Below are 57671 nucleotides of genomic sequence, written 5' to 3' on the forward strand. Positions count from 1 at the left end.
AGGTCGGAAATGCTGCGCTCGTCATCCTCTCCCGCCTCGAGGTCGCGCTCGTCGAGGCGCTGACCCTTCGCGAGCTCACCGACGAACGTCGACGCGTCCACCACTGTCACCATGGTGTCGAGCGCCGCGACCGTGCCGAGGCTGAAGCCGTCCTCGAATTCCCAGTCGAACGTGGCGGCGACGGGCATGGGTTCCGAAATGCCCGTCGACTCGATGACGAGGTGGTCGAACCGTCCCTCCACGGCCAGGCGGGCGACCGCCTCGATCAGGTCCTCGCGGAGCGTGCAGCAGATGCAGCCGTTGGTGAGCTCGACCAGCTTCTCCTGCGTCCGATCGAGATGTCCCTGCCCTGCGACGAGGGCGCTGGGGGCACCCCCTGCACGAAGTGCTTGGGGGACGATGTTGACCTCGCTCATGTCGTCGACGATCACGGCGACACGCCGGCCGTCCCGGTTGGCGAGGATGTGGTTGAGAAGAGTGGTCTTGCCCGCGCCGAGGAAGCCGGACAGGACGGTGACAGGAAGTGGACGAGTCATTCGGAAATGATAACTGTTTTCATCAACGCGCGATTCGAGCAGCCACTCCACCCGTTGCCACCGTCGTCGACAGGGGAAGAAACGCGGTGACATCGGGCGAAGGACGGGACTAGAGGGCCACCCTGCCCGACGTCTGCGCGTACTGGCTGGCCGGACGTTCCAGCCCGAAGTGGTCCCGCAGCGTCGTACCCGAGTATTCGGTGCGGAACAGACCCCGCTCCTGCAGGATCGGCACCACCTTCTCGGCGAATACCTCGAGACCTCCCGGGTAGTACGGGGGCATCACGTTGAAGCCGTCGGCGGCGCCCTGGGTGAACCATTCTTCGATGGTGTCGGCCACCTGCACCGGCGTTCCCGCGCACACTCGGTGTCCTCGCGCGCCCGCGAGGCGATGCAGCAGCCCTCGCAGCGTCGGACTCTCCCGCTGCACGATGCCTGCGACCACCTGCAGCCGGCTCTGCTGGTTGTCCGTCACGTCGCCGGCATCGCCGAACAACTCGGCGGGCACGGGGGCATCGAGGTCGAGCTGGCGCACCTGAGTTCCGGTGATGCTCTCGAGCTGGGCGAGGCCGTACTCGGGGGAGGTCAGCTCGTTGAATTCGCGTTCGAGATCCCTTGCCTGCGCCTCGGTGTCGCCGATGAACGGGCTGATTCCGGGAAGAATCTTCACGTGGTCGGGGTTGCGTCCGAACTGCGACGCACGTCGCTTGATGTCTGCATAGAACGCCTGCCCGTCCGACAGTCGCTGATGCGCCGTGAAGATGGCCTCGGCGTACTGCCCTGCGAAGCTGCGTCCCTCGTTCGACGCACCCGCCTGTACCAGCACGGGGTGACCCTGCGGCGAGCGCGGCGCGTTGAACGGTCCGCGGACCCGCAGGTGGCGTCCGACGTAGTTGATCTCATGAATTTTCGACGTGTCGGCGTAGACGCCCCTGTCCGTGTCGAGAACGATGGCGTCGTCTTCCCAGCTGTCCCACAGCTTGACCGTCGCATCGACGAATTCGCGTGCCCGTGCGTATCTATCGGCGTGGTCGGGATGACTGGAAAGGCCGAAGTTCGCCGCCGCCAAATCCGTTCCGGTGGTGACGATGTTCCAGCCGGCCCGGCCCTTCGAGATGTGGTCCAAGGAGGCGAACAGACGCGCGAGGTTGTAGGGCTCGAAGTACGTCGTGGACGCGGTGGCGATCAGCCCGATCCGTTCCGTGACTGCGGCGATCGCCGTCAGCAAGGTGATCGGCTCCAGCGCTCCGGCCGCGCCGTGCCCGGCATCGCTACGCAGCGCGGGACCGTCCGCGAAGAAGAGTGCATCCAGTTTCGCCGCCTCCGCGGTGCGCGCGATCTCCTGGAAGTAGTCGACGTCGAACAACCGTTCCGGTGACGTCAGCGGGTGACGCCAGGCCGATTCGTGGTGCCCGGCCGGATAGATGAACGCATTGAGACTCAGCTGCCGCTGTTGATCTGACATACCGAGATGTCTAGCAGCGCGGAAACCGCCTGCCCACGGTTAAGTTTCGTGTGATCGAAACGCACTACCGCCGGGGATACCCGGCGGCCGACACCGCGTGCGCCGCCTCCATCAGCATCCAGCCACCCAACTGGACGGAGAGGTCGCGCTCGGGGATGTCGGACGAACGCACCGTGCCCCCGGTGAACGCCGCGATATTCCTGCCGAGACCGGGAAGCCGGGCCTGCTTGCCCCAGTCGGCGCCGAACAAGGGCTGACCCTCGATCTGCAAGCGGTTCTCCCACGCAGCTTCGGCAGAGGTGAGCACGATCTGCGCTGCGATCTCCCGCGCGCGGATGTCGTCATGGTTCTCCCAGGGCAACATCACCGCGGTCAGCGCGAGATAGCGGGCGAGGATACCGTTGAACAGACCACCGTCTCCCCCGCCACCGCCGCGAATGACCCCACCCGGGGCCAGGTGCTCGTCGACGGCGTCGATCAGCCGGTGAATGCGGCCTCGATGCCGCGGCGCACCGAGACGCACCGCCAGCTCGGTTTCGAGCCCGAGGACGACCCCCTGGCAGTACGAATAGATGACCCTTTCGGCCTCACCGCCACGATGGATCCCATCGATGACGAGGCCGGTGTTCTCGTCCAGCAGCGTGTCGTCGATCCAATCCGCGGTGGCCTGCGCCCGCCACAGTTTGCCTGTGCGGGCCAGCATGATTCCGGCCGGGCCGTTGGCCGGAGCGTTGTAGAAATCCGAGCCCTTGCGCCAGGGCAGCCCGCCACCGTCGGGATCCCAGGCGTCGAACAGCTGGGATTCGAGTGTCTGCACCGCATTCCGGTTGTCGATCAAGTGCGTGCGCTGCGCGCGTTCGAGCGCGATGCCCAGCCACGCCATGTCGTCGTAATAATTGTTGGTCCAGCCCGTAATGTTCCGAAGGCGGTGGCTGCGAGCGAGTTTCACGATCCGACGGCGGCGACGCGGAGTAGGGTCGCGTTCGAGTGCGTCGACGGCGCAGTCGATGAGGTGCGCCTGCCACCAGTAATGCCAACTGACGAACAGTCGTTCACGTTTGACCGCCGGCCAGGCCACCACGCCCAGCGTGGTGCCCGGAAGGCCCCACAGCCGGCGAAGATGCCTGCTCACCACCGCTTCTTCAGCGGCGTCGGCGCGCGCCGACCACTCGTCCTGCATGAGGGTTGATCTTGCCTAGTCTCCGGGCGATCCGCTACCACGCCCGACCGAGGTCGGCGTGCTCGCGCACCCACGCATGCATGGCAATGCCTGCCGCGACACCCGCATTGATGCTCCTCGTGGAACCGAACTGCGCAATCGATACGGTCATGGCTGCAACCTCTTTCGCCTCGTCGGTGACTCCGGGACCCTCCTGACCGAACAGCAGCATGCAGTCACGCGGCAGGCTCGCGGTTTCGAGCGGAACGGAGCCCGGCGTGTTGTCCACGGCCACGATCGTGAGACCCTCCTCACGCGCGAACTCGACCAATTCGTCGATGCTCGAGTGATGCCTGACGTGCTGATACCGATCGGTGACCATCGCCCCGCGCCGGTTCCACCGCCGCCGTCCCACGATATGAACTTCCGCGGCGGCGAAGGCGTTGGCCGTACGCACCACGGTGCCGATGTTGGCGTCGTGCCCGAAGTTCTCGATCGCCACATGCAGCGGGTGGCGCCGGCTGTCGATGTCGGCGACGATGGCTTCACGTGTCCAATAGCGGTAGGCGTCGACCACGTTCCGTCGGTCACCGCCGGCCAGCAGTTCGGGATCGTAGCGGGGATCCGTCGGGACCGGTACGTCGTGTTCTTCCGTCCACGGACCGACACCGTGAGTATTCTCGCCCCACTCGGTAGGGCCCGGCTCGCCCGACTCGGCCAGGACCGGAAGTGAACCCACCTCTGCGCCAATCATGAAATCAGAACGTCTCGTTGGAGTCGGGTGAGACCGTGAATCCGTGGGACGTCTCGTCGTTGACACACGTCACAGCGGTCGCTGTGGTGCTGCAGGAGTAGCCGAGTTCGGCGAGCTTGGATCCGGCAGGCAACACGGGGTCGGGTTCGGCATCACCCGAGGTGTACACGAGGCCGCCGGCACACATGAACGCTCCCTCACCCTCGTTCTCGACGCGAATGCCGTGGCCCCAGTCGACCATGCAGTCTGCCGGCCGCGGCGGGACCGGACTGGTCGATCCCTGGCAACCCGCCTCCGTGCGACTCGGCAGCTTGATGATGCCGCACTGGAACGCGCCGTCCGGGGAGGTGAAGAAGTACGACTCGTTGTGCTCGTACGGAACGTCGACGAGGGTGGTGGTCGGCGCTTCCGTCGTCGTGGTCGGCGCGATCGTGGTCGTGGTGGTCGTGACTGGTGGAACCGTGGTGGTGGTAGTGGTCACAGGCGCTGCGGCGGTGGTGGTGGTCGTCGGCGGAGCCACCGCCTCGGACGAACCCCCACATGCTGCGAGCGTCAGAGCAGCACCAATGCTCAGACCTACCAACGACACCCGACGCCACGCCATACGGCCACCTCCACATACTTGCCTGCTGCCGACACTGCACTCTAACGGCACCACTGCCCGGCGTCCCCGCGGCGGTCTACGCTGGACACGGAGGCACAACGATGAATCATCAGCGAATCGTGCGGACGGTCTGCTTCATCACAGCCTGTTACGTCATCGTCCTCGCAGTCTGGCTGGGATGGTTGATCGAGCACACTCCCGAGGCCACGATTCCGTACCAGATCATGGGACTGGTCGCCGCCTTCGGGTCGGCGCTGGGGTTCGGCATGATGGCTGCCGGACGACCCTCCCGGGCAGACCGCCGACTCGCGCGGCGCGGGCTCGAAGGATGGGCCAGCATCGAGCGCGTGACACCGCTTCGCCGCACCCCCGACAACGGCGAACTGACCGAACTGGATCTGCGGTTGACCGTGCCGGGGTCCGAGAGCTACTCCGGACGCGTCGTGTACGAGGTGCGGCGCGAGGAGGCCACCCGTTTCGTGCCCGGCGAAACCATCACTATCCTGGTGGACCCGAACAATCGGGACCGCATCATGCTGTGTCCGTGACCCGGCGACCTGTGTTCCGGCGGCGCAGCGCGAGCATCCCCTCGACCAGCAACAGTTGCGCGGCGGCGTAACTGGCGAGGATCAGTCCTTCGGAGGCAGCCCTGCCGCGCTCACGTCGCACGAACAATCTCCGCACCACGATCAGCCCGTCCGACGCCGTGAACAGCACTCCGCCCAGACCGAGCCAGCTGCGTCGGTCGATGCTGGGTATCGCCACGCTCGCAACGACGCCTGCGCCGGGGGCGAGGGTCGGATCGGCAGCGAGTGTGGACGTCGTAGCCAAGGCGGATCCATAAGCAGTGAGGGGCGCAGCGACACCGGCGGATCGAGCCCGCAGCAACAGGGCTGCCCCGAGCCAGCCGGCCAGTCGCGGACCCCACGCCGCCGGAGTGGGACGCGCACCGTTGCGCAGCAACAAAGCCGAGTAGCACGCCTGCATGACCGCGAAGGCCGAAGCGCCCCGCACCAGGCGGGCATCGTCATCCGGGTCGATCATGAAGACGTCACCGACCGTCGCGCCTGTGAGCCCGGCCAGCAACAGTCCCGCGTCCACGGAGTCGGTCGCGCCTCGCCGGCGCACTACCCGGGCCGCCAGTGCCGGAGCGATCAGAGGCTTCGCGATCTTCTGCAGTCGCTCGCGTCCGGTCACGGCGCCGACCACGGTGGCCACAGTCGCCCCCGCGAACACGACGTGCTCCAGACCCCAGTCATCCTTCGACGTCACATCTTCCTCCCACACTTGCGGTCGCGCCGAGGGTACCGCGCGCTCGAGTGGTTGACTGGAGGTTGGAATGCGACGGTGACGAGGGCGATCGTGAGGCACAGGTCATGGCAGTACAGGCACGTGCGGCAGCCACCCGCCATCAGGTCCTGGAAGGCGCCGCGCTCAGCTTCGAGAAGCTCGGCTACGGCGGCGCCAGCCTAAGTCGGATACTTGCGTACTCCAATGTCACGAAGGGTGCCTTGTACTTCCATTTCGAGTCCAAGGAAGCCCTCGCCTGGGCGGTGATCAAGGAGCAGCACGCCATGTCGATGCTGGCGGCGCAGCGAGTGCTCGCCACGGCGCAGTCCCCGATGGAGGCTATCGTCCTGTGCGCCAAGGAAATGGCGCGGCAACTGCTGACCGAACCGATCGTCCGGGCGGGGGTCCGTCTCACGCTCGAACTCGGGAATTCTCGCGGACCGGCCACCGATCCCTACATCGACTGGACCGACACGCTCGTGGCACTGGCCGTCAAGGCGACGGCAGCAGGCGAGCTTCGGGCGACCGTCGATTCCGCCGCTCTTGCCCGCTTCCTGGTGAGTTCCTTCACCGGGATGCAACTCGTGTCCGAGGCACTGAGCGGTCGAGCCGACCTGTACGAACGCCTCGCCGACATGTGGGCGCTGCTGCTCCCCTCGATCGCCGCCCCCGACATGTTGCCCCGCTTACTCGAGCTTGCCGCCGCACGTGACGACCTCGCCTCCTGATTGCCGAGGCACAAAGCGAGCGCACGACGGCTCGCCACCCCGGACTTCGCTGACGTCGATTCGGCCCCATTCAGTTCTCAGGCAACATCATTCGGTCTGCTTGTGATGCCCCGTGCCCTTTTGCCGCATCACTGGTCGCGAATCGCAGGTCCCACAGCTCCCCGGACGCCGGCGGCGCGACCCGTTCACCCCGCTTCGGGCTCACAGCTCCGGCACCGGTACGGCCCCGAAGTCGCCCTTGGACGGCGCCGACAGAATCCGGGCAAGCTCTGGATCGGCATACACCTCCGCCGTATGGCGCCACGTCTCGATCGTGCGGGCCGGCGGAGCGGGATTATCCATCGACGAGCCCGCCCGCAGCGACGCGATCAGCCCGTCGACGAAGTCGGCGACCTCCTCACCCGACAGGTAGCTCACCCACGGAAACGCCGCCGCGACGACCTTGCGGACCAGAACACCGTCATCCGAGTGCAGTAGGGCGTCGACAATCGCCGTCGCCGCCGCGAGCACCTCCCGCTCCTGCTCCGCCCGTACCGCCGTCATCAAGACCAGATCCTCGTCGCCTCGCCGCGTCACTCGCAGCGGCCGCGCCCCTGATCGCTGCCACTCCGACAGTGTCGCCTTCCCCTTGTTCTGGATATCCGAGAACGGAGGCACGGACGAGACCCCACCTCTACCTCGAGACCGACGAGCGCGGGCTGCACCTCGGACGTCGAGGGCGGCGAACATTGAGGACCCGGCCACCAGCACTTCCGGCACTACGGGCGAACGGACGGCGGTTGACCCGGGTGATCAGGGCAGGGTGTACCGGGCGAACACGTGCCACCCTGCGAAAGCCCAGAGGCCGACGAGAAGTAGTCGTCCGGGCAGCCGGGTCCACAGCGCGGAGACGACGCTCACAAGGCTCGACCACCGTCCGCCGGTCCGGCGGCTGTACAACTCGATGCCGATGCCGGTGCCGATCAACATCAGCCAGATGATCGTGACTATCACCTCACCCTCCCGCGGGAGAACGGGGTCGCACCCACCTGCGGTACATCCGGACGACTGGGCCCCCGCCGACGGCAAGCCATCCGCAAAACAGGACGAATCGAACCGGATGCCACGCCAGCGCATGATCGATCACCGTGCTGAGTGTGGGAACGGTGGTGGACCGGCCACCCAGGGCGAGACCGAGTCCTTCGAGGCCTGCGGCAACAAAGAGCAACACCAGCCACGGGAGCACCGAGCGTAGCGTGATCTCCCCTGCCCGTGGCGTGTCGTTGTCCCGAGGAGCGGGAGCGCCGCCGATGACGGCCACACCGGCCAGCAGAACAACGGGCATTCCGACTGCGATGTAGGCAAGGCCCGTGAACGGCTCCAGTCCGGTTGCCCAGTATGCGTAGAGCGCCGTGATCACCAGACCGGCTGCACCAACAGCGCTGGGCACATCACCTTTTCGGAGAAGCGATTTCATCGCACCACCCACCCCTACCCTGGTTCGTCGCGTGCTGCTCCGGCCGCCAGGGTCGCACCCGCGCAACCGTCGCCGCACGGGGCCTGACCGGTCACCGTCCCCGACGCCACCACCGCCGCGGTCGCGGCGTCGGCGGCTGGTTCTCGGCGGACGGCGGGTTCTCTACGGACTGCGGGAGCGATGGGGGCGGCGTGCGCACCGCTCGGCGGTCCATTCGCCAGTGCGACACCACCTCGTCCGCGTCGACGGGGCTGACCGGCACTCGCGGCCCGGACGGTGCGCGCAACCAGGCCACGATCTCGAGGTTGAGCTGATGCACGATCTCGCGCACCGCGTCCTCCGACGGTATTCCGCGGACCGTCTCGGGGAGCCGCTCGATCTGCTTGCGCAACTGCAGTGGCGTCGGTAGCAGTGCGTCGAGGGGCAGGTTCTCACGCCGCAGATAACCTTTGACCCACCACAACTCGTCATCGACGTCGCCGGACAGTGGTATCGGTTTACCTGCTCCGGGAAGGTTGTCGAAGTCGCCGCGCTCCTGCGCCAGCCGGATCTGCTTGTCGATCCAGCTCTCGAAGCTCACCTCGGGAGGTTTGCGCTCGGTCATACACCGATTCTCCCAGGATGTGCGGCACTGCGGCAGCAAGTCGTGCGGTGCGGGATCTCCCCGAACTCGGCGCGGACCACGTCACCGACCCGCGGCGGACGCTCCGCATCCGCGCACCGATTCGCGGGACTCGCCGACCAATCCCTCAGCATCCGGCCAAAGGGTGTGCGGATATGCGGCGCGACCGTCCCTTATTCGAGAATCCGGCGTCGCCCTGCTCGCCGACCACGCCGCGACCGAGTAGGCACCGGGACCCTCACCGATACGGTTTGAAGGCCACCGAACCGGGCATGCGTTGTACACCCCAGATCGACTACGCCCGGAGGTAATGATGAGCAGACCCCTGACAGGTCGCGGTGACGAAAACGACCCGCATCGTGTGACCGATATCGACGGTCGTTCCGTCGACGGTCGTTCCGTCGACGGTCGTTCCGTCGACGTCGAGCAACGAGTAGTCACCAAACCCGCACGTACCAGCACTGCTGCCGCATTCGCCCTCGCTGTCGGCGTTGCCGCCCTCGTCTGCGTGCTGATCGTGATCCTGTCTCCGGTCGGACTGGTGCTGGGCATCATCGGGCTGATTCTCGGCATCCTCGGACTGAGGGCGTCCCGCAAGGTCGGTATCACCGGTAAAGGCGTGGCGATTGCCGGCACTGTACTGAGCGCACTGGCAATCGTCATCTCGATAGCTTTCGCGGCCGGAATGGTCACTGTGCTCAACAACGACAGTGCCGTCGAACGAATCGAGCAGGAACTCGACAAGATGCGGGACAAGCTGCCCGATAGCGTCGAGGTCCCCCAGCCGTAACTAGCACGCTCCGTGCGCCTTTCTGGTTGCCACCGCTACCAGAAAGGCGCACGGGCGCGGAGCGCCACTTGCCATCGCGCCTTCTTCCTTTTACTGTGACATCGAGTCTCAGTTAATTACCGGTGACCGTTCCACCTCGGCCCAGGAAGAGGACATGACAGTGAGTGCCCCGCAGCAGGCCGGCATCGCCTCCCAGGCCTCGGAGGACGAACGACATCTGTCGGTCGTCGTAGTCGGCGCCGGTCTGTCCGGCGTCGCCGCAGCGGTCAAGCTGGAAAAGGCCGGAATTACGGACTACCTCGTGCTCGAGAAATCAGCACGCGTCGGCGGCGTGTGGCGGGAGAACACCTACCCCGGCTGCGGTGTCGACATACCCGCACCGGTGTACTCGTTCTCCTTCAATCCCAACCCGCAATGGCGGAGCAACTTTGCACTACAGCCGGAACTGCTGTCGTATATCGAGGAAACGGTCGACAAGTTCGGCGTCCGATCCAAGATCTCGATGCACACCGAGCTGATCGAGGCAGCGTGGTCGGAAGACCGCCGACGGTGGGTCCTCGACACCACCCAGGGCACGATGGTCGCCCAGCACGTCATTTTCGCGGCAGGACCGATCACCGAACCGAAGACACCCGAGCTCCCCGGAATCGACGGCTTCGCCGGCGAGATCTTTCACTCGGCGCGCTGGAATCACGATGTCGATCTCACCGGCAAGAGGGTGGCGGTGGTGGGAACGGGCGCGTCCGCCGTGCAGTTCATTCCGGAGATCCAACCGGACGTGGCGCAGCTGTACGTCTTCCAGCGCACTCCCGCGTGGGTCGTCCCACGTCTCGACTTTCCGTTCCCGCGCATGGCGCAATGGGTGTTCGGTCGAGTTCCCGCCGTACAGAACGCATTTCGGCACCTCCTGGACGTGGTGCTGCGGACCCTCACCCTGGCGATGCGGCGCGAACGGACCGCACGCCTACTCAACCCCATCGGTACCCGCTGGCTCGCGGCACAGGTGCCCGACCCCGAACTCCGAGCGTCGCTCACCCCGGACTTCACCTTGGGGTGCAAGCGACTCCTGTTGTCCAACACCTATCTGCCTGCACTGACGAAGCCGGGCGTCGAGCTGATTCCCCACGCGCTCGTCGCGGTCGACGGGCAGTCGGTGGTGGCCGCCGACGGCACCCGACGCGAGGTGGACGTCATCATCTTCGGTACCGGATTCGATGTGAGCCACCCACCCATCGCGAGCCGCATTCGCGGACGCGACGGACGCCTTCTGTCGGAGAAGTGGGCGAAGAGTCCCGAGGCCTATCTGGCCACCACCACTCCGGGTGCACCGAACGCCTACATCATGCTCGGCCCGAACATCCTGGTGTACAACTCGTTTCTGGGGTTGGCCGAGACCCAGCTCGACTATGTCATCGACGGCTTGACCAAGGCCGAACAGCAGGGCATCGAAGTACTCGAGGTCCGCGAGGAGCCGTTCCGCGCATTCAACGACGCCGTCCAGAAGGGCCTGGCCCCCACGGTCTTCAACAACGGCGGATGCAGTAGCTACTACCTCGACGCCGACGGCAAGAACTTCGCGGCCTGGCCGTGGTCCACCGGATCACTGCGACGCCGCCTCGCCCGATTCGACCTCGAGAACTACGCCGTCCGGCCTTACCGGCACTCGCCGTCCGCCCATTCCACAGGAAAGTCGTCATGATCGAGATTCATCACACCGCCGTAGCCCAAGCGCCGCTCGCCGCCTGTTTCGCGTATCTCGACGACTACACGCACGTGCCGTCCTGGCTTTTCGGGATCACCCAGTTCGATCCCGTCGGCGAACCCGTCCGCGGACTCGGTGCCGTCTACAACGCGGCGATGCGGGTCGGCCCCAAGACGCTGGGCTCGGTCGTCGAGATCACGGCGTGGGAAGAGAACGCACTGATCCAGCTCGATTCGATCGACGGCCTCACCACCCACTCGCAGTGGCGATTCGAGGCCGTCAGCGAAGAAGCGACCCGACTGACCGTCGACTTCCACTACGAGCTTCCCGGCGGACTTGCCGGGAAGGCGCTGGCGCGTATCGTCGAACCGTTTGTGGCGCAGGCAATTCGACACACCGACGCCACCCTGCGGCGTCAGGTGGAACAGGCGGCGCAGCGCTCGTCCTGACCGGGTGGCGGGCATCCTCACCCGAGAACGAAGGCCGTCACGGCCGCGGACGCCGACTGATCTGTGCCCTGGTGTCAGCCACAGGGCGCTGCCACTGGCCCGTGAGCAAGCTGCTGCCACGATTCGACTGTCGAGGGATCGGGCGTGTTCGCGCACACCCTGGCCTCGGCAGTGTGCGGGTCGAGGTCGAGTATTCGAACGGCTCCGGCTTCCCCCGTCGCCATCAGCACGTCCGACCGGGCACCGAACGCAACTCGCCACCGGACCGTTCCATCCGGTACCAGTGAACCGCCCAGCGCGCGCAGGTGTAACACGTCCCAGATGCGCACGGACTGGTCGTCGCTCCCCGAGGCAAGGGTCCGGCCGTCGGGGCTGAACGCGACCGAGCGGACGGTGCTCGTGTGACCGGACAGCACCGCGGCTTCGCCTGGTTTGTCGCCGTTCTCCGCGGTGAGGGGCCACACGCGAATCGTCTGATCGTCGCTGCCGCTGGCCAGGGTGCGCCCGTCAGGACTGAAGTCGATGGCGTTGACCGCACCGTGGTGACCGCTCAAAGTCCGGACAGCACCGGGCCTCTCGGGACGGGACACGTCCCACAACCGCACCGTCTTGTCGCTACTGCCCGCCGCGAGGAAACGTCCGTCGGGGCTGAAGGCAACGGCGTTGATCCATCCGGCGGCGCCGGAAAGCGCACTTCCCACCTGGACGGGACGCGCCCTGTCCGCGAGGCTCCAGAGGGTGAGCGACTGGTCGTCGGCAGCGGTGGCGAGCAACGCCCCGTCCGGACTGAAAGCCAACTCGTGGGTGTAGCGCGCGGCGATCTCGAGGGGTGGTCCGGCCGGAACGGCCATGCCGTCGGCGATGTTCCACAGCTGCACCTCCCTGCTGCCCACGCCCGCGGTCGCGAGCACCGAACCATCCGCCGACAATGCGACGTTCTCGACTCCCACACCGCCCCCCGACAGAAACCGTGCAGTGAGCACCGGCGGATGACCATCTCCCATCCGCCACAAGGCAATAGTCCCGTCCCGGGACGCCGTGACGGCGACGGTTCCGGACTCGTCGAGCACGGGGGTCGTGACCCGCAAGGTGTGTCCGGCGACGACTGCGGTCGGTAGCGCCCACTTTCGCACCGTCCCGTCCTGACCCCCGGTAACGACCGCCTTGCCGTCTCGGGTGAACACCGCAGTCGTGAGGCCGCCGCTGCTTCCGGCAAGGGGCTTTCCGAGCAACGTCGGCCGGTCCGGGTCGATCAGCGACCAGACCCGGGCGGTTCCGTCCCAGCTGGCGGAGACGAGCGACGAACCGTCCGGACCGAAGGACACCGCCCAGACCGCGGCGTTGTGCCCGATCAGGGGTTCTCGGGTGGCGACTGGCGGACCCGGGCGGTCCAGCCGCCACAGCCGAACGCTGTGATCGTCGCTGCCCGTCACGAGAAGTCGCCCGTCCGGGCTGAAAGCGACCGAATGCACGGTGTCGGCATGCCCAACGACCCGGCCGGACGCCACGGGGTGCGCCGGATCGCTCAGATCCCAGAGCATCGCCGTGTGATCGTCGCTTCCCGTGGCGAGCGTTAGCCCGTCGGCGCTGAAAGCCACTGTGCGGACAGCTGCCGTGTGACCGCTGAGCGGTGCGGCACGATCCCCGACGGCGCTCGGATTGTCGATGTTCCACAGCCGGGTCGTTCCATCGTCACCGGCGCTGGCAAGGGTGCGCCCGTCGGGGCTGAACGCCACCATGTACACGGCTCCGGAGTGCCCGACGAGCGGCTGCCCCAGTTCGGTGGGACGGGCGGGATCGCGGATGTCCCACAGCCGGACTGTGCTGTCACCACTGCCGCTGGCGAGCATTCGCCCGTCGGGACTGAAGGCCACGCTGGTGACCCAGCTCGTGTGCCCGGTGAGGGACGCCGTGAACGAGCCGCGGGTCCCGGTGGCCGCCGGGTTCCACAATCGGATCGTTCGGTCGTAACTGGCGGACGCGACTACTCCGCCGGGTCCGACAGCCACGGAATAGACTGCACCGTCGTGGCTTCCGAGCCGGTCGGCGAGCGGGGCATTCTGTGACGCGAGCAGCATCGACCTTGCGGTGTCGTCCTGAGGCCGCAGCTGGGTCGCGAGCAACGAAAGCCGGGCCGACATGGACGGATCGGGGTTCTGCGTGCGCGCGGCCTGCGCGAGAATTTCCGCGAACTGTGCCGTCGTGCGCTCCTCGTCGGCAGACACTCGCTGCGCGTGCGCCGTGAGTGCCGCGATCGTGGTGAGGACGGTCAGCAGTGCAAGCGCGGTGACAGCTCCTCGGCGTCGCAACCGGGCGAGACGGTCGTGTCGCCTTCCCGCCGCCAGGAAAGAACGCGTCGACGCACCTATCCGGCCTGCGCGACTGTCCGCTTCCCACCGAAGCGCCGCATCCAACCGCACGCCCCGGTAGAGCAGCGAACCGTCACGGTCATGCCTCTCCCACTCCAGGGCGTCCTTGTCGATTCGCTGATGCAGGACGGCGACCGCCCGATCCTCGCTCAGCCACATGGCAAGCCGTGGCCACGCCTCGAACACGGCGTCGTGCGCGAGTTCGACCCCCGACGCGTCACGGGTCACCAGCCGCGCAGCGGTCAAGGCATTCATCGCGCTGGTTCCGGCACTGGTATTCGAACATCCCTCGAGGACCTGCGGGGGGCTCAGGGTGCGCCGAGTATCCGGACCGTCATCGCCGACGGCGACGAGCCGCATCAGTATCTGCCTCGCCCCCACCTGTTCCGCCGGGGTCAGCGCTTCCCAGACCGCCTCGGCGGTACGCGCGACAGCACCGCGTACCCCGCCCACGGACTCGTAGGCCCTCACGGTGAGGGAATCACCCGCCCGTGCCTCCCACGTTGCCAAGAGGGCGTGCCCCAGCAGCGGCAGCGCACCCGAGCTGTATGCCGCGCCGCTTCCGTCGCCGAGGTCGCGCACGATGATGTCGACGAGGCCGGGCTCGAGCGGAACACCCACCAGGGCGGCAGGACCGCTGACGGCCGTCCGAACCTCGTCACGCGTCATGGGTCCGAGAACCATCTGGCCCTGTTGGAGACGGGCCGCCAGATCGGGGTAGTCCACACACCGCTCGTAGAAATCGGCGCGCACGGCCACCACCACCGCGTCGACCGGCGTTTCGGAATACGCGCGGCTTCGCGCGGTCTGCACGAGCACACCGACGAAGCGACGCCGGACATCCTCGTCCCGGCACTGTGTGAAGAGTTCCTCGAACTGGTCGACGATCAGAACGCACGGCGTCTCCCGCTCCTCGTCGAAGGAGCGCTCGAGTGTGCCGACGGGGTCGCGGCCCGGAGTGAGGGTCACGACGGAACGGCCCCGTTCCAGCGCCGGGACGAGCCCGGCGTGCAGCAACGACGTCTTCCCCGAACCGGACGCCCCCACCAGAACTGTCAGCGCGACGTCGTCATCGTTGTCGAGCACCGCGGCGAGGAGAGCCGAGGTCGTCCGTTGCCTCCCGAAGAAGTACCGGCTGTCCTCGACACCGAAGGCTCTCAGCCCGCGGTACGGGCATTCGGCGGTTCCGGGCCCCCTGTCGGTGGCCCCCGCGGGGCAGTCGCGAGCCGCGTCACCGCGCGCCGGTTCGCTGCGCTGCGCACGCTCCCAGAGCACCTGCCACTGCCGGATCGAGTAGAGCCCGTCCGAACGGGGGCCGGGATGTCGGGTCCGGGCCGCACCGATCAGGACCCGCAGGGTCGGGACCAGACCATCGAACCGGGCTGGCACATTGCGACCGGTACGCCAGTCGGAGAGGCGTTGCGCGGACACGAACACGGCCCGTCTCGACTCGGTGACGGGAATCGTGGAGTTCGCGCGATCGGCGAGCCGTTTCAGAACGGGGCGACCGGCCAATTCGTAGAGCAGCGCGAATCGTTCAGCGAAAAGCACTCGGGGGTGATCGTGGTCACCGGGATATTCCATCAGCGCTCCGAGTTCGAATTCCCGCACACCCGCGGACACAAAGGTGCGCAATTGTTATCGCAGATTCGGGACCGGCGATCCAAGTAATTGAGACCGAGATCATAGAACTACCACTCCGCCACGATCTCGCCGCCACCGGGCCGGATCCGGTCCGGATGGAATTTTATGCCCTGCTACCAGTACCGATGACTTCGGTGTCCGTTTCGGCGTGAGCCAAGACCAGCTCTTCGGACAAAGCTGGTTCCGTTCACCGATCAATGGCCAAAGAATCAACGGGCACACATCGGAATTCTCATCACACTCGGCATTTTTCGAATAATGCCCAGCACTCCATTCTCCGCGCGAAAGGGCATATCCAGATATGAGGCAATTCTTCGTCATCCTCGCCGCTGCACTGATCGCAATGGCCGCAAGCACCGGCTCGGCCGGTGCAGTGGAAACGACACCCCAGACCAGCACAACCACGGCGGCCCTCACCTCGGACACGACCATTTCCGCCGGCGTGATCGGGGTCGCAAATCCTGCCGACGCCGCAACCGCTGCGCCGTCGGCGGCCGGGTCGATCATCGTGCGGACGATTCGGGAATGCGGGATGGGAGCGCTCGTGGGAAAGACGACCGACGAACTGTCGTTGCAGAACGTCATCGTTTTCGTCAACGCCGTAGGGCAGAGGCTGGCCGCGGTCGCCGCGGGCCCGCTGGCCATCATCACCGTCGCCGCCTACGGCTGCATCGACCGCGCCCTCACGAGCCTGCGCCCGGACAGCGGAGAACGCTGATGCACGTGACTTCGATCGATCGCTACGACATCGAACCCGGCACGCTCACAGAATGGACCCTGCGACCAACTGCGGCTTCACTGAAGTCGAATATTCCGCCCAGCTACAACCAGCGTTTCCACCTCGACACCGCCCGGGCACACGGATTCGGTCGCAGCGTGTGGATGGCAGGAAGCCTGGATCTGCCGGGCACACTCGACCACAGCGCTGTACGGCGCACGTTCGAGATATTCATCCGTAGGCACGACGCACTGTGGACGGGCTTCGACGTCCATCCCACACGCATCGAGCGCCTCATGGTGCCACCGGATGCCATTGCGCTGAAAGAATCGGATCCCGTCCGGTTCGACGACCCCGTGTCGCTCCGCGCACACCTACGCACCCGCTTCACCGCGGAGTGCGACCCCCTGACGTTTCCCGCCTATCTTTTCGCCATCGTGCAAAGGCCCACATCGAGCACCGTCATCGCGGCGTTCGACCACACCATCGTGGACGGGCTGTCCCTCGTGATCGCGTTGCGCGAACTACGGCAGATCTACGACCTGATCACGTCGGCACCGGCGACGGACGACTCGCAGATCGGAAAGGTGCTCGGCGACCCGGGAAGTTTCATGTCGTACTGCGAAACGGAAGCCATGGATACGGCCGTCGACGACAGCGATCCGAGAATCCGGGCGTGGTCGCGGTTCTACGAGCGCTGCGGTGGGACAGCTCCCACATTCCCCTTGGACCTCGGCGTCGAGGAGGGAAGACCGGCGCGGCAGGCGTCCGATGTCCGGTTAGTTCTCGACGGTCCCGGCACCGCACGGTTGGAAGAGAACTGCCTACGAGCAGGAGGCACCATGTTCACTGGTGTGCTGAGCGCTATCGGTACCGCGTTGCAGCGCGAAGGCGGCCCGCTCCACCTGCCACTGCAGTTTCCCCTGCACACCCGCCACAATCGCCGGTGGAAGGACTCCATCGGGTGGCTCACCGCCACTGCCCCGATCGTGGTGCCGGTGTCAGCGCACGGGTCGTTCGAGTCGACGCTGACCGGCACTCACGCGTCGTTCCGCACCGCACTCTCGCTGAAGGGGCTGTCCATGGAACAGGTGCGTCGTGGAGTTGGTGACGGATACCGGCGAACCCGAACCGACCTGTTCATGGTCTCGTACATCGACTACCGCAAAGTCGCCTGCCCCGAACAGCTTCGGGCGATGAACGCACACCACATCAGCAATGTGACGGTGTGCGATGACGCCCAATTCTGGGTGTCGCGGACCGGAGAGGGGCTTTCGTTACGTTCGCGATATCCCGACACGGCAACGGCGCATTCCACGATCTCCCGGTTCCTCGATCAACTGGAATCGGTGTTCACCGAGGTCGTCCGCAACGACATCACGACACCGGTCCCCGCGTATTCGTAATACGCACCGACCCGCTCCCCCAAGTGGCAGCGACGGGGTGATCACCCATCTTCCCGTCGCTACCCTTAGTCAGTTCAGTCCGAGATCTGCGAGGCCGAGCAGCGACCGGTACTCCAGCCCCTCGGCCGCGATCACATCGTCGGCTCCGGTGGCGCGGTCGACGACGGTGGCAACACCGACCACGGTGGCGCCCACGTCACGGAGCGCCTTCACCGCGGTCAGGGGGGAATTGCCGGTGGTGGTCGTGTCCTCGACAACGAGAACCCGCTTGCCGACCACGTCCGGTCCCTCGATCTGGCGCTGCATCCCGTGCGCCTTGGCTGCCTTACGGACGACGAACGCGTCGATCGGCCTGCCCGCCGCGTGCATGACGGCCATCGCCACCGGGTCGGCTCCCATCGTGAGTCCACCCACCGCGTCGAAGTCCCAATCCGACACCAGCTCACGAAGCAATTTCCCGATCAGCGGGCCGGCCTCGTGATGCAGCGTCGCGCGGCGCAGGTCCACGTAGTAGTCGGCTTCCTTGCCCGAGGACAACGTCACCTTTCCGTGCACTACAGCCAGCTTCCGCACCAGCGCGGCCAAATCCTCGCGATCACTCATGACAGAAACCCTACCCACCGCTACGTGCGGCCACGGCCCCGGCCGACCACGTTGGTGAGGCGACGCACAACGCTCTTCGGGACCAGCCGTCCCACCGAAGTAAGCACCTTGTACTGGGCGCCCGGGACGCTGACGACCTTCCCCTTCTCGAGATCCGCCAGGGAGGCCGCCACCACTTGCTCGACGCTGAGCCACATGACCTTCGGGATGGAAGTCATTTCGATTCCGGCGCGTTCGTGGAACTCGGTGCGAATAAATCCCGGGCACAACGCCTGCACGCGGACACCTGTCCCCGCCAGACCTCCCGACAACCCCTCGGAGAACGAGATGACATACGCCTTGCTTGCCGAGTAGGTGGAGCCGCGGCCGGAGAGAAGTCCGGCCACGCTGGCCACGTTGATGACAGTGCCGTTGGCCGACGCGATCATCGCCGGCAGCGCCGCCCGGGTGAGCTGCATGACGGCAGTGACGTTGACGTCGAGCTGAGCTTGCAGCAGCCCGGGGTCGGCGGTCCAGAACTCACCGGAGGTGCCGAAGCCCGCGTTGTTGACCAGTACGTCAACGCCCTGGTTCAGACGCCCGGCCACTTCCAAGCGACCCGCGGTCGTAGCCAGATCGGCGGGAAGGATCTCGCACTCCGTGTCGAACCTTGCCTTGGTCTCGGTGGCGAGCTCGCGCATCCGCCCTTCGTCACGGGCGACCAGCACCAGGTCGTAACCCAGCGAGGCGAACTTACGGGCGAACCCCGCGCCCAGCCCGGAGGTGGGGCCGGTGACGAGGGCGACCGGTCGCGTGGGGGCGTCGTCGGAAGCGGACGGGAGGTCGGCGGAACTCGAAGGCGTCGACATACCGGTGACGGTAGCAAGGCGCGGCACGCCTGTGCGCGGTTAACGAGTCCCTGGACTCGTCAACCCCTCACGGGCGGGGGCGGCCCTGGGGAGGACGACCACCGGCCGGCGGGTGCGGCGCCGAGGCACGCCCTTCGGCTGGGCGCCCTTCGGCTGGGCGTCCCGCCGCTGGGCGTCCCTCGGCTGGGCGACCTTCGCGCAGTCGCGGCCGGCTCGGGTCGTGAGGTTGACGGTCGAGTTCGCGTGGCTCGATGACCGGCGGGAGGACGTGCAGCAGACCGGACAGCCGGGCCACCGCCTCGATCGCCGAATCCCATTCGCGCCCGGTGCTGTTGATGGGCAGCGAACCGAGGGTCCACTCCCCCTCGCTCCACAGCATGTTCACGTGCGGCGGAACCGACTCGGTGAAGGCGACCATCCGCTGATCGCAGACGCGGCGCGCGATCTCGAGGTCGGTGGCGAAAACGACCCGCGGCCCGATGGCCCCCAGCAACTCGAGGTCCGCATCCTTGGGCGGCGGCGTCGACTTGAGCCGTAGGTCGATGTCGACATCGGAGCCCACTTTGCGGTGCACCGCGACGATGGTCGCGGTTTCCTCCAAGTCGAACAGGATGAACGACTCACCCCGACGTTCGCCCCGCACGACATCGAGGGCGCTGAGGTACTCCTGCTTGGCCATAGCGGCGCGGTGGAATTTGGCCGGCAACCGTTCTTCGACGCTCTCGTAGGTGTAGCCCTGAGCCTTCGCCCAGATCTGCCGCACACGGCCGGTCTGATCGCGCCGCGAGCGATCGAAATAGAGCAACGCACACGCGCCTGCGAGTGCGATCAACGCCAGTACGAACCACATTCCCGTCATCGGTGATCAGCCTAGCGAGTCGACGGCACAATCGGACCATGCGGTACCGGGACACCCCGTGTCGGACGGCGCCGAGGACACGATGGTCAGTTGCCGCCGAGCCGGGGCAGCTCCGTGCTGATGATCGTCTCCGCCATCATCGAGCCGTTCTCGATCTTGGTGCCCTGAACCATGACGGTGAATCCGGGCTTCAGATCGGCGACGGTGGCCCCGTCCAGGGCGATCACGTTGGTCTGGGGGTTGGTCTGCACCGTCACCTGTGATCCGCCGATGGCGTCGAGGGTCAGCGTCGTGCCGTCGTTGGCGCTGATCGTTCCGAACGCAGCACCCGCCTCTCCGATGGCCTCGCCGATCCCGCCGGGGAGTTGGTCGAGCGGCGACTCGGATGTCGTGGACGGGGGCGTGCTGGTCCTCGGCGGTGCGGTGGTGACAGGCGGGCGTGACGTGGTCGGTCCCGCCACCGTCGACGACGAGGAGTTGTTCGGCGCCGACGTGAAGAGCGCGATGCCGAAACCGATGACGGCGATCAGCAGCAAGGCGGCTGCAGCGCCGGCAATCCACGTGGCGACGCGGCGCGGCTTCTTGTCGTCAGGTTCCTCGCCCGGCGGCCTAGGCGGGTACTGGGTGTTCGGGTACTGGGCGTGGGGATATTGCCCGGTGGGATAGCCGCCGTAGTACTGCTGCGCGTCGTACGGCGGATAGGCCTGCGTGGCGTTGGGAGGCGGCGCCCCCGAGGCGAATCTGGGGTCGTACGGCGGGAGCGCCTGCGTGGGGTTCGGCTGATTCTGCCCGTACGCCGCGGTGGGGTCGGACGTGTAGAACTGTTGCATGGGCTGTTCGGGCGTGCTGCCCAGGTACTCCGTCCGCTGCTCGTCTCGCGACCACGACTCCGCGCCGTCGGATCCCGATGTCGCCGAGTCGTCGTATGCGCGTTCCTGAGGAGTACGCGGATCGTCGGGGTTCGTCATGGTCGGGGCCCCTCCCTCGGGGTGTGGTTGCCGGTCGAACAAGCTCGTGCGGCCTTCACGCGCAGCGCGGCCCGTTCGGGGGTTCAGGGTAGTAGCGCAACTTAAGACGGCCCTGTGAAAACAGGCGTGAGTGGCAAGGCGCCGGACGCACCTTGCCACTCACGGACGGGTCAGCCGAGGACCAGCGAATCACCGTTCTCGGATACCTTCACCGGCACGGTGTCACCGTCTTTGACCTCACCGGCGAGGAGCTTCTTCGCCAACTGGTCGCCGATGGCCTGCTGGATGAGGCGCCGCAGCGGCCGGGCTCCGTACATGGGGTCGTACCCGCGCACCGCCAACCAGAACCTGGCGGAATCGGAGACGTCCAGGGACAGCCGCCGCGCCTCGAGGCGGTGGGACAGCTGGTCGAGCTGGATGTCGACGATCGCTTCGAGCTGTTCCTCCGACAGGGCGTCGAAGATCACGACGTCGTCGAGACGGTTGATGAACTCCGGCTTGAACGCGTGCCGGACCGCATCCATCACCTGTTCCTTGGTTCCGCCCGACCCCAGGTTGGAGGTGAGGATCAGGATGGTGTTGCGGAAGTCGACGGTGCGCCCCTGCCCATCGGTGAGCCGGCCGTCGTCGAGTACCTGGAGCAGGATGTCGAAGACGTCGGGATGGGCCTTCTCCACCTCGTCGAACAGCACGACCGTGTACGGGCGTCGGCGCACGGCCTCGGTGAGCTGGCCGCCCGACTCGTACCCCACATATCCGGGCGGGGCGCCGACGAGGCGGGCCACCGAGTGCTTCTCGCTGTACTCCGACATGTCGATGCGCACCATGGCGCGCTCGTCGTCGAACAGGAAGTCGGCCAGCGACTTCGCGAGCTCGGTCTTACCGACACCGGTGGGGCCGAGGAACAGGAACGAACCGGTGGGCCGGTTGGGGTCGGCCACCCCGGCGCGGGCCCGCCGGACGGCGTCGGACACCGCTTGCACAGCCTCCGTCTGGCCGACGACACGTTTGCCCAGTTCGGTTTCCATGCGCAGCAGCTTGGCTGTTTCGCCTTCCATCATGCGGCCGGCGGGAATACCGGTCCACGCTGCCACCACGTCGGCCACGTCGTCGGGACCCACCTCTTCCTTGAGCATGACGTCGCCGTCACCGGCGGCGCCGGACTCACGGGCAGCCTGCTCGAGTTCCTTCTCGAGCTGCGGAATCTTGCCGTACCGCAGTTCCGCCGCGCGGCCGAGGTCGCCGTCGCGCTCGGCGCGTTCCTCTTCACCGCGCAGGTTCTCGAGCTGCTCCTTGACCTCGCGGACGGAGTCGATGGCCTGCTTCTCGTTCTGCCACCGGGTGGTGAGCTGGTTGAGCTTCTCCTGCTCGTCCGCAAGTTCCTGGCGCAGCTTGTCGAGCCGTTCCTTCGACGCCTCGTCGGACTCCTTCTGCAGCGCCATCTCCTCGATCTCGAGGCGGCGGACGATCCGTTCGACGGTGTCGATCTCCTCGGGACGGGAGTCGATTTCCATCCGCAGCCGCGACGCCGCCTCGTCGACGAGGTCGATGGCCTTGTCGGGGAGGAACCGGGAGGTGATGTAGCGGTCGCTGAGGGCGGCGGCGGCGACCAGCGCGGAGTCGGTGATGCGCACACCGTGGTGCACTTCGTACCGTTCCTTGAGTCCACGCAGGATGCCGACGGTGTCCTCGACGGAGGGTTCGCCGACGAGGACCTGCTGGAAACGCCGTTCGAGGGCCGCGTCCTTCTCGATGTGCTTGCGGTACTCGTCGAGCGTGGTGGCGCCGACGAGCCGAAGTTCACCGCGGGCCAGCATCGGCTTGATCATGTTTCCGGCGTCCATCGCCGATTCACCGGTGGCGCCGGCGCCGACGATGGTGTGCAACTCGTCGATGAACGTGATCACCTGGCCGGCCGAGTTCTTGATGTCGTCGAGAACCGCCTTGAGCCGTTCTTCGAACTCGCCGCGGTACTTGGCGCCCGCCACCATCGAACCGAGGTCGAGGGAGATGACGGACTTGCCGCGCAGCGATTCGGGAACGTCGCCCGCGACGATGCGCTGAGCCAGTCCTTCGACGATGGCGGTCTTACCGACACCCGGCTCGCCGATCAGCACCGGGTTGTTCTTGGTCCGTCGGCTCAATACCTGGACTACCCGGCGGATTTCGTTGTCGCGCCCGATCACGGGGTCGAGCTTGCCTGCCCGTGCCGCGGCCGTGAGGTCGGTCGAGTACTTCTCGAGCGCCTGGTATGTCCCCTCGGGGTCGGGGCTGGTGACGCGAGCACTGCCGCGGACGGTGGTGAACGCGTCGCGCAGGGCCTCCGGGGTGGCACCGTGCCGTCCGAGGAGGTGCGACACATCCGAGTCGCCGGACGCGAGCCCCACCATGAGGTGCTCCGTGGACACGTACTCGTCGTCGAGTTCGGTGGCGAGATGTTGCGCAGCGGTGATGGCGCCGAGGGCTTCGCGCCCCAACTGCGGTGTGGTGGTGGCCCCGGATGTCTTGGGCAGCCGGTCGACCAAGGTCTGCGCTTCGCGATGGACCGCGGTGGGATCGACCCCGACCGCTTTGAGTAGCGGTGCGGCGATGCCGTCGGTCTGATCGAGCAGGGCCACGAGTAGATGCGCGGGCCTGATATCGGGGTTACCGGCCGACGACGCCGACTGGAGCGCAGCGGTCATCGCGGCCTGGGTCTTGGTGGTCGGATTGAACGAGTCCACTGGTCACCTCTTCTGGCGAAGTAGAGCGGTCCGTCGCCGGAGCCGGGAGGGACCTGGCGACGCTGTCACTCTTCTTAACGCACGAAAGGTTGAGTCTGTTCCGCTCAACTTTGGATTTTTTGGAGTTCCTCCACCATCGTGCCCGTCTTCAGGCGCCGATCGCAGCAGCCATCATCGGCCACGAGGTGTAGAGGTCCTCTTTCCAATACTCCCAGGAATGCGTGCCGGCCGGCCGGAGGTCGACCGTGACGGGTATGCCGAGGGTGTTGAGCTTCTCGGCCAGCCGAACGGTGCAGTCGTTGGTGACGGCCTCTATTACTCCGCCGACCACCACCTGGGTGGCGAGGGTGCCGCGGTCGCCGCCGACCGTGCGGGACTCCAACGTGTCGTGTTTTCCGGGGAACCCGGTCCCGTTGGAGAGATAGAGGGTGGTGCCCCGGAGTCGTTCGGCGTTGACGAAGGGATCATTGGCGATCCACAGCGGGTCGTCGGCCGGACCCCACATGTTCTCGGGGTTGCCGCCGAAATCCGCGACGGTGATCTCGACGTATCGGCGGGCCACGGGATTGCTGGTCATCGCGCAGCCGCTGTAGGCGCCGACGCTTCGATACAGTCCCGGCCGCGCGATCGCGAGATTGAGCACGCTGGTGGCGGACATCGACAGCCCCGCGATCGCATTGCTTCCGCTGGCATCGAGGGCGGAATCGACGATGGGCGGCAGTTCCTCGGTGAGGAAGGTCTGCCACTTGTTCCTGCCCAGCTTCGGGTCGTCCCGCTTCCAGTCGGCGTAGTAGCTGGACTCGCCGCCGAACGGAATGACCACATTGACGTCCTTGTCAGCGAAGAACCGCCCGACGTCCGCCCGGGGTTCCCACCCGTTCTTCTCGGAGTTGCCCTCCACGCCCCCGAGCAGGTAGACGGTGGGACGCTGCGCCGACGCGGCCGGAAACACGCGAACGGTGATGTTCTTGTCCATCGCGGCAGAGTGGACGATGAAGTCGGCCTGCGCATCCCCCACCGACCTGACCTCGACCAGCCGCGATCCGTCCGCGGCCTGGTCGGCCGTCATCGTCTCGGTGACTCCGCGAGGCTCCGCCGCTGCTGTCGGCAGGCCCGTCAGGGCCGCAAGCACCACGGCCAGTGCGCCCGCGGCCACCGTCGACGGCCGCCTGACGGCACCGCCGCGCCGCCGTGGACCGCCCAGTCTTGCACCGTCAGCCCGCATGGCCCCCCCTGATTTCCTCCCGACCGGTACCGGATGCATATCGTGCCTTGTCGGTCTCGAACGCCCACGCGCGACCCGCCGAATCGGTCTGCAGTTCGCCGGAAGTGACGTTTTGCCGTAACCCGGGGTCCCGGCGACCGACGGCTAGAATGCAGTGGTTCGTATCGACACGCACGACACAGGGGACGGCTTGACACGAGATTGCCTCGATCCGCTCGTGATTTCGCGTCTGCGCGCAAGCTTTTCGTCGATCCTCTCCACCGAGCAGGGGCGCACTCGCCTCGCCACCACCTTCTACTCCACGCTCTTCGCCGAGCATCCCGAGTTCCGGTCACTCTTCCCGGCGGCGCTCGATCAGCAGAAGCACCGACTGTTCCAGGCGCTCGAATTCGTCATCGACAATCTCGAGGACCAGGACCGCGTCCTCGGATTCCTCGCCCAGCTGGGCCGCGATCACCGCAAGTACGGCGTCGAAGGCCGGCACTACTCGGCGTCGGCGAGAGCCTTACTCGTCGCTGTCCAGGATTCGTTCACCCGGGCGATCTGGACCCCTTCCCTCACTACCGCCTGGTCGGAACTGATCGAGTTGCTGCTCCACACGATGGCCGACGCCGCCGACAACGACGACCTCCCCGCAGCATGGGGAGCCACCGTCGTCGGCCACGAACGCCTCCTCGACGACCTTGCGGTGGTCCGGCTCGAGGCCGACTCCCCGATCCCCTACGCGGCCGGCCAGTACCTCAGCGTCCAGATTCCGCAACGCCCTCGCCTGTGGCGGTACCTGTCCCCGGCCATTCCCACCAACCCGTACGGGCAGATCGAGTTCCATGTGCGTCGGGTGTCGGGCGGCTGGGTCAGTCCGGCCATCGTGAACGAGACGCAGGTGGGTGACCGTTGGCTGCTGAGCTCGCCGCTCGGCGGGCTCGAGGTCGATCGCGCCGGCGGCCGCGACGTACTCATGATCGGTTCGGGGACCGGTATCGCTCCCCTGCGCGCGCAGGTGATGGACATGGCCATGAAGGCCCAGAATCCGCGCGTGCACCTGTTCGTGGGCGGCAAGTTCCCCTGCGACCTCTACGACATCGAGACGCTCTGGCAGCTGTCGCTCAGCAATCCGTGGCTCACCGTGGTGCCCGTCTCCGAGGAAAACGAGAACCCGTGGTGGCATGCCGTACCCGTTCCCGACGAGCCACCGGGACTGCATCGACGACTACAGGGGCGGCTCGGGCAGGTGGTCGCCCGGTTCGGGTCGTGGGCCGACCGGCAGATCCAGATCTCCGGTTCGCCCGCAATGATCAAGACCACCGTGTATGCGTTGCAGGGCGGCGGCACACCACCGGAACTGATCCGGCACGATCCCCTCGTCTAGCGCCCTCGGCCCGCCGATTCGCCAGCCATCCGAAGTCCGGTTCCACGTCGGGAGAACAGCACACACATGCACGCCACGCAGACCACCTGGACCAGCACCGTCGTCGAACATCACCGCCTGCGACAAGATCTTGCGGTGATCCGCCTCGTCGGCGAGTACGTCCCGTTCCGGCCGGGTCAGTACGTCGACGTCAGCGTGCCCCAGAACCCGCGGTTGCTGCGCAGGCTGTCGCCGGCGCTGCCCCCGTCACTGGACGGCAAGCTGGAGTTCCATGTGCGGACCGTGCCAGGCGGCTGGGTGAGCGGCGACATCGTGTCGGACACCGAACCAGGTGACCAGTGGCAGATCCTCGAGCCCCGCGGAACGATGTCGGTCGACGAGGACGGGCCGGACGTGATCATGATCGCCGGAGGTACGGGGTTGGCCCCGTTCCGATCCATCCTGCTGGACCTCGCGCGGAAGCCGAATCTGCCGCGGGTCTTCCTGTTCGTCGGCGACCGGACGCCACGGGACCTCTACGCGTCCGACATGCTCTACCTGCTGTTGCAGAACCTGCCCTGGCTCACCGTGGTCCCGGTGGTGGAGAGCATCGCGAATCCCGACTGGGCCGACGAATGGCACGAGCGGACGAGGGTGGACGTCGGGTTCTCCGACGACGACCTCATCGAGGGCACCCTGCCCGACGTCGTGACGTCCTACGGGGCCTTCACCGACCATCAGGTACTGGTGTGCGGGTCGGCAGCCATGGTGCGCGCCACCCTGGACCGCCTCCGAGATACCGGAACACCGGCCGAGAACATCCAGTACGACCCGTACTGACCGGACGGAATCAGTACGACGGATCGTGCCGGATGTTCTCCGGCGGAGTTCCCGCCGCCTGCAGCCGGAACCTGGTGGTATTGATCATCGCCTCGGAACCGACCAGCTGGATGTCGCGCTCGGACCACGTTCCGAAGTCGGCGACGACCTGGCCGACCTTGCCGGTGAGCCTGCGGTGCATGCCGGGCAGCGTCGCGCTGCTGGGACCGGTGTACCACCAGGGGTCCTCGTCTTCTTCGGTGACGGGCACGACGGTGAGCCACGGATTCTGTTCGGCAAGAGCCCACAGCGTGCCCAGGTCGTACAGGTCGCAGGGATAGCGGCCTGCGAAGAACAGATGTACCCGAAGATTCTGGGGACGCCGCGCCATGTCGAGTATCTGGGCGCGCAGCGGGGCGATGCCGGTACCCGAACCGATCATCAGGACGTCGCGGCCGTTCTCGAACCGGACTCCGAGGTCGCCGAGCGGTGATCCGACCACCCACCGCTCACCCACCTGTGTCTGGGTGACGATGGCCGGACTGACCCAGCCGCCGGACACCCGGCGTATGTGGAACTCGATGATGCCCTCGTCGTTGGGCGGGTTCGCCGGCGAGAGATAGCGCCACATCCTGGGCCGTGAGGGCACCTGCACGCTCACGTACTGGCCGGGGTTGTAGCTCATCGGCTCGTCGAGTCGGAGCCGGACCACCGAGATGTCCTTGCGAACCGGTAGATGCTCGATGACGGTGGCACCCCACGCCGGTGGTCCCGACTCGGCGTTCGCGGCGTCCATCATGGTGGCGGCGATGACGGAGAGCACGTCACGCCACGCCTGCTCGAGTTCGTCGGTCCACGGCTCGCTGGACGGAAATTGTTCCACCGCGGCGATCAGGGAATTACCCACCGCGACGTAGTGCGCGTCCTGGACGCCGTACTTGCGGTGGTCGCGGCCGAGCTGCGCCAGATAGGTGAGGATCTGCCCGGACTGCTCGAGGCGGTCGATCACATACTGGACAGCGGAGATCAATCGGTCGCGCTGCACATCCATCGCCGCAGGGAAGAAGTCACGTGTCTCCGGATACCGTGCGAACAACAGGGCATAGAACGACCCCGACAGCGTCTGCGGCCCGTCCGGTACTGCTGCAATTGCCTTGAAGCTCGACCGGACCAGGGATATTGCCTGTGAATCCACCGCGCATCCTCGTCACCGACTGAACGCGGCCACGCCGCGAAGTACTTGGGCAGACTATAGGTGCGGCGGCTGTGCCGCCGACCAGGTCCCTCGATAGATGCCCAGGTCCCGCTAACCGACCGACCGGTCCGACGTCTCCCAGTAGCGCGCCCGCAGCGCCTTCTTGTCCAGTTTGCCCAGAGCCGTCACCGGAAGCGTCTCGACGAAATCGACCGACTTGGGCGCATGAACCGACCCCTTCGCCGCCCGCACCCTTTCGACGAGTTCCGCCGCATCGACACTCTGCCCGGCGCGCAGCACAACACAGGCCTTGACTGCTTCCCCCCACTTCTCGTCCGGAACGCCCACGACGGCGACCGAGCCGACGGCGGGATGCGCCGAGATCACGTCTTCGACCTCCCGGGGAAACACGTTGAAGCCGCCAGTGACGATCATGTCCTTCTTGCGGTCGACGATGGTCATGAAACCGTCCTTGTCCTTGCGCGCGATGTCGCCCGTGTGCAGCCATCCACCGCGGAACGCCTCGGCAGTCTCTTCGGGCTTCTTCCAGTACCCCTTCATGACGAGTGGACCGCGGACACAGATCTCCCCGAGTTCACCTTGCGGAACTTCGTTGAGGTCGTCGTCGAGCAGCGCCACCTTCAGCCACGGCACCGGCCGGCCACAGGTGGCGAGCCTGCTGGGGTCGTTGGGCAGATGCTCCTCTTTACGCAGAACCGCAATGGTCATGCCGCATTCGGTCTGGCCGTAGAACTGAAAGAAGATCGGCCCGAACTTCTCGATGCCTTCTTTCAGCCTCGCCGGCGACATCGCCGAGGCGCCATAGAACAGTGTCTCCAGGCTCGACACGTCGCGCCGGGCGAGGTCGGGATGATCCATCAGGAGGTAGATCATGGTGGGCACGAGCATGGTGGCCGAGATCTTGTGTTTCTCGATTGCCTCCAGCACGGCACCGGGCTCGAACGCGGGCAGCACGATCAGCGCGCCACCTCGCAGCAGGGTGGGAATGAAGAAGGCGGCGCCGGCATGCGACAGCGGCGTGCAGATGAGGAAGCGCGGCTCTTCCGGCCACTGCCACTCCGCCATCTGGATCTGATTGAGGGTGGCGCCGGACTGGTAGGACCCGACGACGCCCTTGGGCTTGCCCGTCGTGCCGCCGGTGTAGACCATGCTGCTGTTGTCCTCGGCGTCCACCTCAGCCGCGCGCAGGCGTTGCGGAGTAAAAGTGGCGGCGAGCGCCAGGATGTCGATACCGACCTCGGACGGCCCCAGCGACAACACGTTCTCGATGGACGAACACTGCTCCTTCAGCTGTGCCGCGCGGTCCTCGAAAGCGTTCGGGTCGAAGATCAAAGTTTCGATTTCGGCGTCGCCGACGATGTACAGATGGTCGTCGAGCGAACCCATCGGATTGAGGGCACTCGCGCGGCATCCGGAGATCATGGTCGCGCCCATGCTGATGAGAACCTCGGGCCGGTTCTTGGACAGCATCGCCGTGCTGGTGCCCTTGCCGATTCCGAGCGAGGCCAGTGCCTGCGCGAAGCAACTGATCTGATCGCGCATCTCACCGCCGGTGAGGACGACGTCGCCGAGGTACAGGGCCGGCTTGTCGGTGTTGCGTTCCAGCGCGGTGATGAGGAGATCGGCCGCGAAGGCGGGGCGATGCAGTTGTGCGAGCTCGTCGGTCATCAGTCGTCCTTTTCGTTCCCGCGACGCCGAGGCGCTTGGTCCGGCGACCTGGTGTCCGTTGTCCTCCGGTCCCCGACACCATAACCGGATTTCGGCAAAACTGGAACCTGTTCCACTGATGCGATGGGGTCGTCGTCGACCAGCGCTTCCCCTTTACCCGAGAGCCTGCGGGGCGGTTCCGTTAACGTGAAGACATGGGTTCGAACGAGACGACCGCCGAACGTATCGCCGACGCGGCCGGGCGCGCACAGGTGTCCGTCGCGACTGCCGAATCACTGACCGGCGGCCAGATTTCCTGTGTCCTCGGAGCCGCGCCGTCGTCGTCGGATTGGTACCGGGGCAGCATCGTGGCCTACTCCAGCGAAGTGAAGCATCGGGTACTGAAGGTGCCGGAGGGTCCCGTCGTGAGCGAGGCCAGTGCCCGCGCCATGGTGGCAGCGGTCGCCGAGATACTCGACGCCGACGTCGCTGTTGCGGTGACGGGTGCCGGTGGACCGGACCCGCAGGACGGTCAGCCGCCCGGCACCGTGTGGTTCGGCGTCATCGCAGGCGGTGAGGTCAGCGCCGAGTTGCAGCACTTCGACGGCGACCCGAAGGACGTGGTGGACGCCACCACCGAGCATGCGCTCTCGCTCCTCGCGAAGACCCTCGACGGACTGTCCGACTGACGCCCGCGGGCGCACGCCCCGATTGAGCCCGTCCTCCCCGGGTACCCGTGCTCGAAAGGGCACCACCCACGTGAGGAGGATCCCGTGCCGAAGACCACCCAGAGTGGAAAGCCGAAGAAGAGCGAACTTCCCTCGACGCTGCAGAAGTCACCGGACAAGGCCCAGCGCACGTTCACGAAGGCCTACGACTCGGCGATGGACGAGTACCACGACGAAGAGCGCGCCCACCGCGTCGCCTACGCGGCACTCAAGCACAGCTTCGAGAAGGTGGGAGACCACTGGGAAGCGAAGGACGAGAAGGGCCCCTCGGACAAGCGGGCGGAGGGCGGCGGCCCGAATGCGTCGGGAGAGACCGCCGAGGGAGTCGACGCCAACGCCAGCAAAGACCACCTGATGGACATTGCCCGCAGGCTCGATGTTTCCGGTCGATCGACGATGAAGAAGGACGAACTGGTGGAGGCCATCAAGAAGGCGAATCGGAGAGCGCGATGAGGGCGGTGACCTGGCAGGGTAAGCGGAAGGTCAGCGTGGACACCGTCTCTGATCCGGTGATCGAACAGCCCACCGACGCCATCATCGAAGTCACGACCACGAACATCTGCGGGTCCGACCTCCATCTCTACGAGGTGCTGGGCGCCTTCATGAAGCAGGGCGACATCCTCGGTCACGAGCCCATGGGCATCGTCCGTGAGGTGGGGTCTGCAGTCACCGATGTTCGGGTCGGGGACCGCGTCGTCATCCCGTTCCAAATTTCTTGCGGCGCGTGTTACATGTGCAATCAGAAGTTGTACACCCAGTGCGAGGTCACCCAGATTCGTGAGCACGGATCCGGTGCGGCCCTGTTCGGGTACTCGAAGTTGTACGGCAGCGTCCCCGGCGGCCAGGCGCAGTACCTCCGGGTCCCGCACGTGGCGAACACGCACATCACCGTGCCCGAAGGACCTCCGGATTCGCGGTTCGTCTACCTGTCCGACGTGTTGCCGACCGCCTGGCAGGCGGTGGAATACGCTGCCGTACCCGACGGCGGTTCCGTCGTCGTTCTGGGGCTCGGCCCGATCGGGGACATGGCGGCACGAATCGCCGCGCACAAGGGTTTTCGGGTCATCGGGGTCGATCTCGTCCCCGAGCGCCTCGCCCGTGCGCAGGCGCGGCAGATCGAGACAGTGGACTTGAACGACGCCAAGGACGATCTGGGCGACGTGATCCGCGAGATGACCGATGGGCGTGGCCCCGACTCCGTCATCGACGCGGTGGGCATGGAAGCCCACGGGTCGCCGGGTGCGAAACTCCTCCATCAGATGACGTCCTTCTTGCCGGACGCCATCGCGGGACCGCTGATGACGACGGCCGGAGTGGACCGGTTGCACGCGCTGTATTCGGCCATCGACATCGTCCGCCGGGGTGGCACGATCTCCCTGAGCGGTGTGTACGGCGGAATGGCGGACCCCATGCCGATGCTCCGTTTGTTCGACAAGCAGATTCAGCTCCGCATGGGGCAGGCGAACGTCCTGCGGTGGGTCCCGGACATCCTTCCGTTGCTCACCGACGACGACCCGCTGGGCGTCGACACCTTCGCCACTCACGAGCTTCCGCTGGATCAGGCGCCGCACGCCTACGACATCTTCCAGAAGAAGCAGGACGGCGCAGTGAAGATTCTGCTGCGGCCGTAGTCCGTCCGGGCTTTCTGCACGAAAACCCTTCGGGTGCTGCGCCGCCCGGCACCCGAAGGTGCGTCGTTTCAACGACAGATCAGAAGGGAAAGCGCACACCATGACCTCTCTGTGGCTCGACCGCGCCGAACCGTTCAGCCTTTCCGTCGACGCCGAGCAGTCCTGGAACGAGCGCGGAAGATACGACACGGTGGTGGTGGGCGGCGGCCTGACCGGCCTCGTCACGGGGTTGCTGCTCGCGCGTTCCGGCCAGCGGGTGGCAGTCGTGGAAGCCCGGACTCTCGGGGCTGTCACCACCGGAAACACCACGGGCAAGGTCAGTATCCTGCAAGGCACACGGCTTGCCGAGATCGCGCGCCGGCATGCCACGCACACACTCCGCTCGTACGTCGAAGGCAATCTCGAGGGCCAGCAATGGTTGATCCGCTACTGCCACGAACGCGACATCCCCGTCGGCATCGCACCGGATTTCACCTACGCGCAGACGTCCTCGGGCACCGAATCCGTTCAGGCACAGTACGCCGCGTGCCGCGCCGCCGGACTGTCCGCGCGACTCGTCAGCGACCTCGACATCCCGGTGCCGAATGCCGGGGCGGTCACTCTGGACGATCAGGCGTACATCGATCCGATGCCCGTACTGCAGGCACTCGCGCGAGACATCCTCTCCCACGGCGGGAACGTTTTCGAACGTCGGCGGGTGACCGGCGCACGCTCGGTGCCGAAGTCGCACGTTCTCACCACCGACCACGGCGACATTCGAGCCGACCGGGTAGTTCTGGCAACGGGTATACCGATACTCGACCGTGGCGGCTTCTTCGCGCGGCTCTCGCCGGAGCGGTCGTATGCCGCGGCATTCGACATCCCCGGCGGCGCACCCGACGCCATGTATCTGAGCGCCGATCAGCCCACCCGCTCGCTGCGCCCCGCCGCGGACGGAACGAAGCTGCTCGTCGGCGGCAACGGTCACGAAGTCGGGCGCACCGACTCGGCTCAGGGTGCCGTCGACGATCTGATCGGTTGGACGACCCAGCACTTCCCCGGCACCACCCTCACCCACCGCTGGTCGGCCCAGGACTACTCGTCACTCGACAAGCTGCCCTATGTCGGCCCGCTCGTACCGGGACAGGAGGGCATTCTCGTCGCGACCGGATTCGCCAAGTGGGGCATGACCAACGCCGTCTCCGCCGCTCTCGTACTGTCCGCACGCATCCTCGGCGGGCACATCCGCTGGGCCGACGCGTTCCACAGTTGGTCGCCCCACCAGGTATTCGACGTAACTGCCGCCGCCAAACTCAACGGCTCCGTCGCCGTCCACCTCGCCTCGGGATGGGGCGGTGCGCTCCTCGGTCGCCGCACTGCAGACGACCCCGCACCGTCCGCCCGTGTAATCCGGGAAGGACTGGTCCCCGTCGGTGAGCACACGAAGGACGGCCACACCGAGCGCGTCTGCGTGGTGTGCCCCCACCTGGGCGGGGTGCTGAAGTGGAACGACGCCGAAGAAACCTGGGACTGCCCCCTCCACGGTTCCCGGTTCGCCTCCGACGGCAAGGTCCTGGAGGGCCCGTCGACCCACGACCTACGTCGCGTTACCTGAAAATCGAACGAAGGGAGTAGCCATGACATCGGCTGAAACACTGCGCGGCCGGAAAGTTGCCATCCTCGCCACCGACGGCGTCGAAGAGGTCGAGCTCGTCGAACCACGCAGGGCAGTCGAGGACGCCGGCGCGGAAGTACGTCTGATTTCGCTGTCCCCCGGCCGTATTCAGGCCATGAAGTCGGACGTCAACGAGGCCGGGACCTACGAGGTCGACGCCGTTGTCGGTGATGTGTCCGTGGAGGACTTCGACGCGTTGATCCTTCCCGGCGGCACCACCAACCCCGACCACCTGCGCCAGGACGAGTCGGCAGTCGGCTTCGTCCGCGACTTCGTGAACTCCGGCAGACCTGTCGGCGTCATCTGCCACGGACCCTGGACCCTGGTCGAGGCCGACGTGGTCCGCGGCCGCACACTCACGTCCTATCCGAGCGTGCGCACAGATATTCGCAATGCGGGCGGCAACGTCGTCGACGAAGAGGTCGTGGTCGACAACGGATTGGTGTCGAGCCGCAACCCCGACGACCTCCCCGCCTTCTGTTCGAAGATCGTCGAGGAGTTCGCCGAGGGTCGCCACGACCGGTAATCAGTCCATGGGCGAATGCGGACGGGTCGCGTCGGTTGCCGGCGTGGCCCCCATCCGTGCCGTCAGCACACCCAGTCCGATCATCCCGATCCCGAGCACGAAGTGCAGCCAGTTGTCGGCCGTGTTGACCGGCACGAAGTTCGCGGAACTTTCCTGATCGATGAGGAGCCCGTAGATCCACAGCACGAGATAGATGACGCCACCGCCGATGAGGAACAGGCGTGCGGTGTGTGCCGCCCGGGCCAGGACGATGCCGGCCACACCGAACAGCAGGTGCACGACGTTGTGCAGGATCGACACCTGGAAGATCCCCAGCAGCTTCGCTTCCGAGTGGTGGCCCGCACCGCTGAGGGCGTCGTAGTCGGTGGTGATTCCCGGAATGAACCCGAGTATCCCGACGAGCAAGAACACCGCACCCACGGCGAGGGCAGCGATCTGCACCGGCGAACGGGTGACAGACGCATCACGTGTACTCATAGCACTCCTTTTCTAGGCGACATCTCAGGCGACATCTTTCTGGGCGAACATCGGATGCTCACCGTTTACCCAGCGTGGAATGCCATCAACCGATTGGGCGCTCAGCCTGCGTCGGGCACGGTGACCACCACCCGCGTTCCCCTCCCGGGCGCCGAGGTCAGATCGAACGAGCCGCCGAAACTTTCTACCCGGACGATGTGTGACGCCAGCCCGATATGGCCCTGCGCCACCCGCTTCGGAACGACGGCGGGGTCGAATCCGGCGCCGTCGTCCTCGACCGTCATGACCAACCGCCCGCGCTCGCGGGTGAGCCGCAACTCGACGGTCGTGGCCTGAGCATGCCTGCCCACGTTCGCCAGAAGTTCACTGGCCACCCGGTAGAGCAGTTCCTTCGCGGCCGGATGCCCCACCTCGTCGAGGGCCGTCCGCACCTCGAGGACACCGCGGCGTGCATGCGCGTCGGCCAGTTCGCGCAACGCCGCGGTGAGTCCGAGCTGGGCGAGCACCTGGGGATGCAGCGTCGTCACCGTGGAGCGCAGTTGACCGGCGGCCTCTCGTAACGCGGACTCGGCAGCGGTGAGCCTGTCGTCCGGATGCCTCTCCAGGGCCTCCTCGACGTCGAGGCGGGCGGCGAGGACGTTCTGCAACGGGCCGTCGTGCACATTCTCGGCCAGCTGCCTGCGTTCGCGTTGTTCGGCATCCATCGATTCGGCGACCAACTGTTTACGGACGTCGAGCAGTGAGATGACGGTGGCCGAACGCCGGACGAGGACATAGGACAGCGCAGTGGTCGCGGCCGCGAGCCACAACAGGAAGCCGACGTACAGGTACACCTCGTCCGGGAAGCCGACGGCATCGTCGCGCTTGGAGTACACGATCCAGACGGCCTGATAACCCACGGCCGTACAGAGTCCGACTATCGCCGTCAGGCGGGGCCGGTACTGGAACGCCACCGAGATCGGCAGCAGGAAGAACACCGGCAGCAATACCGACGTCGCACCGCCCGAGGCGATACACAAGGCCAGCACTGCGGTGACGTCGACGGCGGTGGACGCCCACCCCGCCCAAGGGCCCACCTCCCGCATGAGCACGACGGCGAGCCAGATCACGGCGACGAGTGCGTAGACGATGAGCAGACCGGTGAAAACATCCGGCTGCCAATGCGATACGTGGATCACCGGGCCCAGCAAAGCCATGAGCCCGATGAGCGGCAACCGGAGCACAGCCGTGACCCGAACCGCTTCGGTGGTGTAGCGCCGGACTACGCGCCGCTGGAAGGGAGCCGGCACGTCATTCCAACAGCCCGCGTCGCATCGCCTCGGCGACGGCGGCGGCCCGATCGCTCACACCCAGCTTGTCGTACAGGCGTTGTACATGCGTCTTCACCGTCGACGGAGCGAGATACAGCTCGCGGGCGATCGTGGGGATGCTCTGCCCCTGGGCGATCAACGCCAGCACCTCCCGCTCGCGGCCACTGAGTGTGGGCCCGGCCGGTTCACTGCGGCGACGAACTTCGCCTGCCAGTCCCGCGGCCAGGGACGCCGGCAGCACGTCGCGGCCCTGAGCGCACTCGCGTACCGCCCTGACGATCTCGGCGCGGGTCGACTCCTTCGGCAGGAATCCCGCGGCCCCCTCCTGCAGCGCGTGATATACGATCGCCGACTCGTCATGGGCCGACAGCAGAAGCACTCGCGTGGTCAATTCGGCATTGCGCACCGCCGCTGCTACCTGCGCACCGTCGAGTTCGGGCATGCGGTAATCGAGCAGCGCCACATCCGGCACCAGGTCGCGGATGAGTGCGAGGGCCGCGGCACCGTCGTCGGCCTCCCCGACCACCTCGATGTCCTCGCTCGCGACGAGCGCCCGGACCACTCCGTCCCGGAAGATCGGATGGTCGTCGCCCACCACGACACGCACGATGCTCACGGCGCGGCTCGATGCGATGTGACTCCGGCGAAGCCCATTGCTCACTTTCTCACGAGACGAGGCCCGCGCGGAGCACTTCGCGGCGAAGGTGTCCCCCGATCGGTGGACCTCGAGTTCATCCCGCTCTCCGTCCTGTCGGTGGACAGACGTCGGCCCTGATCCGCGACATAGTTGATGCACACCGGAAATGGGACACGGAAACCGAGTTCCACTCCGCTACAGACTCTTTCCACCAAGCACAGGAGAAGCCACCATGCGTACCCCCACCCGCCGCCGCGTAGCCCTGTTTTTCGCCCTACCCGCCACGGTACTGACCGTCGCCGGTCTCGCCGTGGCCGCAAGCGGTGTCGCCACCGCCGGAACGATGCCGACGTCGGGCCCCACGATCGCGATGACGATCAGCAACGACACCGACCTGCCGATGGTCCTCGCGGGTTCGTCGAACCCCTACGGGCAGTGGATTCAAGCGCCGTCGGACTACCTCGCCCCGCACAGCAGCCAGATCGTGAAGGCATTCTCCAACGACCCGAACGGCGTCGAGGTGGACGCCACCTACTCGCTACCCGGTGGTGCTCAGGCCGTGTTCAGCGCCGACAACTACAGCAACACCACCGACGTGGACGGCACTCGCGTGGACGCCGACTTCGGCCACACCTACGGCATCAGCAGCTGGATCGACTCCGGCTACCCGAACATGAACGTCGGCTACCACCTGTACGGACATCCCTGACGATTCCGGCCAACTACCGATCCCTATCGACCACCGAACTTTCGACGAAAGCCAGAGACCATGATCATGCACGTCGACAACACCCCCACCCCGACAGTCTCCCGAACGATGTGGACCACCGAGGAGATCAAGGCACGTCTCGAGGAGATGGACATTCCGCGCACACGCACTCGCCGCGTGTCCCGCTGGGGCAGCCGCGACCGATAACCGCTGGGTCAGCGTTTGTGTCACCGCTGGGTCAGCGCTTGTGTCACCGCTGGGTCAGCGCTTGTGTCTGGGCTTCCAGACGACGAGTGCGTTGCTGCGGGGGATGGGAACGAGGTCACGCCGGTAGCCGGCGTGTACCTGAGCGAGTTCCTCGGCCAGCTCCCGCACCCGGTGTTGCAGCGCTTCCACCTGATTGGTGAGTTCGATGATGCGCTTGATACCGGCGAGATTGACACCCTCGTCCTGGGAGAGCCGCTGGACCTCGCGGAGCAGTGCGACGTCGCGCGGGGAATAGCGTCGGCCGCCACCCTGGGTGCGGTGCGGGGTGACGAGGCCCAGACGGTCGTAGTTACGCAACGTCTGGGCGTGCATCCCCGCAAGCTCCGCCGCTACCGAGATCACGAAGATCTGGGCATCGGGGTCAACGGACGCGTCGTGTGGTTCCTGAGTTGTATCGGTCATCACGCACCTGCCCACCCGGCCCTGGGGTCGAACCCACTGGCCTTTTCGGCTTCCAGATAGGTTTTCAATGCGTCGACAGCGGGGTCGTCCAGTTTCTGCGGTACCGCAATCTTGACGGTGACCAGCAAGTCACCTGCCCCGCCGCCACGCTTCGGGACGCCTCTGCCGCGGACGCGGAGGATGCGTCCGTCCGCTGTTCCCGCCGGAATCTTCACGCCGACACGCCCCTCCAAGGTGGGGACAGAGACGGTCGTACCGAGCACGAGTTCACCGTAGCTGACCGGCACCACTACGGTGAGGTCGTCGCCGTTGCGGCCGAACACCTTGTCGGGTCGCACCCGCACGGTGACGAAGAGATCACCCGACGGCGCACCGCGCAGGCCCGCCTCCCCCTGCCCGGCCAGCCGGATCTTCTGGCCGTCACTGACACCGGCCGGAACGCGGACCGTGATGGTGCGGGTGCGGTTGGTCACCCCGTTGCCGTGGCACACCTCGCACGGAGAATCGATGATGGAGCCGGTACCGCGGCAGTCGTCACACGGTTCGCTGAAACCGAAAGCACCCTGGTTGCGGCTGACGATTCCGGTTCCGTTGCATCGGGGGCATACCCGCGGGCTGGTTCCCGGCTTGGCTCCGCTGCCGTGGCACGTGGTGCACGGCGATGGGCTGGTGAGGCGCAGCGGAACCGTGACACCGAGAGTGGCCTCGCGGAATTCGAGCGTCGTCTCGGTCTCCACGTCGCTTCCACGACGCGGACGACTGGACGTGCGGGTGGCGCCGCCGCCGGCACCGCGGTTGAACAGTCCTCCGAAGAGGTCACCGAGTCCGTCGGCCGCGGCGCCGCCACCGCCGAACAGGTCGTTGATGTCGAAACCGCCCTGGCTGAAGCCTCCACCGGCGCCGGGGCTGAATCCACCCCGGCCGAAACCGCCGCTGGCGAACAGGCGCCGGGCTTCGTCGTACTCCTTGCGTTTGGCGGGATCCGACAGAACGGCGTGCGCCTCACTGACGGACTTGAACCGCTCCTCCGCCTTGGTGTCGCCGGGGTTCGCATCCGGGTGGAGGTCGCGGGCGAGCTTGCGATACGCCTTCTTGATCTCGTCCGCGGACGCGTCGGACGAGACGCCCAGCTCCTTGTAGAAGTCCTTCTCGATCCACTCCCGTTGGCTCACTGGGCGTCTCCTCCTCTCGCTCTTATTCTTGTTCCGACTCGGCGGGCTGTGCAGCCTCGTCGGAGGTGTTCTCGCCGCCTTCGACGCGATCGATCACAGCTACCATCGCATGCCGCAGGACGCGGTCACCGAATTTGTAGCCCTTTCGCATCACAGTGCCCAGCACGGGGTCGTGACCGTCTCCCTCGTGCTGCACTGCCTCGTGCAGCGACGGGTCGAACGGATCGCCCTCCGCCCCGAACTCGCTCAGACCCAGAGAGGTGAGCGCGCCGGTGAGCTTGTCTGCCACAGCCTTGAGCGGCCCCGAGTCGAGGTCGCCGTGGCTGCGTGCCCGATCGAGATCGTCGAGCACACCGATGAGTTCACCGACCACCGACGCCTTGGCCGACTCGATGTCGACCTGCTTGTCACGCTGGACGCGGCGACGGTAGTTCGCGTACTCGGCCTGCAGTCGCTGCAGGTCGGCGGTGCGCTCGGCAAGCTCGTCCCGCTCGGGCGCAGCAGCCTGCTCCTGCACTTCCCCTTCATCCACCGAGCCGGGTTGCGGAGCGGCGGCGGCGCCCGCGAGGGACTCCGTCACCGGTTCCGCTTCCCGCACCTGACCGGTCTCGGGGTCGATCTTCCGCTTGTCCACGAAAGTGACCGGTTCCTGCTCGGTGTTGTCGGACGTCACTTCTTCTCCGCGTCGGAAGGCTCGTCCACGACCTCGGCGTCGACCACGTCATCGGAGCCGTTGCTGCCGGCGCCGTCGGTGTTCGCCGCCTCTTCAGCAGCGCTCGCCTCGTAGATCGCCTGGCCCAGGGCCTGCGACTCCGTGGCCAGCTTCTCCACCGCGGACTTGACCGCGGCGATGTCCGTGCCGGCCAGGGCGTCGTTGGCTTCCTTGATGGCAGCCTCGACCTTCTCCTTGACGTCTCCGGACACCTTGTCCTCGTTGTCCTTGATGAACTTCTCGGTCTGGTGCACCAGCGACTCGGCCTGGTTGCGAACCTCGGCCTCCTCGCGACGCGCCTTGTCTTCCTCGGCGTGCGCTTCGGCGTCCTTGATCATGCGGTCGATCTCTTCCTTGGACAGACCGGAGCCGTCCTGGATCTTGATCGTGTTTTCCTTGCCGGTGCCCTTGTCCTTCGCGGTCACGTGCACGATGCCGTTGGCATCGATGTCGAAGGTGACCTCGATCTGCGGCACGCCCCGCGGGGCGGGCGGCAGTTCGGTGAGCTCGAAGGAACCGAGGAGCTTGTTGTGCGAGGCGATCTCGCGCTCACCCTGGAACACCTGAATCTGCACCGACGGCTGATTGTCGTCGGCCGTGGTGAAGGTCTCGGACCGCTTGGTCGGGATGGTGGTGTTGCGCTCGATGAGCTTGGTCATCACCCCACCCTTGGTCTCGATACCGAGGGACAGCGGCGTGACGTCGAGGAGCAGCACGTCCTTGACCTCACCCTTGAGGACACCGGCCTGCAGGGCAGCGCCCACCGCGACGACCTCGTCCGGGTTCACGCCCTTGTTGGGCTCACGGCCGCCGGTGAGCTCGCGCACCAGGTCGGAGACGGCGGGCATGCGGGTGGAACCACCGACGAGCACGACGTGGTCGATGTCCTTGACCGCGATACCGCTGTCCTTGATGACTGCCTGGAACGGGGCGCGGGTGCGGTCGAGCAGATCGGAGGTGATCTTCTGGAATTCGCTGCGCGAGAGCTGCTCGTCGAGGAACAGCGGGTTCTTGTCCGCGTCGACGGTGATGTAGGGCAGGTTGATCGAGGTGCTCTGCGAGGAGCTCAGCTCGATCTTCGCCTTCTCCGCCGCCTCACGCAGGCGCTGCAGCGCCATCTTGTCCTTGGTCAGGTCGATGCCGTTCTGACTCTTGAACTTCTCCACGAGCCAGTCGACGATGCGCTGATCCCAGTCGTCACCACCGAGGTGGTTGTCACCGGAGGTGGCGCGGACCTCGACGACGCCGTCACCGATCTCGAGCAGTGAGACGTCGAAGGTGCCGCCACCGAGGTCGAACACCAGAATGGTCTGTTCCTTGTCGCCCTTGTCCAGGCCGTAAGCGAGTGCCGCGGCGGTGGGCTCGTTGACGATGCGCAGCACGTTCAAGCCGGCGATCTGGCCGGCTTCCTTCGTGGCCTGCCGCTGGGCGTCCTCGAAGTAGGCGGGGACAGTGATCACGGCGTCCGTGATGTCTTCACCCAGGTATGCCTCGGCGTCACGCTTGAGCTTCATGAGCGTGCGCGCGCTGATTTCCTGAGGGGTGTACTTCTTGCCGTCGATTTCCACGTTCCAGTCGGTGCCGATGTGGCGCTTGACGGAGCGGATGGTGCGGTCGACGTTGGTGACCGCCTGGTTCTTGGCTGGCTGGCCGACCAGCACCTCACCGTTCTTGGCGAAGGCGACGATCGACGGGGTGGTGCGAGAGCCTTCGGCGTTGGCGACCACTACGGGCTCGCCGCCTTCCAGCACAGACACGACCGAGTTCGTTGTACCGAGGTCGATACCGACCGCACGAGCCATAGTGTTCCTCACTTTCGTTTTGCAGTTCCGGGGGCAGAGTTTTTTCGTACCGAACTGCGATGTTGGCGCTTGGTGAGCGCCCTCGGCTCAAGTTTGCACCCGAACCGCGTCGGGAGTCAATTCGAACTTGAGTCCAGGGCACTCAAGGTTGTCAGAAGGCTCAACGGGCCGTACTCCGGATTTGTTCCCAGTCGCTGCGGACAACTTCCGGGTCGTCGAGACGGTGAATGTACCTTTCGGCGCATCTGAGGCGTCGAAAGGTACATTCACCCGGTGGTGGGTGTGTCCGGCCGAACCACCAAGCGAGTCGGCACGGTCGCTCGCGACATCTCGATAGGATTCCCACCGTGACGACACCCGAACAACCGCCACGGCGCCCGGCCCCGCCGCGGCCCGTCCCGCCCCGTCCGGAGTTCGCGGTTACGCCCCTGCGCACCGCGCCGACCGACTCCACACCGAAGGCAGTGACGGTCTCACTGACCGCGTGGGTAGGTTCGTTCGTCGTTCTCGCCGGCATCGCGGGCGCCGTGGCTCTGGACCTTCGCGCCGTGCGTGATGCACTCGAGGCCTCGGTGGCCGCGGAGAATCCCGCCGACTCCGCACAGGACATCACCGACACGGTGAACTTCACGCTGATTGCCAGCGGCGCCATCGCGGTCGTGCTGATTCTCCTGGCACTCCTCGGCATACAGCTCCTCCGGGCCCGAAAAATGGCGGGCCTCGTCACGCTGGTGGTGATCGGCCTCCTCAGCGCGGCCGGTGGCGTCGGATTCTGGACCCTTCTGTCGGACGCCGGCGACGCCACGGCCGGGGTGTTGCAATGGGCGCCGCTGGCCTACAGCGCACTGGTCGCCGTCGGCGTCCTCGCCCTGTTCGCGCCCGGCGTGTCCGCCTGGTTGCACCGACGCCGTTGATCCGGCTCAGGCCTGGCACGAATCCGTGCTGCCCGCGAACTCGGGATCGGGGTCGTATTCCTTGTTCGACGTGCCGGAGTACTCGGGATCGGGGTCGTACTCGTCGTTGGTCGTCCCGGTGAAGTCCGGATCCGGGTCGTACTCGTCATTGCTGGTTCCCTCATAGGAGGAGTTGCACGCCGGAGTGGCTGCCGCCACCTGTGTGACCGATGCGGCGCCGAAGAAGAGTGCCGCGGCCGCCAGGGCAGTAAGCGTGGTACGGAACATGATTGGGACCTTTCAGAGATGACCGAGTGAGGTAACCGAGCGGGGTGAACCGGGCAGCGCAGGCAGATCGAAGAAGACGCGGCTTCACAGCAGGACGAGACAGGCAGGGGGCGACGCGCACCGGATCTGTGGGGGCGGCCTGTGCACGGGCTCCTCGGTGCCCCACCCCGGATACTGCACACCGGAAGCGTGAAAGCCGTGTACGTGACCGTTCATATGGCGCACTTCCCACACCTCGGTGGAGACCGGCTCCACAACGTTGTCGACTCGTCCCAAGTCCATCGACCGTTCGTTGGCCCGACTCGAGTTGGTGATGTCGAAGTGGCGCGTCACCGAGGGGATACCCAATTTCTGACGGAAAAACAGTTGTCGGCGAACTTCTTTTCCGCGACGGGCACTATGTGCCACCGTGGACCTCGACGCCCGGCTTCGCCTCACTGCCGAACGGGTCGAACTCACCGAGGAACCGGCCGCCTTCGGTGGGACGAAGATCACCGGACATCCTGTCCCCCAGCAGATGTCGTCGGTACCGAGGTATTGCCGCGACACGGTCGATCGCCTCACCCCCAACGCACCGGCCCCGCGACTACGCAGTGGCCGCGGCTCCGATGTCGGCAGAAGTTTCATGGTTGAAATCCTGCGCTGCAGCCGGTGTCGGCACATCCAGGAAGGCACCCAACTTCGACCCCGAGAAACACCCCGAGATTGCCCTGCCTAACAAGGACCGTTTCTGACCGCAATACCGCCTATCGTTCTTTTCATGACCACTTCGGAGAAGCCCTCGATCACCGGCGAACGCGCGGACATCCTGCAGATCCTGCAGGAGCAACGAGACACGTTACTCATCACCGTCCGCGGCATCGACGACGCACAGGCACGTCAGCGCTCCACCGTCAGCGACCTGACACTCGGCGGGCTGATCAAGCACGTGTCCCACACCGAAAAGCACTGGATTGAAACCATTCTCGAACCTGACGAGAACGCGGAGTTCGACATGGAATCGGCGATGGAGCTGTACTACATGCGAGAGGACGAAACCCTCGAGGGGCTTCTGGCCGATTATGCCGAGGTGGCCCGCGCGACGGAGACCGCGCTGGCGGGCCTGAGCGACCTGGACGTGCTCATCCCGCTCCCCACCGCGCCGTGGGCACCTGAGCGGCAGTGGTGGACAATCCGCCGGACCCTGCTCCACATCATTCGGGAGACCGGCCACCACTCCGGTCACGCCGACATCATTCGCGAATCCCTCGACGGTGCCAACACGACGAAGACGATGGGCACCGACGCCGGTATGGAGTTCTGAGAGGTCGACGCATCACCCATCGTCCCTCGGCGCCGGGATACCGTGAGGAGATGCCCTCGAAGCAGCGCGTTCGGGGCACTCGGTCGTTCGAGGGAAGGATTGCTCGATGGCGGTGCGTGATGAGGAAAGCGCGCTGCGAGCGCCCGCCGGGAGCAGGGTACGTAAAACCCGGACGAGGCTGGCGGACGGGCGCGAGCTCATCTACTTCGACGACTCGGAGCCGTACGTCTCCGGTGCGGCCACCCGTGAACCGGTCGATTCCAGGCCTCTGCCAGCCATCGTCTCGCAGTCGCAGATGCGTTTCGACGTCCTCACGGGTGAATGGGTTGTCATCGCGGCGCAGCGAATGGATCGCACGTTCCTCCCACCAGCCGACGCGTCACCACTCGCCCCGAGCCGGCCGGGTAAGCCCCCCACCGAAATACCCGCCGACGACTACGACGTCGTCGTCTTCGAGAACCGTTTTCCCGCGTTGGCGACCGTTGCAGAGGAACAGCACCTTCCCGGGCGCGTCGATGACGAACCACTGTGGCCGCTGGCCCCGGCGTCGGGCCGATGCGAGGTGGTCTGCTTCAGCAGCGACCCCGACGCGCGGTTCTCGTCCTTGGACCCCGGCCGGGTCCGCACCGTGATCGACGTCTGGGCCGACCGCACCGCCGAACTGTCCGCGCTGCCCGGGATCCGCCAGGTGTTCTGCTTCGAGAACCGCGGTAGGGAGATCGGGGTGACGCTGACCCACCCTCATGGGCAGATCTACGCCTACCCGTTCCTGCCGGCGCGCACCGCCACCCTGATACAGCGGTCGCGCGCCCACGTCGAGCGGACGGGAAGGCTGTTGCTGTCGGACGTGCTCGAGGCGGAAAAACGCGCGGGCCGGCGGATCGTCCTTGCCGCCGAACATTGGACTGCCTATGTGCCCGCCGCCTCCCGGTGGCCGCTCGAAGTGCACCTCGCGCCACACAGCGACGTCCGAGACCTCGCCGAACTCGACGACGCCCAACGTGACGAACTCGCGCTCGTCTACCTCGAACTGCTGCGACGGGTCGACCGCTTCTTCGACGGCGTCGACGCCGTCCCCTACATCGCCGCATGGCATCAGGCGCCGGTGGGCGACGATCGCCCTTTCGGGCGCCTGTACCTCCAGCTGTACTCGATGATGCGGTCGCCGGGCCGGATGAAGTACCTGGCGGGTTCCGAATCGAGCATGGGCGCCTGGATCAATGACACCACCCCGGAACGCATCGCCGACCGCCTGCGCGAGGTGGCCTCGTGACGGCCCCAACTGGGGTGGAACCCGCCGACGCCTACACCGTCGCTGCGGGCGCGGAAGCCTTGTTCCGCAGCGCCTTCGGTGGAGCCGCTGACGGCGTGTGGGCCGCGCCCGGACGTGTCAATCTCATCGGCGAGCACGTCGACTACGCGGGCGGGCTCGTACTTCCGTTCGCACTCCCCTACGTCACGGTGGTGGCCGCCCGCATCCGGAACGACGACCGGATGCGTTGCGTCTCCACCCACACGACCGACGGGTGGCAGGGTGCAGTGTCCGAGGTGGCGCCGGGACGTCCGTCCGGGTGGGCCGCCTACCTGGCGGGTGTGCTCTGGGCGTTGCGAGATTCGGGCATCGCGCCGGCAGGAACAGGCTTCGACGTCGCGGTGCACTCCACGGTTCCCGTCGGTTCGGGCCTGTCGAGTTCGGCGGCGCTGGAATGCGCGTTCGCGCTCGCCGTCGCCGACTCGGTCGGGCTGCCCACCAACACGGACGGACGCCGGACGCTGATCGACGCGTGCATCCGCGCGGAGAACGAGATCGTCGGGGCGGCGACCGGGGGGATGGATCAGTCGGTCGCGATGCTCGCCCGCCCCGGGCACGCCCTGCTTCTGGATTGCCGCAGCGGCGACAGCCGCCTCGTTCCCCTCGACTTCGCGGCGGCGGGCGCCCAGCTCCTGGTGATGGATACCAACGCTCCGCACAGACTGGCCGACGGGCAGTACGGCGCGCGGCGGGCGACGATCGAGCGGGCATGCGCGGACCTGGGTGTGGACACGCTGCGAGACATTCGCGACGTGGACGGCGCACTCGCCGCGCTGACGGTGCCACAGTCGGTGCCGCGGGTGCGGCACGTTCTCGCCGAAATTCGGCGCGTAGTCGAGGTGACCGATCTGCTGGCGCAGAACCGCATCGCCGACATCGGGGACGTCCTGACCCGTTCCCATCGCTCGTTGCGGGACGACTACGAGGTCAGCTCCGTCGAACTGGACTGCGCCGTCGAGGCCGCCCTCGACGCCGGAGCGTGGGGAGCGCGAATGACAGGGGGCGGCTTCGGCGGCTCGGCCATCGCCCTCGTTCCGCTCGACCGGGTCGAAGACGTGGTCGCACGCGTACTCCACAGGGCCGCATCCGCGGCTTTACCCACCCCGCAGTTCCTGTCCGCCACGCCGTCGTCCGCGGCGCGCCGACTTTGAGATGGGATTGTGCGAGTCCTTTCGCCAGCGGTGGTACGAGCAGTGTCGCTAACGTGGGTAGTCCGGTGACGCCCACGTGCGGGTATCGGACTCGCGACAAGGAGGGCATTGTGAACGATGCCGATTCGACCAGGCAGAAGCAGATCGTCGGCGCCCTCGTCGAGGCGTTCGCCGATCTCATGGAGGCAGACCCGAGCGCCTTCCGTACCAAGTTCCGGAAGATGGCGGCCAACCCGTTCGCCTTCTACCGGGGCAGTGCCTGCCTGTTCTACAACGACATCCGGGACTTCGACGACCCCTGGGCAGATGACCGCACCAGCAGGGTGTGGATCCACGGCGACCTGCACCTGGAGAACTTCGGAACCTACATGAACTCGGAGGGCACCCTGGTCTTCGACGTCAACGACTTCGACGAGGCCTACGTCGGGCACTTCAGCTGGGACCTTCGGCGCTTCGTGGCGAGCCTCGCGCTGATGGGCTGGCAGAAGGCTCTGCCCGAAAGTGATGTCCGGGCACTGGCAGAGACCTATCTGCGTACGTACGTCGAACAGATCATGCATTACGTACAGCAGGAGGCGGACGACGCGTACGCGCTGCGGCTGGACAACTCCCGCGGCAGCATCCACGACCTTCTCCTGCAGGCCCGCCTCGCCACCCGTGTCAGCCTCCTCGACTCCGTCACGGTGCTCGACGATTACGACCGGCACTTCCGCCGCGGTCGCGGGGTCCGGGAACTGGACGAGAACGAACGCGACACCGTGTGCGAGTCGCTGGACGCCTACATCGAACGAGTGCCCCCCAACAAGAGGTCGGAGCGCCCGGTTTTCTATCGCATCAAGGATGTGGTGGGGCGCAAGGGGTTCGGAATCGGCAGCGCCGGACTGCCGGCGTACAACGTGCTCATCGAAGGGGCCACCCAGGCACTGGAGAACGACATCGTGCTGTCCATCAAGCAGGGCAATGTCGCGGCCCCGAGCCGCATCGTCGACGAGCCGGCCGTCCGTAATTACTTCGAGCACGAGGGTCACCGCACCGTGGTGAGCCAGCGCGCCCTGCAGGTCCACACCGATCCCCTGCTCGGCTACACCGAGATCGGGGACACCGGATTCGTGGTCGCCGAACTGTCACCGTACGAACTGGACCTCGACTGGTCCGACCTCACCGAACCGGAGGAGATCGCCCCCGTGCTCGAAGACCTCGGCAGGGCGACCGCGAAGGTTCACTGCGTCTCCGACGAGGACAGTGATCAGACCTTGGTCACATTCCAGACCGAGGACGCCATCCATGGTGTGATCGAGGGTCGGCTCGACCAGTTCGTCGAGGAGATCATCGACTTCGGCCTCGCGTATGCGGAGGTGAGCCGCAGGGATCACCAGCTGTTCGTGGAGGCATTCCGGGAAGGCGAAATCGCGGGCGTCTCGGCAACCTGACGCGCTACAGGAGTACCGAGTTCAGCTCTTCCAGGACGCCTTCCGCGCTTCGTGCGGCAACGGTGCACGCCCGGGCGGTGAACTGGTCGAGCAACGGGTGACGCGCGCGTTCCCGCCATTTCCGGACGGCGGCGAGTGCCCTCATCCGCTGCAATTCCACCGCGTCGTCATTGTCGGTCCCGAGCCGCTCGGAGATCGAGATCCCGAATCCGCCGATCAGTCGCTGCAGCTCGGCCACGTCGTCGGGGGGTAGCCCCACCTCGGTGGACCGCAGCCGCCCGAGGAGCCGCAGTTCCTGGAAGCCGTGCACATCGGACAGCAGACGCTCGGCAGCCAGCAGAATCCCGCCTGCGCCCTGCACCGGATGGGCGGTGAGCACCCGCTTCAACGCAACCAGCGCGGAGTGCGTCTTCAACTGGTCGGCACGCTGCCCGAACTGGATGTCGATGACCTGACGCAACTCGTCGAGCCCACTCCGCTCCACCAGTTCGGCGGCAAGCGTCGGCGAGTCCCGGGTGCCCAGCCGAATCAACGTGACGGCCATTCGAATCCCGAACAGCCCGAACCGGTCGGCCAGCTGCGCCCGCATTCGAGCATCGACGGGCAGCGGGCTGTCTTCCCGGGCGAAACGGTCGGCCGACAGCATGGCCATGTTCAGGTCGTCCACCGACACCTCGGCCAGGTGCTGGAATGCGGCGAACTCGGCCTGCCGCATCGTACGGGCACCCAAGGCCAGCAACCCCGCGACGGGAACCACCGCCTGGCACAGCCCGGTGCGTTCGAGCTCGCCCGCGAACCGGGACGCCACTTCCTTCGCCGACATCATGGCGTCGAGGCGTCCCGCCCCCACCTCGTCGGCCCGGGACACGACACCGACCACACCGAGCGGACCCGACTCGTCCCCCACGTGATCCCCGATCTGGCCGAGGAACTGCACATCCGTCGCATTCAGGGTGCGCAGAAGGTAGACGACGGCGTCGGCACCGGAAGCCTCGTTGTCGGGGGTGAGCATCTCGAGGGTGCGCGCCGACACGTCCCGCGACAGCGAGGAGGTGCCGGGCGTGTCGATGATGGTGGTGTGGGCCAGCGCCGACGAAGGCCACTCCACATCGAGTCGGTCCACCTGCGCAGCGGTCAGGTGCCCGAGGTCGAAAGTCAGATGTCCGTCCCGGCGCAACACCGGAACGTTCGCCGAGGCCAACGCGCCGTCGGGGCCGTCCGCCTGGTACCAGGCGGTGACGGCGGGCGTCGACCCGCTGCGGTACCAAGTGACGACACGGGTGCACTCCGTCGCATCCGTCGGGGCGATGTCTTGGCCCACCAGCGAATTGAGCAACGTGGACTTGCCGGCTTTCAGAGAACCCGCCAGCGCTACCCGCAGTGGTTGTTCGAGGCGGCGAGCGCATTCGGTGAGCTGATCGCGAATCTCGGGCCGGCCGGTGTAAAGCTGCCTGGCCGACGCGATCAGCCTGCGGGCCTCCGGAAGTGGCGCTGCGGTCATGCCGTGATCGCTCCGGCGTCGCCGACGACGAGCTGGGCTGCCCGCTCCTTCAGTTCGGAGGCGATGTGCAGATCCTTCTCGAGTTGCGCGATCCGGCGCGTGCGCTCGGTGGACTCGAGGTTGGCCGCCTCCTGCGCGGCACGCAGCGACTCGTTGATCGAGCGCAATGCCTGCTCGGCGATGCCTGTGAAGTGATCGCGCAGCAACCGCTGGATCGAGCGGAGCCGGTCTTTCGACTCCTTGCCCACCTGGAAGCTGGCGTCGTCCGCGAACCGGCGGATGGCCGCCTTCGCCTCGCCCCGCCGCTTGAGGACCCGGCTCTCCTTGTCCTCTCGATACGCTTTGGTACCGAGAAGGACACCGGCCCCGATCGAGATGGGGTTGACCAGCGCCATGCCCATCATGGTGGTGATGAGCCCGAACATGAGCACACCACCGTACGAGCCGCGCATACCGACGAGCACTTTCTGGGTAATGCCGATCCGGCCCGACTCGAGATCTGCGAGCGAAGCGACGGGCTCGAGGACCCCGTCGACGTTCGCGATGTCGAGGTGCGGAAGCTCCACGGCACCGGTTTCGGCGAAGTGTTGAGCCACCACCTCGGCGAGCCATAGCGCGCGGTCGTGCGCCCACACGAAGTTGTCACCGATAGCGGTGGCGAACTCCTGCTCGAGCCACTGCCCCAACGCGTCCCAGTCCTTGCCCGGGTCCCCCTGGTCGACGGTTTCCTCGGCTTCCCGCGTCACGCGGCGCAGCCGGTCGCGGAGATCGTGATCGATATCCGCGGCCAGGTCGGCGATACCGTCTCCGAGGGTCTGCTGCCACAGCGACGTCCGCTTGTGCAGATCTTCCGCCGCGGCCTTCGCCTTCTGCAGCTCGGCGACGGCAGCGACACCCTTGGCCGGATCACGAAGGGCGGCAAGCTCACTACCGATTCCCAGAGTCAGATGCTCGGCCACCGAGGACACGTCGAGCGACACCGCGCGACGCGTGTTCGACTCCGCGCGGGCCACCACCCGATCGCGGAGGAAGGCGTAGAGCTCGACGAAGCCCGATTCGGTGTTGAGCTCCTCGTCCTGCAGCCGCAGCGCATGGGAACGGAGGAGTGAGGAAATGGGAATCAGTGGTACGTCGAGGCCTGCGCGCGCGAGGTGCCCTCGATCGGCCTCGACGATGTCCCGCCAATGGGGATACAGGTCGGTCTTGCTGATCAGGCAGGCCACCGACGGGCACAGGCTCGTGACCTGCCTGATGAATCCGAGCTCCGGTTCGGTGAACTCCTGGCTCGCGTCGGAGAGAACGAAGACGGCGTCGGAGGCGGGAATCAGCCCGAGCGTGCTCGCGGCATGTGGATTGCCTGCGCCGCCCACGCCGGGAGTATCGACCAGGACCAAGCCGTCCGCCAGCAGGGGACTCGGCACGTTGACCTCGACCCGCAGTACCTCCCGGCCCCCGGCCCGGGGTGAGGCGGGCGTAATGCCGGTCAGCTCCTCGAGAGGCAGCGGGACCCGAATCGGATCTGCGCCGGGATCGGCGAGGACGAGTTCCGCCGACGCAGTCTCCGCATTCTGCACGAGGGTGGGAATGGCGGTGGTCTCGTCGTCACCGACCGAGCACACGGTCAGGTTGAGCAGTGAATTCACGAACTGGCTCTTGCCCTGCTTGAGCGGGCCGACCACCACGATGCGCATGCGCGGATCGAGGACGCGGGTCCGGGCCTGGTCCAGCCGCTGCGCCAGATCTCCGCGTCCGAACCGCCGCGCGACATCCAGAGTCTGCTCCAGCAGGGCGGTCATGGATTGCGCAGTGGTGGCGCCGTGCTCGGCGGTTGCACCGTGCTCGGTGGCACTGTGCTCGACGGCACTGTGCTTTGCGGTGGCACTGTGCTTGGCGGCACTGCTTCTAGCGGCTGCACTGTCCATGAGTTCCGTTGACCCGCAATTCTTCCGACCTCGTGCGCACACCGCGTTCCGGTGCACCCACACCCGACTGTGGAATCAGCCCCGTCCGCATAGCGCGTCCGGGGCTGATTTCGTTACATCGTACGGCGGTTCCGGCCGCCCCGTCTGGGGGATGCCGGAACCGCCGTCTCATCACGGTTCGAAGTGATCGACAACGTCCGTGACGTGTTGCGTGGGTGCCACCGAGGAGTCGGTGTCGGCGAACAGGGAGCCTTCCGAATCACCGGTCAGGCTCGACTCCGCACCGAAGGCGTCCTGGGCGTCGATCGAGGACCAGGCGTTGGAACCCGCATCGACAGTGCCGCCCAGCGTCGACTCGAGGCCGCCGCCGATCTCACCGGTGGTGTCGGCCACAGCCCCGCCGACCGCTCCGATGTCGGCCGAACCGCCCGTGGTCGCGTCCGCTTCTGCCGATCCACCGGCCGAAGCGCCACCGTCGATTGCACCGCCCACTCCGGCGGCACCATCGACAGCTCCGTCGAGGGCTCCACCGACCGAGGTGCCGAGCGAACCGAGGCCACCCACGCCACCCGACAGTCCGGCACCGAGGTCGGTCACCGCATCGGTGGTGGCGTCGAGGCCACCGGTGAGACCTGCGGTGGCGTCGACTGCGCTGTCCACGCTGCCTTCGATTCCACCGGCGACGTCGCCACCGATTCCGGTCGCGGCGTCCACCGTGCCACCGAGGGTTCCACCGACGTTCGCCGCCGTGTCCAGCGCGCCTTCGACGGTTCCGCCGAGGTTCGCCGCGGTGTCGAGCGCACCGCCGAGGTTGGCGTCGACGTTCGCGCCTGCGTCGGCCACGGCACCGACCGTGGCACCTGCTTCGCCGACCGCGTCGACGGCACCGTCGACACTTCCGGTCACCGCGGTGCCCAGGCCTGCGCCGGCATCGAAGATTCCGCCGAGTCCGCCGGTGAGGCCGCTCGTCAGACCGGCGCCGAGGCCACCGGCCGTCTCCAGGCCGCCGACCAGGTTGGTTCCGAGGTTGCCGCCGAGGTCGGCGCCCGCGTCGGCGACCGCACCGACACCGGCCGCCACTCCGGCACCGATGCCCGCGGCGGTCTCCGCACCACCGGCGACACCGCCACCGACAGCTCCACCGACGTTGCCCGTCAGCTCACTACCTGCGTCGATCAGTCCACCGAGGGCACCGTCGATGCCGCCGGTCAGGCCACCCGCGAGGTCGGTACCCGCGTCGAGGGCACCGTCCAGGGCCCCGCCCACACCGGCAGCAGCGCCGAGTCCGAGGTCGGCATCCAGCGCCGAGTCGAGATCGAGTCCACCGCCGGCCTCGAGTGCGGTCTCCAATGCGGAGCCGAGCGTGGCGCTGACGTCACCGTCGGCCCCGAGGACACCACCGAGGGCGGTACCGAGAGTGCTACCGATGCTTCCTTCGCCACCGAGGACGGTGTCGAGGTCCAGAGCGCCGCCGGTTTCGAGTGCGCCACCGAGGACGCCGCCGAGAGCTGCACCCAGGTCGGCTCCTGCGCCGCCACCGACACCGAACGCGCCGCCGAGCAGACCACCGAGATCGGTCACCGCATCGAGGTCGACCCCGCCACCGGCTCCGAGCGCCGCATCGAGTGCTGCGCCGAGGCCGGCGGTGGCGTCACCGTCGACTCCGAGGGCCCCACCGAGTGCACTGCTGATCGTGGTTCCGAGATCCGCACCGCCTTCGAGGATGCCGCCGAGTCCGAGACCGCTCTCCAGGGCACCGCCCAGAACGGCTCCGAGATCCGCACCGGCCTCGCCGCCCAATCCGAGGGCACCGCTGAGCGCCGTCGTCAGCTCGGAAGTCAGTTCGCCACCGAGTCCGAGGTCACCACCGAGTCCGAGACCCAGGTCGCCGCCCAGCAGGCCACCGAGGTCGATGTCCGTCACACCACCGGCACCGAGCACCGCTTCGAGGGTGCTGCCCAACTCGGTGGCCAGGCCACCGTCGAGCCCGAGCGCACCACCGAGAACCGTGCCGAGCGCGGCATCGAGTCCCAGACCGCTCTCCAGCGCAGCCGACAGGGCGCCACCGAGACCACCCTCGAGATCCAGGGCGCCACCGAGCAGACCACCCAGCGCACCACCGAGATCGGCGCTGACATCGCCACCGGCACCCAGCACACCACCGAGCAGACCGCTCAACGCACCACCGAGGTCACCATCCGCACCGAGAACCGCACCGAGGTCCAACCCGCCACCGGCACCGAGAACCGCCTCCAAGGCGGTACCCAGGCCAGCGGTCAGATCGCCACCGACACCGAGCTCGCCGCCCAGCAGACCACCGAGAACGGCACCGAGACCACCCTCCGCACCGAGAACCGCGTCCAGGTCCAGGCCACCACCAAGGTCGGCGATCGAACCGAGAGTCGCACCGAGCGCACCACCGAGATCCGCACCGAGGTCACCACCGGCACCGAGAACCCCACCCAGCGCGCCACCGAGCACACCACCGAGATCCGCACCGAGCACACCGTCGAGCGAACCCGCCACATCACCGAGCAGATTGCCACCCAGCAGGCCACCGAGGTCGATGTCCGTCACACCACCGGCACCGAGCACCGCTTCGAGGGTGCTGCCCAACTCGGTGGCCAGGCCACCGTCGAGCCCGAGCGCACCACCGAGAACCGTGCCGAGCGCGGCATCGAGTCCCAGACCGCTCTCCAGCGCAGCCGACAGGGCGCCACCGAGACCACCCTCGAGATCCAGGGCGCCACCGAGCAGACCACCCAGCGCACCACCGAGATCGGCGCTGACATCGCCACCGGCACCCAGCACACCACCGAGCAGACCGCTCAACGCACCACCGAGGTCACCATCCGCACCGAGAACCGCACCGAGGTCCAACCCGCCACCGGCACCGAGAACCGCCTCCAAGGCGGTACCCAGGCCAGCGGTCAGATCGCCACCGACACCGAGCTCGCCGCCCAGCAGACCACCGAGAACGGCACCGAGACCACCCTCCGCACCGAGAACCGCGTCCAGGTCCAGGCCACCACCAAGGTCGGCGATCGAACCGAGAGTCGCACCGAGCGCACCACCGAGATCCGCACCGAGGTCACCACCGGCACCGAGAACCCCACCCAGCGCGCCACCGAGCACACCACCGAGATCCGCACCGAGCACACCGTCGAGCGAACCCGCCACATCACCGAGCAGATCGCCACCCAGCAGTCCCTCGAGCGTCGCGCCGAGGCCGCCGCCCGCACCGATCGCCGCATCGAGGGCACCGCCGAGAGCGCCGCCGAGACCGGCGTCCACTCCGAGCACACCACCGAGCGTCGAGCCGAGTGCGCCACCGATGTCCAGTCCGCCGCCGATGCCGGCCAGGATGTCACCGCCGAGGTCGCCGCTCACGTCTCCGACCACACCGAGGACCGCGCCGAGGGCAGCACCCACCTCGGCACCCAGGTCGCCGCCGATGGCCAGCGCGGGAGCGAGGATCGCGGTCAGTCCACCGGTCAGATCGATCGCCGGGACCGCGGAGACAGCTGCCGTCAGAGCAGCGGCGAGCTGGGCGGTGATCTCGCCGCCGAGGCCGAGGAAGCCGTCGAGTGCACCGCTGATGACGCCGCCGATGTCGAGGGCGCTGTCGAGGTCGAGGCCACCGGTGAGGGACAGCGCAGCGTCGAGCGCCGCACCGAGTGCTGCACCGAGCTGCGCACCGATCTCGCCGCCGATCTCGAGCGCCGCACCGAGTGCCGCGCTCAAGGCTGCGCTCAGTTCTGCCGCGAAGTCGAAGTCGCCGCCGAGACCGGCGCCGAGGCCGAGGCCGGCACCCGCTCCGACGCCTACTGCACCGCCGAGGCCGCCACCGAGTCCGAGGCCACCGCCCAGGCCACCGCCGATTCCGGCACCGATCCCACCGGCGACGTCACCGACGACGCCGGTGCCGGCGTTGACGATGGCAGCCAGGTCGGCTCCGCCGCCCGCGAACAGTCCGGACTCGGCCACCATCGGGGCGACGGACACGATGTCGGCGTGGGTCACACCCTCCAGGCCTGCGGCGCACAGTGCGTCCGTCGGGTTGGCGCAGTAAGCGGCAGCAGCCTGCTCGTCGCGAAGAAGGCCGAGGATGAACTCGAGGACGGCGTTGGTAGCCATGGCAATCTCTCCTGTGGTCGAGGATCGGGGAGTTCGGGTGGCCACCACAACAGCTGTGACGGCGAGTGAAACCCACGTTATGGATCGGCGGCCCCCTTCCCAACGGGGAGCGGCCCCCCACTCCCGCACCCTCGATCGGGGATGCCCCCTCGGGGGGAACCGGCACCTCGTTAGGGGGTAGGGGGCCGTTAGGGGATCGTCCCCGTCATGTGCGGCGACCTGCACTGTCGACGTAACGAAACAGCCATTGCACGCGACAAGCCGGGTAACGACACGACGACGGTGCCGTCTGAGAACACGACGGCGGTGCCGTCTAATGGACACGGCGGCGCCCGCCCGCCCGGACCACAGGAGTGGAACATGGCTGCAGCGCTCGGCATCGGTGTCGGATCGGTCAATACGGTGGCCGCAGTCGACGCGGACGGAACGGGTGTTGCGGAGGCCTCGGACCTCACCGTCCTGTCACGGGCCAGCATTCTCCACCTGTCCCCCGATCGGGCGCCGGTCCTCGGCACCGACCCTGAGGAGCCGGACGCCATCGCGGTCTCCGATTTCGCGAACCGTGTCGGGGATCCGGTGGGGATACTCGCCGACGACGGCTCGACCTACTCGGGCGAGGACCTCGTCGCCACCGCGGTCAGCTGCATCGTGCACGAAGCCGCATCGGGCAGACACGGGATGCCGACCACGGTGGTCACCCACCCCACTGTCTGGTCGCCGTACACGGTCGGTGTGCTGGCGTCGGCGCTGGAACAAGCCGGTGTCGCGGACGCCACCCTGGTATCCGAAGCGCAGGCCGTGACGGCATGGCTCGAGCGAACCCGTGGCACGCTCCGCGACGCGGTGACAGTGATCTACGACCTCGGCGGCACCTCCCTCGACATCACCTTGTTCCGTTCCACCGAGAACGGTGAGGGTGCCGGTGTGCTCGGTAAGCCGGTCCGCTCCGAAGACTTCGGTGGCGCACATTTCGACCACGCCACCATGCAGTACGTGCTGGGTAACGTCGCCGAACAGTTCGGGGACATCGATCCCTTCGCTCCGGACACCGTGGCCGCACTGACCCTGCTGCGCGCCCGCTGCACCGCCGCGAAGGAGGCTCTTTCCTCCGACACGGAGGCCACGATCAGTATCGAGCTTCCCGGGGTCTCCACGGACGTGCGGCTGGTGCGTTCCGAGCTCGAGGACCTCATTCGCGAACCGCTGCAGGAATCGGTGACGCTCGTCCGCGAGAGCATCCACGCTGCCGGCCTCGAGTCCAGCGACATCACCCAGGTGGTGCTCACCGGGGGAAGTGCCGCCATTCCGCTGGTCGCCGAGCTGCTCTCCGCGGAACTGCGTGTCCCGGTGATCGCCGCGGAACGTCCGGCGCACACCGCCGCGCTCGGTGCGGCCCTACTCGCGGGCGAGCGCAATGCCGGACGCGCCGCCGCCCCGACCGTCGCCCGGATGCCTGCCGTCGTGCCCGTCGCCGCGCCCGCCGCTGCGGCCGTTCCGGTCGCTCACATCGACTCCGACGCCGAGACCGTCGCCTTCACACCACGAACACCGGCACCGGTCCTCGCCGATCCCCCACCCACTGGAATGTCCAGGAAGAAGAAGGCCGGCATCATCGCGGCGTCCGCGGCGGCGATCGTGCTACTCGGCGCCGGCGGGCTCTCGCTCGGCACCGCGTTGACCGCCCCGACGGCCGAGTCCGATTCGGCCACCTCCCAGTTGTCGAGCACCTCGGGCGGCTCGGCGACCACCTCCGGCACCC

General features: G+C 66.8%; 53 protein-coding genes (2 of these 53 only partly in view). 22 read left to right on the forward strand and 31 right to left on the reverse strand.

Annotation, left to right across the window (positions count from 1 at the left end; translation table 11 throughout):
• The 5 genes from ACH49N_RS19510 to ACH49N_RS19530 all read right to left on the reverse strand — a co-directional run.
• Positions 1 to 536, reverse strand: partial view of a GTP-binding protein gene (locus ACH49N_RS19510; RefSeq protein ID WP_358273639.1) — the start only. 625 nt of this gene lie to the left of the window's left edge; the window shows 536 of its 1161 coding nt (coding positions 1-536); the start codon lies at positions 534 to 536; the stop codon falls past the left edge of the window.
• Between the two features lie 109 nt (positions 537 to 645).
• A complete protein-coding gene (locus tag ACH49N_RS19515; protein WP_358273641.1) occupies positions 646 to 2001 on the reverse strand; it encodes an LLM class flavin-dependent oxidoreductase in 1356 nt (451 codons plus the stop codon).
• A 64-nt stretch (positions 2002 to 2065) separates the two neighbouring features.
• A complete protein-coding gene (locus tag ACH49N_RS19520; RefSeq protein WP_358273642.1) occupies positions 2066 to 3181 on the reverse strand; it encodes a glycoside hydrolase family 76 protein in 1116 nt (371 codons plus the stop codon).
• A gap of 34 nt (positions 3182 to 3215) precedes the next feature.
• A complete protein-coding gene (locus tag ACH49N_RS19525) occupies positions 3216 to 3914 on the reverse strand; it encodes an RNA methyltransferase (protein ID WP_317766400.1) in 699 nt (232 codons plus the stop codon).
• 4 nt (positions 3915 to 3918) lie between these two features.
• Complete coding sequence (locus ACH49N_RS19530; protein ID WP_358273643.1) at positions 3919 to 4518, reverse strand: DUF6636 domain-containing protein; 600 nt, start codon at positions 4516 to 4518, stop codon at positions 3919 to 3921.
• 101 nt (positions 4519 to 4619) lie between these two features.
• Here ACH49N_RS19530 and ACH49N_RS19535 point away from each other — a divergent pair, with 101 nt between their 5' ends.
• Positions 4620 to 5066 (forward strand): hypothetical protein, encoded by a 447-nt coding sequence (locus tag ACH49N_RS19535; protein WP_358273644.1) that lies wholly within the window; start codon positions 4620 to 4622, stop codon positions 5064 to 5066.
• Here ACH49N_RS19535 and ACH49N_RS19540 read toward each other — a convergent pair.
• On the reverse strand, positions 5050 to 5790 hold the full coding sequence (locus ACH49N_RS19540) for a lysoplasmalogenase (protein WP_358273646.1): 741 nt from the start codon (positions 5788 to 5790) through the stop codon (positions 5050 to 5052). The genes ACH49N_RS19535 and ACH49N_RS19540 overlap by 17 nt on opposite strands.
• A gap of 104 nt (positions 5791 to 5894) precedes the next feature.
• On the opposite strand from ACH49N_RS19540, the gene ACH49N_RS19545 reads away from it, so the two are divergent.
• On the forward strand, positions 5895 to 6536 hold the full coding sequence (locus ACH49N_RS19545) for a ScbR family autoregulator-binding transcription factor (RefSeq protein WP_159924838.1): 642 nt from the start codon (positions 5895 to 5897) through the stop codon (positions 6534 to 6536).
• 201 nt (positions 6537 to 6737) lie between these two features.
• On the opposite strand, the gene ACH49N_RS19550 is transcribed toward ACH49N_RS19545, so the two are convergent.
• The 4 genes from ACH49N_RS19550 to ACH49N_RS19565 all read right to left on the reverse strand — a co-directional run bounded on the left by ACH49N_RS19550 (position 6738) and on the right by ACH49N_RS19565 (position 8596).
• Positions 6738 to 7193: a hypothetical protein gene (locus ACH49N_RS19550; protein WP_358273648.1), complete on the reverse strand. Its 456-nt coding sequence runs from the start codon at positions 7191 to 7193 to the stop codon at positions 6738 to 6740.
• Between the two features lie 135 nt (positions 7194 to 7328).
• Positions 7329 to 7529: a DUF6186 family protein gene (locus ACH49N_RS19555; RefSeq protein WP_358273649.1), complete on the reverse strand. Its 201-nt coding sequence runs from the start codon at positions 7527 to 7529 to the stop codon at positions 7329 to 7331.
• 1 nt (position 7530) lies between these two features.
• Positions 7531 to 7965, reverse strand: coding sequence for a hypothetical protein (locus tag ACH49N_RS19560; RefSeq protein WP_358273651.1), 435 nt, complete (start codon positions 7963 to 7965; stop codon positions 7531 to 7533).
• Between the two features lie 118 nt (positions 7966 to 8083).
• Positions 8084 to 8596, reverse strand: a complete 513-nt coding sequence (locus tag ACH49N_RS19565) for a DUF1992 domain-containing protein (RefSeq protein ID WP_358273652.1) — start codon at positions 8594 to 8596, stop codon at positions 8084 to 8086.
• A gap of 331 nt (positions 8597 to 8927) precedes the next feature.
• Between ACH49N_RS19565 and ACH49N_RS19570 the strand changes: the two genes are divergently transcribed.
• The 3 genes from ACH49N_RS19570 (at position 8928) to ACH49N_RS19580 (ending at position 11555) form a co-directional block, all read left to right on the forward strand.
• Entirely contained in the window at positions 8928 to 9404 is a 477-nt protein-coding gene (locus tag ACH49N_RS19570) for a DUF4190 domain-containing protein (protein WP_250771994.1), read from the forward strand.
• A gap of 154 nt (positions 9405 to 9558) precedes the next feature.
• A complete protein-coding gene (locus ACH49N_RS19575) occupies positions 9559 to 11103 on the forward strand; it encodes an NAD(P)/FAD-dependent oxidoreductase (protein ID WP_358273654.1) in 1545 nt (514 codons plus the stop codon).
• Positions 11100 to 11555 carry an SRPBCC family protein gene (locus tag ACH49N_RS19580; protein WP_159924828.1) on the forward strand — a complete coding sequence of 152 codons (456 nt, stop codon included), beginning with the start codon at positions 11100 to 11102 and terminating at the stop codon, positions 11553 to 11555. Before ACH49N_RS19575 ends, ACH49N_RS19580 begins: the two co-directional genes overlap by 4 nt.
• A gap of 74 nt (positions 11556 to 11629) precedes the next feature.
• Here the strand turns inward: ACH49N_RS19580 and ACH49N_RS19585 are convergent, their stop codons facing one another.
• On the reverse strand, positions 11630 to 15547 hold the full coding sequence (locus ACH49N_RS19585; protein WP_397504746.1) for a hypothetical protein: 3918 nt from the start codon (positions 15545 to 15547) through the stop codon (positions 11630 to 11632).
• 322 nt (positions 15548 to 15869) lie between these two features.
• Here ACH49N_RS19585 and ACH49N_RS19590 point away from each other — a divergent pair, with 322 nt between their 5' ends.
• The gene (locus ACH49N_RS19590; protein ID WP_358273657.1) at positions 15870 to 16286 is read left to right on the forward strand and encodes a hypothetical protein; all 417 of its coding nucleotides are present in this window, start codon (positions 15870 to 15872) and stop codon (positions 16284 to 16286) included.
• Positions 16286 to 17692 (forward strand): condensation domain-containing protein, encoded by a 1407-nt coding sequence (locus ACH49N_RS19595; RefSeq protein WP_397504747.1) that lies wholly within the window; start codon positions 16286 to 16288, stop codon positions 17690 to 17692. Before ACH49N_RS19590 ends, ACH49N_RS19595 begins: the two co-directional genes overlap by 1 nt.
• Positions 17693 to 17761: 69 nt before the next feature.
• Here ACH49N_RS19595 and pyrE read toward each other — a convergent pair whose 3' ends face one another.
• From pyrE to ACH49N_RS19625, 6 genes are all read right to left on the reverse strand, one after another.
• Entirely contained in the window at positions 17762 to 18295 is a 534-nt protein-coding gene (gene pyrE / locus ACH49N_RS19600) for an orotate phosphoribosyltransferase (RefSeq protein WP_109332769.1), read from the reverse strand.
• A gap of 20 nt (positions 18296 to 18315) precedes the next feature.
• Entirely contained in the window at positions 18316 to 19143 is an 828-nt protein-coding gene (locus ACH49N_RS19605; protein WP_159924822.1) for an SDR family oxidoreductase, read from the reverse strand.
• Positions 19144 to 19210: 67 nt separating this feature from the next.
• Positions 19211 to 19993, reverse strand: coding sequence for a hypothetical protein (locus ACH49N_RS19610; protein WP_159927473.1), 783 nt, complete (start codon positions 19991 to 19993; stop codon positions 19211 to 19213).
• Between the two features lie 95 nt (positions 19994 to 20088).
• Positions 20089 to 20970: a DUF5666 domain-containing protein gene (locus ACH49N_RS19615; RefSeq protein ID WP_358273660.1), complete on the reverse strand. Its 882-nt coding sequence runs from the start codon at positions 20968 to 20970 to the stop codon at positions 20089 to 20091.
• Between the two features lie 170 nt (positions 20971 to 21140).
• Positions 21141 to 23693, reverse strand: a complete 2553-nt coding sequence (clpB, locus tag ACH49N_RS19620) for an ATP-dependent chaperone ClpB (RefSeq protein ID WP_159924818.1) — start codon at positions 23691 to 23693, stop codon at positions 21141 to 21143.
• Between the two features lie 148 nt (positions 23694 to 23841).
• The gene (locus ACH49N_RS19625) at positions 23842 to 24918 is read right to left on the reverse strand and encodes an alpha/beta hydrolase family protein (protein WP_358273661.1); all 1077 of its coding nucleotides are present in this window, start codon (positions 24916 to 24918) and stop codon (positions 23842 to 23844) included.
• A 217-nt stretch (positions 24919 to 25135) separates the two neighbouring features.
• Between ACH49N_RS19625 and ACH49N_RS19630 the strand changes: the two genes are divergently transcribed.
• Both ACH49N_RS19630 and ACH49N_RS19635 read left to right on the forward strand, forming a co-directional pair.
• The gene (locus ACH49N_RS19630) at positions 25136 to 26287 is read left to right on the forward strand and encodes a globin domain-containing protein (protein ID WP_358273779.1); all 1152 of its coding nucleotides are present in this window, start codon (positions 25136 to 25138) and stop codon (positions 26285 to 26287) included.
• Positions 26288 to 26353: 66 nt separating this feature from the next.
• Positions 26354 to 27106: an FAD-binding oxidoreductase gene (locus tag ACH49N_RS19635; protein WP_358273662.1), complete on the forward strand. Its 753-nt coding sequence runs from the start codon at positions 26354 to 26356 to the stop codon at positions 27104 to 27106.
• 10 nt (positions 27107 to 27116) lie between these two features.
• On the opposite strand, the gene ACH49N_RS19640 is transcribed toward ACH49N_RS19635, so the two are convergent.
• Both ACH49N_RS19640 and ACH49N_RS19645 read right to left on the reverse strand, forming a co-directional pair.
• Positions 27117 to 28280, reverse strand: a complete 1164-nt coding sequence (locus tag ACH49N_RS19640) for a globin domain-containing protein (RefSeq protein ID WP_358273663.1) — start codon at positions 28278 to 28280, stop codon at positions 27117 to 27119.
• A 111-nt stretch (positions 28281 to 28391) separates the two neighbouring features.
• Entirely contained in the window at positions 28392 to 29969 is a 1578-nt protein-coding gene (locus ACH49N_RS19645) for an AMP-binding protein (RefSeq protein ID WP_358273664.1), read from the reverse strand.
• A 194-nt stretch (positions 29970 to 30163) separates the two neighbouring features.
• On the opposite strand from ACH49N_RS19645, the gene ACH49N_RS19650 reads away from it, so the two are divergent.
• The 5 genes from ACH49N_RS19650 to ACH49N_RS19670 all read left to right on the forward strand — a co-directional run bounded on the left by ACH49N_RS19650 (position 30164) and on the right by ACH49N_RS19670 (position 34487).
• Positions 30164 to 30637, forward strand: coding sequence for a CinA family protein (locus tag ACH49N_RS19650; RefSeq protein ID WP_358273665.1), 474 nt, complete (start codon positions 30164 to 30166; stop codon positions 30635 to 30637).
• A gap of 84 nt (positions 30638 to 30721) precedes the next feature.
• Positions 30722 to 31129: a ChaB family protein gene (locus ACH49N_RS19655; RefSeq protein ID WP_358273666.1), complete on the forward strand. Its 408-nt coding sequence runs from the start codon at positions 30722 to 30724 to the stop codon at positions 31127 to 31129.
• Positions 31126 to 32307, forward strand: a complete 1182-nt coding sequence (locus ACH49N_RS19660) for a zinc-dependent alcohol dehydrogenase (RefSeq protein WP_358273668.1) — start codon at positions 31126 to 31128, stop codon at positions 32305 to 32307. Before ACH49N_RS19655 ends, ACH49N_RS19660 begins: the two co-directional genes overlap by 4 nt.
• A 100-nt stretch (positions 32308 to 32407) precedes the next feature.
• Positions 32408 to 33901: an FAD-dependent oxidoreductase gene (locus ACH49N_RS19665; protein WP_358273670.1), complete on the forward strand. Its 1494-nt coding sequence runs from the start codon at positions 32408 to 32410 to the stop codon at positions 33899 to 33901.
• A gap of 22 nt (positions 33902 to 33923) precedes the next feature.
• On the forward strand, positions 33924 to 34487 hold the full coding sequence (locus ACH49N_RS19670) for a type 1 glutamine amidotransferase domain-containing protein (RefSeq protein WP_109332788.1): 564 nt from the start codon (positions 33924 to 33926) through the stop codon (positions 34485 to 34487).
• Here the strand turns inward: ACH49N_RS19670 and ACH49N_RS19675 are convergent, their stop codons facing one another.
• The 3 genes from ACH49N_RS19675 to ACH49N_RS19685 form a co-directional block, all read right to left on the reverse strand.
• Positions 34488 to 34964, reverse strand: a complete 477-nt coding sequence (locus tag ACH49N_RS19675) for a DUF4383 domain-containing protein (RefSeq protein ID WP_159924800.1) — start codon at positions 34962 to 34964, stop codon at positions 34488 to 34490.
• A 101-nt stretch (positions 34965 to 35065) separates the two neighbouring features.
• Positions 35066 to 36253, reverse strand: coding sequence for a sensor histidine kinase (locus ACH49N_RS19680; RefSeq protein WP_358273672.1), 1188 nt, complete (start codon positions 36251 to 36253; stop codon positions 35066 to 35068).
• 1 nt (position 36254) lies between these two features.
• Positions 36255 to 36881 (reverse strand): response regulator transcription factor, encoded by a 627-nt coding sequence (locus ACH49N_RS19685; RefSeq protein WP_358273780.1) that lies wholly within the window; start codon positions 36879 to 36881, stop codon positions 36255 to 36257.
• Positions 36882 to 37143: 262 nt separating this feature from the next.
• On the opposite strand from ACH49N_RS19685, the gene ACH49N_RS19690 reads away from it, so the two are divergent.
• Entirely contained in the window at positions 37144 to 37620 is a 477-nt protein-coding gene (locus ACH49N_RS19690) for a hypothetical protein (protein ID WP_159924794.1), read from the forward strand.
• Between the two features lie 60 nt (positions 37621 to 37680).
• Positions 37681 to 37827, forward strand: coding sequence for a hypothetical protein (locus tag ACH49N_RS19695; protein ID WP_250772033.1), 147 nt, complete (start codon positions 37681 to 37683; stop codon positions 37825 to 37827).
• A gap of 54 nt (positions 37828 to 37881) precedes the next feature.
• Here ACH49N_RS19695 and ACH49N_RS19700 read toward each other — a convergent pair whose 3' ends face one another.
• From ACH49N_RS19700 to dnaK, 4 genes are read right to left on the reverse strand one after another with little or no spacing between them, the layout of a single operon-like run.
• The gene (locus tag ACH49N_RS19700; protein WP_109332794.1) at positions 37882 to 38289 is read right to left on the reverse strand and encodes a heat shock protein transcriptional repressor HspR; all 408 of its coding nucleotides are present in this window, start codon (positions 38287 to 38289) and stop codon (positions 37882 to 37884) included.
• Complete coding sequence (dnaJ, locus tag ACH49N_RS19705; protein ID WP_109332797.1) at positions 38289 to 39461, reverse strand: molecular chaperone DnaJ; 1173 nt, start codon at positions 39459 to 39461, stop codon at positions 38289 to 38291. The genes ACH49N_RS19700 and dnaJ overlap by 1 nt, the downstream gene beginning before the upstream one ends.
• A 22-nt stretch (positions 39462 to 39483) precedes the next feature.
• On the reverse strand, positions 39484 to 40134 hold the full coding sequence (gene grpE / locus ACH49N_RS19710) for a nucleotide exchange factor GrpE (protein WP_109332798.1): 651 nt from the start codon (positions 40132 to 40134) through the stop codon (positions 39484 to 39486).
• Entirely contained in the window at positions 40131 to 41975 is a 1845-nt protein-coding gene (gene dnaK / locus ACH49N_RS19715) for a molecular chaperone DnaK (protein ID WP_109332799.1), read from the reverse strand. Before dnaK ends, grpE begins: the two co-directional genes overlap by 4 nt.
• A 347-nt stretch (positions 41976 to 42322) precedes the next feature.
• On the opposite strand from dnaK, the gene ACH49N_RS19720 reads away from it, so the two are divergent.
• Positions 42323 to 42889 (forward strand): hypothetical protein, encoded by a 567-nt coding sequence (locus ACH49N_RS19720; protein ID WP_159924792.1) that lies wholly within the window; start codon positions 42323 to 42325, stop codon positions 42887 to 42889.
• A gap of 6 nt (positions 42890 to 42895) precedes the next feature.
• On the opposite strand, the gene ACH49N_RS19725 is transcribed toward ACH49N_RS19720, so the two are convergent.
• A complete protein-coding gene (locus tag ACH49N_RS19725) occupies positions 42896 to 43156 on the reverse strand; it encodes a hypothetical protein (RefSeq protein ID WP_109332813.1) in 261 nt (86 codons plus the stop codon).
• A gap of 84 nt (positions 43157 to 43240) precedes the next feature.
• Positions 43241 to 43489: a hypothetical protein gene (locus ACH49N_RS19730; protein ID WP_358273675.1), complete on the reverse strand. Its 249-nt coding sequence runs from the start codon at positions 43487 to 43489 to the stop codon at positions 43241 to 43243.
• A gap of 427 nt (positions 43490 to 43916) precedes the next feature.
• Here ACH49N_RS19730 and ACH49N_RS19735 point away from each other — a divergent pair, with 427 nt between their 5' ends.
• The 4 genes from ACH49N_RS19735 (at position 43917) to ACH49N_RS19750 (ending at position 48352) form a co-directional block, all read left to right on the forward strand.
• Positions 43917 to 44459 carry a DinB family protein gene (locus ACH49N_RS19735; protein ID WP_358273676.1) on the forward strand — a complete coding sequence of 181 codons (543 nt, stop codon included), beginning with the start codon at positions 43917 to 43919 and terminating at the stop codon, positions 44457 to 44459.
• A gap of 106 nt (positions 44460 to 44565) precedes the next feature.
• Entirely contained in the window at positions 44566 to 45732 is a 1167-nt protein-coding gene (galT, locus tag ACH49N_RS19740) for a galactose-1-phosphate uridylyltransferase (protein WP_358273677.1), read from the forward strand.
• Entirely contained in the window at positions 45729 to 46922 is a 1194-nt protein-coding gene (gene galK / locus ACH49N_RS19745) for a galactokinase (RefSeq protein ID WP_358273678.1), read from the forward strand. The genes galT and galK overlap by 4 nt, the downstream gene beginning before the upstream one ends.
• Before the next feature lie 110 nt (positions 46923 to 47032).
• Positions 47033 to 48352 carry a DUF2252 domain-containing protein gene (locus ACH49N_RS19750; RefSeq protein ID WP_358273679.1) on the forward strand — a complete coding sequence of 440 codons (1320 nt, stop codon included), beginning with the start codon at positions 47033 to 47035 and terminating at the stop codon, positions 48350 to 48352.
• Positions 48353 to 48356: 4 nt separating this feature from the next.
• On the opposite strand, the gene ACH49N_RS19755 is transcribed toward ACH49N_RS19750, so the two are convergent.
• From ACH49N_RS19755 to ACH49N_RS19765, 3 genes are all read right to left on the reverse strand, one after another.
• A complete protein-coding gene (locus tag ACH49N_RS19755) occupies positions 48357 to 49853 on the reverse strand; it encodes a dynamin family protein (protein WP_317766344.1) in 1497 nt (498 codons plus the stop codon).
• Entirely contained in the window at positions 49850 to 51649 is a 1800-nt protein-coding gene (locus ACH49N_RS19760; protein ID WP_159927468.1) for a dynamin family protein, read from the reverse strand. Before ACH49N_RS19760 ends, ACH49N_RS19755 begins: the two co-directional genes overlap by 4 nt.
• A 297-nt stretch (positions 51650 to 51946) precedes the next feature.
• A complete protein-coding gene (locus tag ACH49N_RS19765) occupies positions 51947 to 55912 on the reverse strand; it encodes an IniB N-terminal domain-containing protein (RefSeq protein WP_358273680.1) in 3966 nt (1321 codons plus the stop codon).
• Between the two features lie 360 nt (positions 55913 to 56272).
• Between ACH49N_RS19765 and ACH49N_RS19770 the strand changes: the two genes are divergently transcribed.
• A protein-coding gene (locus ACH49N_RS19770) for an Hsp70 family protein (RefSeq protein ID WP_358273681.1) crosses the window boundary here: on the forward strand, positions 56273 to 57671 show its 5' portion. 425 nt of this gene lie beyond the right edge of the window; 1399 of the gene's 1824 nt are visible here — the first part of the coding sequence; it begins with the start codon at positions 56273 to 56275; its stop codon lies beyond the right edge, outside the window.

This window comes from Rhodococcus sp. NPDC019647 (genome assembly GCF_044389235.1).
Classification (GTDB): domain Bacteria; phylum Actinomycetota; class Actinomycetes; order Mycobacteriales; family Mycobacteriaceae; genus Rhodococcus_F; species Rhodococcus_F oxybenzonivorans.

Bases quoted from the DNA above. Each gene is read 5' to 3' on its own strand.
- ACH49N_RS19525 (WP_317766400.1), bottom strand. From the start codon at position 3,914: ATGATTGGCGCAGAGGTGGGTTCACTTCCGGTCCTGGCCGAGTCGGGC.
- ACH49N_RS19565 (WP_358273652.1), bottom strand. From the start codon at position 8,596: ATGACCGAGCGCAAACCTCCCGAGGTGAGCTTCGAGAGCTGGATCGAC.
- ACH49N_RS19700 (WP_109332794.1), bottom strand. From the start codon at position 38,289: ATGACCGATACAACTCAGGAACCACACGACGCGTCCGTTGACCCCGAT.
- ACH49N_RS19545 (WP_159924838.1), top strand. From the start codon at position 5,895: ATGGCAGTACAGGCACGTGCGGCAGCCACCCGCCATCAGGTCCTGGAA.
- ACH49N_RS19695 (WP_250772033.1), top strand. From the start codon at position 37,681: ATGATCATGCACGTCGACAACACCCCCACCCCGACAGTCTCCCGAACG.
- ACH49N_RS19570 (WP_250771994.1), top strand. From the start codon at position 8,928: ATGAGCAGACCCCTGACAGGTCGCGGTGACGAAAACGACCCGCATCGT.
- galT (WP_358273677.1), top strand. From the start codon at position 44,566: ATGGCGGTGCGTGATGAGGAAAGCGCGCTGCGAGCGCCCGCCGGGAGC.
- ACH49N_RS19660 (WP_358273668.1), top strand. From the start codon at position 31,126: ATGAGGGCGGTGACCTGGCAGGGTAAGCGGAAGGTCAGCGTGGACACC.
- ACH49N_RS19670 (WP_109332788.1), top strand. From the start codon at position 33,924: ATGACATCGGCTGAAACACTGCGCGGCCGGAAAGTTGCCATCCTCGCC.
- ACH49N_RS19765 (WP_358273680.1), bottom strand. From the start codon at position 55,912: ATGGCTACCAACGCCGTCCTCGAGTTCATCCTCGGCCTTCTTCGCGAC.
- ACH49N_RS19665 (WP_358273670.1), top strand. From the start codon at position 32,408: ATGACCTCTCTGTGGCTCGACCGCGCCGAACCGTTCAGCCTTTCCGTC.
- pyrE (WP_109332769.1), bottom strand. From the start codon at position 18,295: ATGAGTGATCGCGAGGATTTGGCCGCGCTGGTGCGGAAGCTGGCTGTA.
- ACH49N_RS19635 (WP_358273662.1), top strand. From the start codon at position 26,354: ATGCACGCCACGCAGACCACCTGGACCAGCACCGTCGTCGAACATCAC.
- ACH49N_RS19590 (WP_358273657.1), top strand. From the start codon at position 15,870: ATGAGGCAATTCTTCGTCATCCTCGCCGCTGCACTGATCGCAATGGCC.
- ACH49N_RS19535 (WP_358273644.1), top strand. From the start codon at position 4,620: ATGAATCATCAGCGAATCGTGCGGACGGTCTGCTTCATCACAGCCTGT.
- ACH49N_RS19575 (WP_358273654.1), top strand. From the start codon at position 9,559: ATGACAGTGAGTGCCCCGCAGCAGGCCGGCATCGCCTCCCAGGCCTCG.
- ACH49N_RS19755 (WP_317766344.1), bottom strand. From the start codon at position 49,853: ATGACCGCAGCGCCACTTCCGGAGGCCCGCAGGCTGATCGCGTCGGCC.
- ACH49N_RS19595 (WP_397504747.1), top strand. From the start codon at position 16,286: ATGCACGTGACTTCGATCGATCGCTACGACATCGAACCCGGCACGCTC.
- ACH49N_RS19530 (WP_358273643.1), bottom strand. From the start codon at position 4,518: ATGGCGTGGCGTCGGGTGTCGTTGGTAGGTCTGAGCATTGGTGCTGCT.
- ACH49N_RS19725 (WP_109332813.1), bottom strand. From the start codon at position 43,156: ATGTTCCGTACCACGCTTACTGCCCTGGCGGCCGCGGCACTCTTCTTC.
- ACH49N_RS19645 (WP_358273664.1), bottom strand. From the start codon at position 29,969: ATGACCGACGAGCTCGCACAACTGCATCGCCCCGCCTTCGCGGCCGAT.
- ACH49N_RS19650 (WP_358273665.1), top strand. From the start codon at position 30,164: ATGGGTTCGAACGAGACGACCGCCGAACGTATCGCCGACGCGGCCGGG.
- ACH49N_RS19675 (WP_159924800.1), bottom strand. From the start codon at position 34,964: ATGAGTACACGTGATGCGTCTGTCACCCGTTCGCCGGTGCAGATCGCT.
- ACH49N_RS19515 (WP_358273641.1), bottom strand. From the start codon at position 2,001: ATGTCAGATCAACAGCGGCAGCTGAGTCTCAATGCGTTCATCTATCCG.
- ACH49N_RS19760 (WP_159927468.1), bottom strand. From the start codon at position 51,649: ATGACCGCCCTGCTGGAGCAGACTCTGGATGTCGCGCGGCGGTTCGGA.
- ACH49N_RS19605 (WP_159924822.1), bottom strand. From the start codon at position 19,143: ATGTCGACGCCTTCGAGTTCCGCCGACCTCCCGTCCGCTTCCGACGAC.
- ACH49N_RS19580 (WP_159924828.1), top strand. From the start codon at position 11,100: ATGATCGAGATTCATCACACCGCCGTAGCCCAAGCGCCGCTCGCCGCC.
- ACH49N_RS19610 (WP_159927473.1), bottom strand. From the start codon at position 19,993: ATGTGGTTCGTACTGGCGTTGATCGCACTCGCAGGCGCGTGTGCGTTG.
- ACH49N_RS19520 (WP_358273642.1), bottom strand. From the start codon at position 3,181: ATGCAGGACGAGTGGTCGGCGCGCGCCGACGCCGCTGAAGAAGCGGTG.
- ACH49N_RS19735 (WP_358273676.1), top strand. From the start codon at position 43,917: ATGACCACTTCGGAGAAGCCCTCGATCACCGGCGAACGCGCGGACATC.
- ACH49N_RS19690 (WP_159924794.1), top strand. From the start codon at position 37,144: ATGCGTACCCCCACCCGCCGCCGCGTAGCCCTGTTTTTCGCCCTACCC.
- ACH49N_RS19625 (WP_358273661.1), bottom strand. From the start codon at position 24,918: ATGCGGGCTGACGGTGCAAGACTGGGCGGTCCACGGCGGCGCGGCGGT.
- ACH49N_RS19615 (WP_358273660.1), bottom strand. From the start codon at position 20,970: ATGACGAACCCCGACGATCCGCGTACTCCTCAGGAACGCGCATACGAC.
- dnaK (WP_109332799.1), bottom strand. From the start codon at position 41,975: ATGGCTCGTGCGGTCGGTATCGACCTCGGTACAACGAACTCGGTCGTG.